The 57,671-nt window shown below is 39.4% G+C and carries 51 protein-coding genes (1 of these 51 running past the window's edge); 27 read left to right on the top strand and 24 right to left on the bottom strand.

All coding sequences use genetic code 11. From position 1 onward, the window contains the following. The 3 genes from AC58QO_RS28130 to AC58QO_RS28120 all read right to left on the bottom strand — a co-directional run. On the bottom strand, positions 1-604 hold the 5' portion of the coding sequence (locus AC58QO_RS28130; RefSeq protein ID WP_497271433.1) for an ABC transporter permease. The gene continues 347 nt to the left of window position 1, outside the view; only the first 604 of its 951 coding nucleotides appear in the window; it begins with the start codon at positions 602-604; its stop codon lies beyond the left edge, outside the window. 995 nt (positions 605-1,599) lie between these two features. Continuing rightward, entirely contained in the window at positions 1,600-2,694 is a 1,095-nt protein-coding gene (locus tag AC58QO_RS28125) for a GGDEF domain-containing protein (protein WP_497271431.1), read from the bottom strand. Positions 2,695-3,317: 623 nt separating this feature from the next. Next, a complete protein-coding gene (locus AC58QO_RS28120; protein WP_497271429.1) occupies positions 3,318-3,761 on the bottom strand; it encodes a hypothetical protein in 444 nt (147 codons plus the stop codon). Positions 3,762-4,410: 649 nt separating this feature from the next. Between AC58QO_RS28120 and AC58QO_RS28115 the strand changes: the two genes are divergently transcribed. Further along, positions 4,411-4,902 carry a prepilin peptidase gene (locus tag AC58QO_RS28115; RefSeq protein ID WP_497271427.1) on the top strand — a complete coding sequence of 164 codons (492 nt, stop codon included), beginning with the start codon at positions 4,411-4,413 and terminating at the stop codon, positions 4,900-4,902. Positions 4,903-5,776: 874 nt separating this feature from the next. Here the strand turns inward: AC58QO_RS28115 and AC58QO_RS28110 are convergent. The 17 genes from AC58QO_RS28110 to AC58QO_RS28030 form a co-directional block, all read right to left on the bottom strand. Beyond that, positions 5,777-12,250, bottom strand: coding sequence for a glycoside hydrolase family 78 protein (locus AC58QO_RS28110; RefSeq protein WP_497271425.1), 6,474 nt, complete (start codon positions 12,248-12,250; stop codon positions 5,777-5,779). Positions 12,251-12,261: 11 nt separating this feature from the next. Then, positions 12,262-13,494, bottom strand: a complete 1,233-nt coding sequence (locus AC58QO_RS28105; protein WP_497271423.1) for an S-layer homology domain-containing protein — start codon at positions 13,492-13,494, stop codon at positions 12,262-12,264. A 242-nt stretch (positions 13,495-13,736) separates the two neighbouring features. Further along, complete coding sequence (locus AC58QO_RS28100) at positions 13,737-14,312, bottom strand: HD-GYP domain-containing protein (protein WP_497271421.1); 576 nt, start codon at positions 14,310-14,312, stop codon at positions 13,737-13,739. 34 nt (positions 14,313-14,346) lie between these two features. Then, positions 14,347-14,931 carry a hypothetical protein gene (locus AC58QO_RS28095; RefSeq protein ID WP_497271419.1) on the bottom strand — a complete coding sequence of 195 codons (585 nt, stop codon included), beginning with the start codon at positions 14,929-14,931 and terminating at the stop codon, positions 14,347-14,349. Next, positions 14,928-15,395 carry a hypothetical protein gene (locus tag AC58QO_RS28090; RefSeq protein ID WP_497271417.1) on the bottom strand — a complete coding sequence of 156 codons (468 nt, stop codon included), beginning with the start codon at positions 15,393-15,395 and terminating at the stop codon, positions 14,928-14,930. Before AC58QO_RS28090 ends, AC58QO_RS28095 begins: the two co-directional genes overlap by 4 nt. 138 nt (positions 15,396-15,533) lie before the next feature. Beyond that, positions 15,534-15,710, bottom strand: coding sequence for a hypothetical protein (locus AC58QO_RS28085; RefSeq protein ID WP_497271415.1), 177 nt, complete (start codon positions 15,708-15,710; stop codon positions 15,534-15,536). A gap of 206 nt (positions 15,711-15,916) precedes the next feature. After that, positions 15,917-16,093: a hypothetical protein gene (locus AC58QO_RS28080; protein WP_497271413.1), complete on the bottom strand. Its 177-nt coding sequence runs from the start codon at positions 16,091-16,093 to the stop codon at positions 15,917-15,919. A 189-nt stretch (positions 16,094-16,282) separates the two neighbouring features. Next, positions 16,283-17,212: a type II secretion system F family protein gene (locus tag AC58QO_RS28075; RefSeq protein WP_497271411.1), complete on the bottom strand. Its 930-nt coding sequence runs from the start codon at positions 17,210-17,212 to the stop codon at positions 16,283-16,285. A gap of 15 nt (positions 17,213-17,227) precedes the next feature. Next, a complete protein-coding gene (locus AC58QO_RS28070) occupies positions 17,228-18,217 on the bottom strand; it encodes a type II secretion system F family protein (RefSeq protein WP_497271409.1) in 990 nt (329 codons plus the stop codon). Between the two features lie 28 nt (positions 18,218-18,245). Continuing rightward, the gene (locus tag AC58QO_RS28065; RefSeq protein ID WP_497271407.1) at positions 18,246-19,658 is read right to left on the bottom strand and encodes an ATPase, T2SS/T4P/T4SS family; all 1,413 of its coding nucleotides are present in this window, start codon (positions 19,656-19,658) and stop codon (positions 18,246-18,248) included. Between the two features lie 11 nt (positions 19,659-19,669). Further along, complete coding sequence (locus AC58QO_RS28060; protein WP_497271405.1) at positions 19,670-20,887, bottom strand: CpaE/TadZ family protein; 1,218 nt, start codon at positions 20,885-20,887, stop codon at positions 19,670-19,672. Further along, positions 20,887-21,789: a CpaB family protein gene (locus AC58QO_RS28055; protein ID WP_497271404.1), complete on the bottom strand. Its 903-nt coding sequence runs from the start codon at positions 21,787-21,789 to the stop codon at positions 20,887-20,889. Before AC58QO_RS28055 ends, AC58QO_RS28060 begins: the two co-directional genes overlap by 1 nt. Before the next feature lie 75 nt (positions 21,790-21,864). Next, entirely contained in the window at positions 21,865-23,451 is a 1,587-nt protein-coding gene (locus tag AC58QO_RS28050; RefSeq protein ID WP_497271402.1) for a CpaE/TadZ family protein, read from the bottom strand. A gap of 586 nt (positions 23,452-24,037) precedes the next feature. Next, positions 24,038-24,946: a replication-relaxation family protein gene (locus AC58QO_RS28045; RefSeq protein ID WP_497271400.1), complete on the bottom strand. Its 909-nt coding sequence runs from the start codon at positions 24,944-24,946 to the stop codon at positions 24,038-24,040. Between the two features lie 21 nt (positions 24,947-24,967). Continuing rightward, positions 24,968-25,816: a S1 RNA-binding domain-containing protein gene (locus AC58QO_RS28040; protein WP_497271399.1), complete on the bottom strand. Its 849-nt coding sequence runs from the start codon at positions 25,814-25,816 to the stop codon at positions 24,968-24,970. Position 25,817: 1 nt separating this feature from the next. Next, the gene (locus AC58QO_RS28035) at positions 25,818-26,303 is read right to left on the bottom strand and encodes a hypothetical protein (protein WP_497271397.1); all 486 of its coding nucleotides are present in this window, start codon (positions 26,301-26,303) and stop codon (positions 25,818-25,820) included. A gap of 118 nt (positions 26,304-26,421) precedes the next feature. After that, positions 26,422-27,048: a hypothetical protein gene (locus AC58QO_RS28030; protein ID WP_497271395.1), complete on the bottom strand. Its 627-nt coding sequence runs from the start codon at positions 27,046-27,048 to the stop codon at positions 26,422-26,424. 395 nt (positions 27,049-27,443) lie between these two features. Between AC58QO_RS28030 and AC58QO_RS28025 the strand changes: the two genes are divergently transcribed. Next, a complete protein-coding gene (locus AC58QO_RS28025) occupies positions 27,444-27,755 on the top strand; it encodes a hypothetical protein (RefSeq protein WP_497271394.1) in 312 nt (103 codons plus the stop codon). A gap of 54 nt (positions 27,756-27,809) precedes the next feature. Here the strand turns inward: AC58QO_RS28025 and AC58QO_RS28020 are convergent, their stop codons facing one another. Further along, on the bottom strand, positions 27,810-30,287 hold the full coding sequence (locus AC58QO_RS28020) for a type IV secretory system conjugative DNA transfer family protein (protein WP_497271392.1): 2,478 nt from the start codon (positions 30,285-30,287) through the stop codon (positions 27,810-27,812). A 779-nt stretch (positions 30,288-31,066) separates the two neighbouring features. On the opposite strand from AC58QO_RS28020, the gene AC58QO_RS28015 reads away from it, so the two are divergent. From AC58QO_RS28015 to AC58QO_RS28005, 3 genes are all read left to right on the top strand, one after another. Beyond that, positions 31,067-31,690, top strand: coding sequence for a hypothetical protein (locus tag AC58QO_RS28015; RefSeq protein ID WP_497271390.1), 624 nt, complete (start codon positions 31,067-31,069; stop codon positions 31,688-31,690). A 983-nt stretch (positions 31,691-32,673) separates the two neighbouring features. Then, the gene (locus tag AC58QO_RS28010; RefSeq protein WP_497271388.1) at positions 32,674-33,324 is read left to right on the top strand and encodes an S-layer homology domain-containing protein; all 651 of its coding nucleotides are present in this window, start codon (positions 32,674-32,676) and stop codon (positions 33,322-33,324) included. Continuing rightward, on the top strand, positions 33,243-34,040 hold the full coding sequence (locus AC58QO_RS28005; protein WP_497271386.1) for a hypothetical protein: 798 nt from the start codon (positions 33,243-33,245) through the stop codon (positions 34,038-34,040). The genes AC58QO_RS28010 and AC58QO_RS28005 overlap by 82 nt, the downstream gene beginning before the upstream one ends. A gap of 446 nt (positions 34,041-34,486) precedes the next feature. Here the strand turns inward: AC58QO_RS28005 and AC58QO_RS28000 are convergent, their stop codons facing one another. Next, the gene (locus AC58QO_RS28000) at positions 34,487-35,047 is read right to left on the bottom strand and encodes a hypothetical protein (protein WP_497271384.1); all 561 of its coding nucleotides are present in this window, start codon (positions 35,045-35,047) and stop codon (positions 34,487-34,489) included. A gap of 39 nt (positions 35,048-35,086) precedes the next feature. Continuing rightward, positions 35,087-36,358 (bottom strand): ParM/StbA family protein, encoded by a 1,272-nt coding sequence (locus AC58QO_RS27995; RefSeq protein ID WP_497271382.1) that lies wholly within the window; start codon positions 36,356-36,358, stop codon positions 35,087-35,089. Between the two features lie 641 nt (positions 36,359-36,999). Between AC58QO_RS27995 and AC58QO_RS27990 the strand changes: the two genes are divergently transcribed. From AC58QO_RS27990 to radC, 17 genes are all read left to right on the top strand, one after another. Then, positions 37,000-37,995: a replication-relaxation family protein gene (locus AC58QO_RS27990; protein ID WP_497271380.1), complete on the top strand. Its 996-nt coding sequence runs from the start codon at positions 37,000-37,002 to the stop codon at positions 37,993-37,995. Between the two features lie 14 nt (positions 37,996-38,009). After that, positions 38,010-38,141: a hypothetical protein gene (locus tag AC58QO_RS27985; protein WP_497271378.1), complete on the top strand. Its 132-nt coding sequence runs from the start codon at positions 38,010-38,012 to the stop codon at positions 38,139-38,141. Between the two features lie 144 nt (positions 38,142-38,285). Beyond that, positions 38,286-38,666 carry a hypothetical protein gene (locus AC58QO_RS27980; RefSeq protein ID WP_497271376.1) on the top strand — a complete coding sequence of 127 codons (381 nt, stop codon included), beginning with the start codon at positions 38,286-38,288 and terminating at the stop codon, positions 38,664-38,666. A gap of 21 nt (positions 38,667-38,687) precedes the next feature. Then, a complete protein-coding gene (locus tag AC58QO_RS27975) occupies positions 38,688-39,788 on the top strand; it encodes a conjugal transfer protein (RefSeq protein WP_497271374.1) in 1,101 nt (366 codons plus the stop codon). Between the two features lie 59 nt (positions 39,789-39,847). Further along, entirely contained in the window at positions 39,848-40,150 is a 303-nt protein-coding gene (locus AC58QO_RS27970) for a hypothetical protein (RefSeq protein ID WP_497271372.1), read from the top strand. Between the two features lie 2 nt (positions 40,151-40,152). After that, positions 40,153-40,557 carry a TcpE family conjugal transfer membrane protein gene (locus AC58QO_RS27965; protein WP_497271370.1) on the top strand — a complete coding sequence of 135 codons (405 nt, stop codon included), beginning with the start codon at positions 40,153-40,155 and terminating at the stop codon, positions 40,555-40,557. 31 nt (positions 40,558-40,588) lie between these two features. Further along, the gene (locus AC58QO_RS27960; protein WP_497271368.1) at positions 40,589-43,237 is read left to right on the top strand and encodes an ATP-binding protein; all 2,649 of its coding nucleotides are present in this window, start codon (positions 40,589-40,591) and stop codon (positions 43,235-43,237) included. Continuing rightward, on the top strand, positions 43,218-45,881 hold the full coding sequence (locus AC58QO_RS27955; RefSeq protein ID WP_497271366.1) for a CD3337/EF1877 family mobilome membrane protein: 2,664 nt from the start codon (positions 43,218-43,220) through the stop codon (positions 45,879-45,881). The genes AC58QO_RS27960 and AC58QO_RS27955 overlap by 20 nt, the downstream gene beginning before the upstream one ends. A gap of 10 nt (positions 45,882-45,891) precedes the next feature. After that, a complete protein-coding gene (locus AC58QO_RS27950) occupies positions 45,892-47,775 on the top strand; it encodes a glucosaminidase domain-containing protein (protein WP_497271364.1) in 1,884 nt (627 codons plus the stop codon). Position 47,776: 1 nt separating this feature from the next. Then, positions 47,777-48,214, top strand: coding sequence for a hypothetical protein (locus AC58QO_RS27945; protein WP_497271362.1), 438 nt, complete (start codon positions 47,777-47,779; stop codon positions 48,212-48,214). Positions 48,215-48,684: 470 nt separating this feature from the next. Then, positions 48,685-49,119: an excalibur calcium-binding domain-containing protein gene (locus tag AC58QO_RS27940; protein ID WP_497271360.1), complete on the top strand. Its 435-nt coding sequence runs from the start codon at positions 48,685-48,687 to the stop codon at positions 49,117-49,119. Positions 49,120-49,402: 283 nt separating this feature from the next. Beyond that, the gene (locus AC58QO_RS27935) at positions 49,403-49,804 is read left to right on the top strand and encodes a hypothetical protein (RefSeq protein ID WP_497271358.1); all 402 of its coding nucleotides are present in this window, start codon (positions 49,403-49,405) and stop codon (positions 49,802-49,804) included. A 45-nt stretch (positions 49,805-49,849) separates the two neighbouring features. Beyond that, the gene (locus AC58QO_RS27930; RefSeq protein WP_497271356.1) at positions 49,850-50,137 is read left to right on the top strand and encodes a hypothetical protein; all 288 of its coding nucleotides are present in this window, start codon (positions 49,850-49,852) and stop codon (positions 50,135-50,137) included. A 90-nt stretch (positions 50,138-50,227) separates the two neighbouring features. Further along, positions 50,228-50,425 carry a hypothetical protein gene (locus tag AC58QO_RS27925; protein ID WP_497271354.1) on the top strand — a complete coding sequence of 66 codons (198 nt, stop codon included), beginning with the start codon at positions 50,228-50,230 and terminating at the stop codon, positions 50,423-50,425. A gap of 232 nt (positions 50,426-50,657) precedes the next feature. Next, positions 50,658-50,909 (top strand): hypothetical protein, encoded by a 252-nt coding sequence (locus AC58QO_RS27920; RefSeq protein ID WP_497271352.1) that lies wholly within the window; start codon positions 50,658-50,660, stop codon positions 50,907-50,909. 34 nt (positions 50,910-50,943) lie between these two features. Continuing rightward, entirely contained in the window at positions 50,944-51,288 is a 345-nt protein-coding gene (locus AC58QO_RS27915; protein ID WP_497271350.1) for a hypothetical protein, read from the top strand. A gap of 380 nt (positions 51,289-51,668) precedes the next feature. Then, entirely contained in the window at positions 51,669-52,343 is a 675-nt protein-coding gene (radC, locus tag AC58QO_RS27910; protein WP_497271348.1) for a RadC family protein, read from the top strand. Between the two features lie 90 nt (positions 52,344-52,433). Here radC and AC58QO_RS27905 read toward each other — a convergent pair whose 3' ends face one another. Continuing rightward, complete coding sequence (locus AC58QO_RS27905) at positions 52,434-52,601, bottom strand: hypothetical protein (RefSeq protein WP_497271346.1); 168 nt, start codon at positions 52,599-52,601, stop codon at positions 52,434-52,436. Positions 52,602-52,813: 212 nt separating this feature from the next. On the opposite strand from AC58QO_RS27905, the gene AC58QO_RS27900 reads away from it, so the two are divergent. The 5 genes from AC58QO_RS27900 to AC58QO_RS27880 form a co-directional block, all read left to right on the top strand. Beyond that, positions 52,814-53,827: a hypothetical protein gene (locus AC58QO_RS27900; RefSeq protein WP_497271344.1), complete on the top strand. Its 1,014-nt coding sequence runs from the start codon at positions 52,814-52,816 to the stop codon at positions 53,825-53,827. A gap of 16 nt (positions 53,828-53,843) precedes the next feature. After that, positions 53,844-54,020 carry a hypothetical protein gene (locus AC58QO_RS27895; RefSeq protein WP_497271342.1) on the top strand — a complete coding sequence of 59 codons (177 nt, stop codon included), beginning with the start codon at positions 53,844-53,846 and terminating at the stop codon, positions 54,018-54,020. Positions 54,021-54,137: 117 nt separating this feature from the next. Beyond that, positions 54,138-54,305 (top strand): hypothetical protein, encoded by a 168-nt coding sequence (locus AC58QO_RS27890; protein ID WP_497271340.1) that lies wholly within the window; start codon positions 54,138-54,140, stop codon positions 54,303-54,305. 157 nt (positions 54,306-54,462) lie between these two features. Then, positions 54,463-54,594 (top strand): hypothetical protein, encoded by a 132-nt coding sequence (locus AC58QO_RS27885; protein WP_497271339.1) that lies wholly within the window; start codon positions 54,463-54,465, stop codon positions 54,592-54,594. A gap of 818 nt (positions 54,595-55,412) precedes the next feature. Further along, positions 55,413-57,671 (top strand): SBBP repeat-containing protein (locus AC58QO_RS27880; protein ID WP_497271337.1); only part of this gene is annotated, 2,259 nt, incomplete at its 3' end.

The raw sequence follows: 57,671 nt of genomic DNA, 5'->3' as shown, positions 1-57,671 counted from the left end.
CTGCTAGTGCTGCAAGAAAAATAATCGTCCCCCAGCCGGCTTCCTTCCAAATGCTTTGGCTGACAATCAAACCTCGAAACCATTCTTTGGTCGTTAAAAAAGCAATTTCTGTTCCGCCGCCTCCTTTAATGAGCTCATTAATGAGACCACCCTGTGTACCAAGCAGCATGTAAGTTATGCCAACCACGACGACCCAAGAAAGGAAGTGGGGTAAATAGATAACCGTCTGAATGAATTTCTTAAATATGGTAGCACGAATTTCATTTAGCAGTAGCGAAAGCACAATCGGAACAGGGAAAAAGAAAATTAGATTATAAAAGCTGATAAGCAGCGTGTTGCGAAGTAATAACCAGAATCCATTATAATGAAATAGCGTTACAAAATGCTTAAATCCGACCCATTCACTTCCTGTGATTCCTTTATAAGGGCTGTAATTTTGAAAGGCAATCACAATTCCCCACATAGGAATGTACTTAAATATGATAAAAAACAAGATTCCCGGAACAAGCATTAAATACAGTTCCCAGTCGGTAATCATATGAAATCGTTTCTTCTGCGAGATTGCATTCGACAACTTAACATGTTGCGCCGTTGTTGAATCCATGGTGTTTCCCCTCCATCATTTTTCTTCTCTTTGTGTCTCGTCGATGATAGTCACATTAACATATGGTTGTATGAAATAATATAATCTTTTTAAATGAGTATTGATCATGACTTGGTATCTCCATCGCTCTAAAGCAATAATTTTAACTATTTAACTCTAAGTCCACCAAAACTGCAGTGAGTACTTTTTGCTTCAGCAAGCCAAAGCCCCCAAAAAAACTTATTTTTTTAACAGTTCTGCTAATGTGCAAACGTCGTGAGGAAAGTAACGCTCTTACCGACACCCGTGAGTAGATGCGAGTACGGTCCATCAAAATCGTAATGGCGCCACTCCTGCCTCTTGTTCAGGGCACAACGGAGTTTTTTATGCCGTCTTATTAACAAACCGATGTAGGAATCCAATGCGGCTGATGGTATTATCGTGATATTCTTGCTGTTCCCATGTCACAACTTAGAAGTAAGTATTGATATCACTCGAATGCAATGTAGATTTCAAGGTATTAGGCGGTGTCATAAGTTAGTCTCATATTCGATGGGAGAAGACATAGTAATTATGGTTATGCGCGTGGGTAAATAATGGGGGATATTCATTTGGTCGATTTATTAACTTATTCTGATCATTAGCTGAAAAAAAAAGGCAGCGGGACTAAGCCACCAGCCGATCATTCATTTCGGTTGTTTTATAATCTAACGGTGACGGATGGAGTTCAATATACTACATTTGATGTATACCAATAACATCAAAAGAATGCCGAAACATTTAATTAATCCCCCCTTTCTATTTTCAATTTTCATTTCATACTTAAACGAATGATCATTAGAAATGGCTTCTATTTGTTTAGTTAATCTCCCTTTACTGTTACTGTTAAACAAAAGAGGTGGCTCTTTAAGCAACAAACCCCCTAAAAAAAAGTGAATGTTCACAAAAGCATACATTCACTAACCAACTCTATTTTCCACTAACAACAAACTTTATTTTCCTTGATGACTTTTTTTTTAAGACGTTGTCAGCGCCAGTTCTTCATATGAGACGACTTTGTTTTTACCTGATTGTTTCGCTCGATACATCGCTTTATCTGCATTTTTAATTATTTCGTCAGTTGAATTTCCTTCTTCATACGTCGAGAATCCAATACTTGCGGTAACAATGGTTTCACCCTCTATACGTGCCCTTATCTTTTCGGCAAACTCACCCATATTTACTTTAGGATCCTCGACCAGTACGACCATTTCTTCGCCGCCGTACCTACCAGCAATTCCTACCTCCTCAGCCTCTTCTATTAGAATTGAAGCAACTGCTTTAAGTACTTTGTCACCTTCCTCGTGGCCAGAGGTGTCATTCAATTTCTTGAAATTGTCGATATCAAAGAATAAGATTGAGATAGGCTTCCTCTCACTGATCAAGAATGAAACCGTCGTGTAAAAATAAAAGCGATTGTACATACCTGTTAACCCGTCTCGAGTGGATTTATTATAGCTGGACTCCATGAGAGACATTACCTTACCGAATAGAATGAGGAACAAAACTGCAAAGAATGCTGTCCTACATAGGTTGTCCAAGAAATGTAGTGCAGTGGCAGGCCCCGTAAAGTCTTCCAACAAATGCGACATTGCCCCGATAGCATAAAGAGTTAGCCCAGCGACATATATCCTACCGTCGCCCATCAATGGCTTTAAGGATATATAAGCGAAAGCCACTAACAACAGAGTAAAGGCGTCAATCGCTACGGGCATAAATGATAGAAGGATAGCGCCCCCCAATAGACCGTATACCGTTCGCGTTACCCTCTTGGTCGTTACTCCAAACAGTTGATAAATCCCCATGTTCGCCAGGATGAAGGAAAATGTGTTTAACATGTTGTGAACTAGCGTTATTCCCTGACCCACTTCTGTTCCTGCGATGCCCATTGTAAATAAAACTATTTGTCCAAGCAGCATAGTTCCCATGCAAAGCGTAAGCGTTAGGTATGCGCGCTTCTGTCTACTGATCAAAAGCCTTGCGGAAAGTAAGAACATCAGCGTCATGACGACTATATTTAGAGAAGAATAATAAACTTCACCGATCACACCTGAAAAAATCGTAGTTGCCATAATGATAAATCCTCCTGATTACCGAGCTGGTTTGTGATGATTTCTCCCGTCCATTTCTGTTTAGTCCTATCGTGTGCCCGATTAAGCATCCTGCTTTTACTACGGTAGTCTACCTGTACGCCTTATTATTAATATGATTAATTAAAGTGTTCTTCAAGCCACTACTGGAGCGTTAATCCTTGTGCTTCTGCTCTACGTAAAGGCTCTTCTTTTCTATGCTCAGATAAATAAAAAATGGATAAACCAGTATCAATCAGAGTTCCATCGTATTTGGTTTTGACCAACGGGATATTTTCTTAGCCTGGTCTAGTCAAAAACCTTCTTTTGTTAGGTCCACCATTCTGACTTCTCCAGCGCGTAATCTAAAAACCTCATTTTGACTACGTTCGTCTCTTCCTTTGATCAATGCTCCCTTACAAAAAATTCACATCATAGTTCTCGAGTTGTTTCAACTCATCAATTGAATGTAAGATACGTACTTCAAATGTCTTTTAGGTTCTTATTCACACTCCCGCTTGTTCTATCTAGATTGAACTTCACTTCAAACCCATACTTTTTATAAAAGTGCTCAGAACGATCGAAGTGATCTGCATCATTGGGGGACAACCAGCCTTCAATGTGTCTTAGTCCAGTTTTTTCGATTCTTTAATGAAATATTTCATCAAGATAGAACCGTTACCTATATTATAAGTCTCACGGGGGATGTCCTCGATTTTTATGTATTTAGTGTGGTCAGGAGTGAAGATATCCGTTAGAATTGTTCCAAACATCCTTGGAAGGTTCGATATTCCAGGATAAGAAACGCCCATAAGGTAGAAAGTCAATGAGGACTCTTTCATGCTTCTGATCACAAACAAGTCCTCACCTTGCTTGTTTTTTTCGATACCAATAATTTCGTGATTCGGGAATATCTCAAAAACTCTTTTTGCGATATCGACGCGATCTCTTAATCTCTTAGCTTCCACTTTTGCTTCATTCAACTGCCTTAGTAATCTACTAATTTCATCTTCGTAATTCTCTTTTATAGTTTCAATATGTTTCCTGCAAAGCCATTGCAATAACTTCACGGTTCTATCCCTCTTTCTTGAAGTAATCAAGCTAATCCTGATGCGAACAAATAGTTCTAAAGCAATAGTTATATATATATATATATATGTGTGATTATTGTACCATGTTATTGAGAAATAATGGTCTTAAATACTTAATTCATCCTACCATTTATTTCTTGCTCATAATGTAGAGTATTAACATTTAAAACTCTGTTATATAATTCAATAAATTCGTTAGTAATAGTATATTAAAATAATAAATTATTATTTTTGTTTGTCTTTAACATTCGTTTTTTTTCGTTTGAGAAAAGTATTTTAAAATTACATTTGTTATAATTAAATTAATAAGAACAAACCACGAACGGAATTTCCGGCATTATTTTGCCCGACAAGCTTACGAAAATGGTGCATCTGTCGATCGAATTACTTGGGCACGCCACATCGCGGACGGCTGAAGAAAACTATTTACATCGCGAAATATTAAAAGAATTTGATGTAAGTGAATTTGTAGAATTAGCAGGATTCAATAACCTAAAGGATTAATCTCTTTACGATAGTTATTGACCCACCTATCTAAAGAATTAAAGCGTTATAGAAGTGTATAGATGCTCAACTGAGAGATACTCTTTACTTGGAAAATTGAGTGAATGGATATAAGGAGTTAACTATGCAGCTCAACGAGTATTCGCAAGATATAATTTGTATATTGATTTATTGTCTGTTTTCAATTGTAATGCTAGTTTGTGGATATACCGACCTTAGAACTAGGCGTATTTATAGGCATGTTAGTTTCCCTGCGACAGTTATTGTAATTATTCTGCGATGTTTGTACCACCCAGAAGGATATCTATTTTATCTATTCGCTATACTTCCAGCAATTGTATTTTACATCCTTGCCGTATTCGGATTTGATATTGGTGGCGGTGACATTGTAATTCTCTTCTTTATAGGCATATCGATTGGATTTTTCCCATTAATGGTGACAATTCTTAACACATTTCTTCTCAGTCTACTCCTACTACTATTTAATTTCTTAATAAAGCGTAAAATTGAGTATAAGCAGCCATTAGTTACGCTACTGGCTATTGGGGTAGGATTCACCGTGCTGGAATATTTTGCATTAAAACCTTTTTTTCAATGGTTGCAATTTTGGGGATAGCAAGGTTAGTTAATTGAGCAATCAAAAAAAAGGACGAGGCAACCATCTGCCTCATCCTTCTTTATATATCTTAGTATCTTTAAGGTGAATTTTGCCATGTCATTCTATTAAAAAGTAATCATGTCCAATCTAATAAATCCGACCGCACCACATACCCATTTTGTACAATTTTGTGCTTTGAGCACGTGTCATTCCTTCTGAATATTTTGTACTGTTGAAATTCGCCACGATTCTACTCATGCTCTAGCATAAGAGCCTCTACAAAAGCCAAAAACTCTACTGCACATATGATTTTGTTAATAACCCACATAGATACACCTCTCTTATATCATTATCTGCAGACTTGATCTATTTTTTATTTATTTTTTTCAGGTGTTGTTGATCACCAGTTTTTATGTACATAAGAAAATGATACTGATTAATGAGTGCTTTTTGCTTTAAACGTGCCATATTATCACCTCCCTATGAAAATAGTATTCCCCGAATCTATCATTTTTATACTAGATTCAAAAAGACTCACCATGTACCCCCATAAGCCACCCTATTTATATTGGATCCCACCCCCAATATTAGTAATCTAACAAAATGGAACCCTCGCGAGCACGACATCCAGATTTGAAATTGCGGTTCCCAACTGACATAGCGATAGTAAAGGGGTAGTGTGAAGAAATACTTGTGATGCTTCAACTAATCTGCCCGTTTCCCTCCATACACAAAATTAAATAGGCGTTCACCCAATAGAGTGAACGCCTATTTAATTTCAAAACTTAGTTTGTTACTTCAGAACTTTATTGTCTAATTCATTACTTTAATGTCTACTTCAAAACTTTAATGTCCTCCAACACCTTGCTGCCTTATCTCTTGTTTCATGTGGTTAATTTCTAATCTGATTTCTAATTGCTTCAAAAACATTCTTTTTAATGTTAAAAGGAACATCAACGGATTGTACCAGACCATTAGACCAATTGACTGTAAATCTCATTTTATATGCCCCATCGGATAATAAATTAACGAAGTTAAGATTCATCATAAGACCGTTATAATTAATGCTGTTGTTTGTATTCAATGATGTTGCATAACTTGTTTCTACTAGTGTTGCAGTTAGCGAAAGTGGTTTTGTTAAACTCGTTCCAGTATCCGATACTTGCGCAGATAGTACCAATACTTCACCTGCCCAAAAGTCATTAGGTTCATGCGATTTAAGAGGGAATTTACTATTCCATTTCAATCGATAACTCTCCCACTCTGGTGTATGTGATACCTGGCCAGTAATGGATAGTGGGCTTACAGTAAACGGATATGTATTTGTGTATATCCCATTCTTCCCATCATCAAGCGTAAGCCGCATTACATAATTCCCTTTGTCCAATGGACCGAACAGGAACACTTTATTTGTACCTGATGCAACTGCAGACCACTGACTAATCGTAGAGAAGGCTCCTCCATTAAATGAATACTCCACTTTTATAGAGACATTATCGCCATCCGGATCTGATTGTGTCACTGTAAAAGTAGGTGTATCGTGTTCGTACATGGGGGTTGAAAAGGAAATATTCCCTGTCGGCGGTCGGTTTATATAAAGCCAGGTCTGCGAAGACCAATCTGACCAAATCATCCCATCGTACACCCTAACACGAACTCTTAATTTTTGGCCTGCAGGTAGATTTGCGTTTACAGCCCAACTTCCAGTTGCGGAGTTCGATCCTTGCCAATACTGACCCGAATCTAAAATCATCGTGTCATTTGCTTCATTAGTGATTTGAATTTGAAAGTACGTAAAAGTTGTTCCTGGATCTGGATCGTTTTGATTCCATCTCAGGTTTGGCCGCAAGTTACTAAAAATTGTTGGACCTGCTTGTGTACCGTTTGGATCCACCATGGTAGCGACAGGTGGACGGTTAGTAATTAACCACCCAGTAGTAGACCATGGCGACCACAAACCTCCGTCATCCTGTGTCCGTACCTGTACTTGATACTTCTGTCCGATGGCCAATGAAGTGTTTAGAGTCCATCTGCCAGAAGTAGACGACGTATTTTGTGCAAACACCTTATCAATCACGGTCGTCCCAGACGCGTCCTTTACTACCACGTGTGCTTGAGTGAAGAGCGTTCCAATATCTGGGTCAGATTGCTGCCAAGTTATCGTTGGAGTCAAGGAATTAGTATAATCTGGACTAGCAAAAGATCCAGTAGGAAATGTTTGTACGACTGATGGCGGATTATTTACTGGTGGTGCAGCCACGGTCACAGATTGTTCTTCCCAATCCGACCATGCTCCATATTCGTCTCTTACTGCTTCTCTTATGGTATATACCCCAGGCTGTGATGGTCTAATAAGCTGTCCACTAGCTGTAGTGCCATTCGGTGCAGTGTAGTTGTATTTACGCTCTACTATTCCACGAGTGGTCTGATAATTAATACCAGTCGGTTCCGTGGAATAAACCGATGAACTTAGCCATCTATCAGGGTCATAACCGTTTTCCGTGTAGTGTACAAGTAAGTCAGCACCTATAACAGCAGTAAATATGTTGATCGGTCTACGATGTATTATCACTGTTTGAGACGAAGGATCTGAATATTGCATATACGCCGCGAAATTTGGATTAGGATATTTAAACCCAATTGGTGCAGGGTCATCAGGCAATTGATAGTCGATTTTGTAAACTCCCACTTTATCCATTGTGAGACGAGGTGATGTAGTCACTAGACCGTTATATACCGATAATCCTGAGTAGCCGTCCCCTGCATCTAAAAACTTCGTTGGATTCACATGTGTGTAAGACCACTTGTTTAATACCGTAACAGCTGGATCATTCTCTATATCTGAGTAGCTAGTCACATAATCAAGCGAGTCCCCAACAATACCAATGTTCTCAGTTACTGAACTACTGTTTAGGTACTTAATTGTAGTGAAGTCTTTTATCAGTGAATTAGCCATTTCTGAATACGGTCCGAATGAGCCACTACTGAAAGAAGTATCGGTTACGTTAATTAATGGCACACCGTTTACATAAGCTTTGATAAGCGTACCAGTCATTTTTAACTTGGCCGTGTGATAAGTTCTCCAAGTCAGTTGGTAAGGGACTTCTGACAATACAGTTCTAACACCACCTACATACTTAACCAGTGTCGTTTTCTTTGGTGACACCTCAAGACGATACATATTATTCTTGTCTTGAATACGACCTGCGACCCCAGCTGTTGTAGAATCACTTAAGCTATCATAGTTAAACTTAAGCTTTGCCAATACTTCTCCATCAGCTAACTGAGCAGATGTGTTGTACAATTGCCCAGACCCTGTCAGCCCCCGGCTCGGGTCAACATCAGTTTTCAGTGTGCTAATAACCGTTACTCCTGACCTGTCACCATAATCATTAAAACAAGTAAAGGTTAGAGTTGCATCTCCACTGTAAAACATATTAGGCAAAGCCCCATAACATCCCAAAAGTCCGACATTAAACTTACTAATTAAAGATCCGGTAGTTGTGACGTTGTAGACATAATAACTATATACACCAGTACCATTGTCCTCCCAAGCCAGGTAAGTTATGACACCATCACTTGACATGGTTATACTTGATACCCCGCCATTACTACTTGATGCGGTGGTCGTTACCCCTGTACCTACGTTGTAAAATTTTATGTCATGTGGAACCGTGTAACTGTCCCCAGTCTTATACATCACAACATTACCGTTTACTATTTGTGGGGTTTCCTTTGCCCCAAAAGTCTTGATAACTGCACCAGTGTTATTATTCAAAACTTGTGAAGCTCCTGGTTTGGTAATAATCACATAAGCATTGTCATCAGAAACTATTAATGGTATAAGATCTGATCCTTGACCGCTTTGTAAGGGATCACAACCAGTTATCTGTTTCGTCCACAATACCGTACCTCCAGGGTTGAGCTTGCTGAGAGAGCAGAAAGGTGGGTAATTTACAGCCGTGTACGCATAACTGTTGCCCGCCCTATCCTTCGCATATGGCACAACTGCCGATGTAACTCCGGTGTAGACTTCGTTACCGTCGTCAGTCTGCCAAGTCCAGGTATAGGGCATTTGCCCAGCAAGCGGTGATGATGCCTTTGCGGGTATACCATACCATATTGGTGCCGCAGGGGTTGGTGGCATAGCCCATCCATTACCTACGGATGAGTAGAAATCTAAGATTTTATGGAGAGGAAACGCAACAAACCCTTCACCCTTAGCCGATCTTTCTAGGTCAGATATTTTGAATACCCATTCACTGATCTGGTTCCTTTGCCAACTGTTATTCCAATAGACGGACCGATACCATATTCGATCGTTTTCGAGATCTTTTCCTATTATTTCGGCGTATCCATAATTACCCATGTACTGAACCGGCTTGTAGTTAGCCACCGTGGCATTTATATTCATAAACCCTGGGTAGGCACTCCCGTACTGGAACAAACTAGGGGTTATCATCCCGCCAGCGGAAGGATTCCCGCAACCATTATAATAGGTATCGGAACATGAATAACTCATAACCTTGGACGTCAAATTACTTGCGCTAAGACCTTTGAAATTTCCTGCACTAGGGACAGCATAGGATTCAATAGCACCTTCTCCAGCATAAGGCACGTAGTTTCTTCGGTCATACGATTGCCAAGTACCGCCTGCTAGATCAGCTGCCGTATACGTGGTAGATACATACTCAGGTGGGGCATAATCAGCACCCTGTATGTAGAAATCCGCAGTTGGTGCATCATTTACAATTTCAAAATGGAAATCTTTATCTGCTGACTTCTGAAGTCCAAGTCCTTCCTTAATATGAATATGGACGTTACATTTTCCCACTTGAGTAGGATTAAGTACAAATTTTCCCGAGGCATCAAGTGTGACGGTCGTGTATGTTTCGTCGCTGTACGATCCGTTATTATTCCGATCACAAATGTACTTTACGGTATGTAGCATAATGGGATCATTATCAGGAGAAAACGACTGATCCGTAAAATTCAGCGGAACGTTTCTGATCCCAACAGTTGCATAGCTTAAATTAGCTATTGGTGCTAAGTCTTCTAGTACTGTTAACACGGAAACTGCTGGATTTAGTGAAGTTAACCCGCCACTATCCGTAACGTCTAATTTGATATTGTAATTACCTGCGCTCGGATATATTGGCAAATTAGTACCGTTCCAATTGTAATTAACAATGGACCGTTTTAGTGGGCTATAACTCCTCGATCCATCAATTGCAGGCGTATACGAACGCCCTTCCACTACTTTAGGCGGCAGCGAAATAACTGGCACTGGATTCGGAGGCACAACGCTCATGTTCGCAGAAGTTTGGGATTGATTGCCGCATTTATCCGTTGCCGTTACTTTTATGTTATGAATACCAAGGACGTTAGCGTTAAAATTGTATGTCCAACCGAAAGGTTCGTGATTCCATAAACCATAATCGGTTTCTAGTTGTTTGACCCATGAACTAGAACTTCCTGGGAAGTCCCATGTAAGAAAGTAAGGATCTCCATCAGGGTCATAAGGTTCATCTTGATCTCCCGGATACATAGCTGGTTTTTGTATTACCCTCAACCAAACACGTTCATTTACAGGAAACATATTCTCAGGAGTAAAACTAAAAGAGTCCCCTGCATTGAACCATCCAACATGTACCACTGGCGGACTATTAGATCCTGTGCATGATGCTGGTGATACAACTTGGAATGTTTTCGGACCTGCCGTTGCTTCTCCACCACATGTGGACGTAACTTTAAGTGAGACACTGACAGTTCCTATTGTCATCCAACCTGGGTCTGGTGGTAAGGCACCAACATTGAATGAAAAAGCACCGGTATTAGAATACACCTTTGAGTTTCCATTTTGTGAAACCGTATAGGCTACCTGTTGAATACCACAACCATTGCCTCCAGTAACGGAAATACCATCGGCTGTAATACCGTTCGATTGCCCAAATTCAATTGAAGGCTTATCAATTTTGAAATTGGCAGTTATTACTTCGGTAGGAGGTACAACAGCGCACGATGCTTGAGGAGTTACCGTAATTGACTTACTGTTATCAGAGGTACTACTTTCAACTGTCACAGTGTCAATAATAATAGCTACTCCGTAAGGAGAAGTTCCTGAAAAAGACTTTGTGAAGTTTTCTGTTTTTTGTTGACCAGAATTAAGTCCTGAGTAGTTATATGTCTGGTAAGTTGAACCGTCGATTAAGACTTTCACGTTAAAGGCTGTTGTTATGTCAGTACCACCCGCATTGCTTACAGTAAAAGTAAAATTGGTAGACGTATTAACTTGTACACATGAAGGCCCATTAATTGCACCTGCTACTAAGTTTGCTGCTCCTGTGGGAGTATCATATTCCACCTTAACATTTGAATCATATTGAAATGTAGTTCCACTAACATTCACTCTGAATGCAGCAAACCATACTCTAACTCTTGAACCATTGCCAGGATCAGGAGACTCTGAATCAAGACCAGGAATAAAATCAGAGAAATTTTGATCATAAATTACTCTAAATTTACTAGCGTCAGAAGAATCTCCGTTTACTTGAATAACGTTTATGGTCTCGGCTCTAGGAAATCCGCTTCCAGTAGGTCCCGTTATATTAACCCTCTCATTAACTACTGCAGAACCAGAAGATGAGTTTGTATTAACTGCCTCATATGGAACATATAAGTCTCCGACATTTGTTCTATATGAATTTTCAATAATAGAATCTAAACCCAAATGCTGCATTGCGGAAAACTCGGTCTCATTGGATGAACAATAAGGAACCTCTGGCATATTATATCCAGCTACTAATTCTGTAGGAGCTCCCGTAGTCTGATGGTGTATTCCGTCAGAAGTCCCCAGAGAAGGTCCGCAATTTATACGGTGTGTATTACCGTCCCCCCCTGTTACGTCTGCGTACCAATTTAGTTTATGCGGGTCTGTTGGAATGTATCTAAACCACGCATAGTACCCTCGTGCGCCGTTCTCATTATTTTTGGAAGTTACAGGTATCGCAGATCCGGATGAATGTATATCATTCAACGGTCCTGTATAACTATTCAATCCTACAGCAGCAGGTGGTGTAACATCCTCAGTTCCATGCAAAATACGAGTTATAGCTTTTCCAGGAGGTACCGTCAAACCATTGACCTTAGCACCAGAAACATGGCTATATTTAGAATAATGATTTCCATTTGCATCAGCCCCCGTTCCATTATAATCGATTGGAAACGTTATACTTGTAACAGGAGCAGCAAAAGCCTTTGTTATCCATTCGCCTAAATACTGATAAGGTAGAGATTCAAATAATAAAAGAAACAAAATTAATAAACTTAAAAGTTTAGTTCTCCTCCTGAATTTGGACAACTTCATAGAATCACCGCCTATTTCGCTAGAAACGATGCTGTAATGTCAACAATATTTCTACCATAGTTTTTTTGAGGCGGAATGGCAGGAGCTTCAATTCTAATCTGTATCCCACCGTCAATAACATATCCAGACTTAGGCATAACAAACAAATTTGTGTCCCCAGGTCGATCTATAAAAACCAGACCAAGAGTATTGAGTGTACCATTTTTTAGAGCTGTTGAATCAGAACTCGAAATACCAGTAAAACTTAACAAAGGTTTGGTATTTTTAGCATAAAGACTTTCATCTTTATTAAAATCCAGATGACTTTTCACCACTATAATGTAATAGTTTTTAAGATCAGAAACATGAAAATCAAACTTCCTAACGCCTTCAGCCCACCACTTCATTTCACTAATATTTCCGACAATATCCCTATTTGGGTCATTTGGATTATCCATATCCACAGCAATGATTTGATCAATCTGACCCTTATATTTTCCGTCAGGTGTCTCCATAATAAGTTTAGTTGGGTTATATGGAGTTATACCAAAGTGTTCGTCGGTGTTCTGTTTTCCACCAAAAATAGGAATCATAGAAAAAATATTAGTGTGTTTAAGTGCCAACTCAGCATTCCCTACTGCGTATTTATCAATTTCTAATTTCTCACCTAGATTGACTTTTAAAATACGCTCGATAATTGTTACTGATTGGGCACGAGTAGTAGAGTTTTCAGGCTCCAAAGCCCCCTTAACCATTCCTTGAATAAGACCAATCTTTGTTGAATTATACATGACAGAACTGTTATCAATAGTAACTGCCTTGTTTTGAAGTGTGCTATCCGTTGCTCTTAATGCAATTCTGGCCATTTCTAACCGAGAAATTGGTTCATTCTTTTTATCACTTTCGAAATCGGTGTCTCGAAGGATACCCTTTTCAATTGCAGCAGATACAAAGGGAACTGACCAATCAGAACTTGAGTCTTGACTATTCACAGTTACTTTCATGGCTGTAACCACCATTTTAATAAACTCAGCTCTGCTTACATTCTTCTCTGGCCGAAAAGTTTGGTCCTCATAACCATCGATGTATCCTTTTGAAATTGCGATTTCAACTGAGCTCTTTGCCCAATGTCCTGCAATATCCTTAAACTGAACAGTAGTAGGTAAACTACTTGAACTGCTTGCCGCGGAAATTTCAACAGAGTTACACCCCGTAGTTGTTGCAAATGTAAGTGCGCTCATTAATACAAGAATTTTTCGTTTCATAGAAATCCCCTCTGCTTTTACTGAATATTCTTTTGAACTTTAAATGAGGAAATTATTATTACATACCAGTCACCCGTCACCGTAACTCGCCATCATATCGTCCTTTGATGTATTGTATTAACTTCTAGTTTAAAAATACCAATATATTAATATATATAATTATATATTAATATATTGGTATTTCAAAGTTATTTTATAATTTCTTACTACCGTTTTTCTTCTTCTTCTTTTGAATAAACCTTTTATATTACTCGTTTGGAAGCGGGTTGTATCTTTGAAGACAACTCCTGATGAACGATATTTTTGAGTATATCCACATAACCTAGATGAAATGAACCTAGACGACCACGTTCCATTTCATGTATTACAAATGATTTATCTAACTCTTCTTTATATTCTCTTTTTTCTGTCATAGCATCATACACATCGCATACAGCAACAATTCGAGATATAATAGTGTGATTAGTAGATTGGTAAGGGTACCCACTCCCATCCTCCCTCTCATGATGACCACTGACTCCGTCAATAATTATTCCATCATAGGATAATTTTGATAGAATTCGGACTCCGCTCCTTACATGTGTTTGAACTACTTCATATTCTAATTTTGTAAGTGATCCCTTCTTAGATAAAATCTCAACAGGTACTCTTAGTTTTCCTATATCATGTAATAATCCTGTTCTTAATGCAGCAATGCATGTATCAACTGCCAAACCTGATCTTTGGGCAACTTGAAAACAAAGTAGAGAAACGCGTAAGGAATGGTAATAACTTTCCACGTGATGCTTCCGCATTCTTTCCATTAATATATGGTCCAACAACATTCTCCCTCCTAACATCCAACTTTTTTTATTAGCGCATTCTTACGCTGGAGACACTGCTAAGAACTACAGGTTCACTTCGTCCAAGTCCAAGTAGTTGATGTCTGATTTCAATAATTGCCACTACCGATGGACCATAAATGGTAACATCGACTTCCCTAGTCGTCTCATCAGACGTACCCGCGTACACAGTAATCTCTTTATGCAAATAGTATGGATATGAGGTATTCGTAACGAATTCCAAGTCATGAATTATTGGTGATACCTTAAGAGGACTTCCATTTAACGGACCGTTTGTGGCATCCAGTCTAAGATTTTTTCTTAAATAATAATAAAAGCTATTTGTACCAACTTGGCTATCCCAAACTAATCTTCCATAGGCTGCCTCTGTTTTGTCAATATCAAGGGAAGCTGCATGCGTTGACAAATCGAGCATAGGTTTCGTTTTGTTCATCATGAGAGATTGCGTCATCCAATTAGTTGCTGTTATCCATATCCACACGATCGACATCGTAGCAAGAAGTGTAAACAATAAGATATGAACGCTACCTCTTTCATCCTGCAGTGGCACCAACCACTTATTTTTTTTCGCTTTTTGCGAAACTATAGGTATCATTCGTAGGCTTCACTCCTCCCATAGAGAGGAATATAGTAAAAACCTTCTGTTGGCTGGTTACTACTACTTCCGCCGATTGCAAATAATATTTTTGTTAAGTTAGGCGCCGGATATTTAACAATAACAGTAATTGATGGATCAGGGTCGTCCCTAAGTACTTTTGATAATGTGCTACCAGCATAGCTAGGATAGCTATTCCCAGCGATCGTTATTGCGCCAAGTCCTAATGCTGTAAATCTTGAATTGGTCTCTGCAATAATAGCTGGACTCAGATACCCAACCGCTTCAGCCTCTTTTAATGCATGGTTGGCAATCATGTTCACGTGATCAGCCTTCATCGTGTAAACAAAGAAAGGGATAATTGTAAAACTCAAGAATAGAAGTAATGGCATAACCAAAAGGGTTACAAGCAGGTTTACAATACCCCTATCATCATTAATAACTCTGATCCATTTCCGGTTCATTTTGTCCCCCATGTCGCTTCTAAGAATATTTTATTCACCCTAAAGATGGTTATTGTCAAATTAATAAAACCTGTATGGGTAAAAATATCATCTTTCCCATACAGGACCCTGTCAAAAACGAGTTACGATAAATATCATTTATGGCGCAGAAATCGTAACATCGCCTGTGAGGGAACTAACTGAAGCTCCTGTAACTGTTGTATTTATAGTCGTACCTTTTGTCTTCACACCTGGCACAACTTGGACCCCTAAGATATACAACCCTGCCCCTGCAACTAAAACACATACCAGGATAATCATTATTAACTTTGTCACTTCAAAACCTCCGAAGTAAAACGAATTTATTAAGAATGGCTGTCTTACAATTAATTGGTTACATAATCAAAGCTTCGAACTTTTGTAGTTACCGAAGTGTGTCCATTAGTAACTTCATTATTCAAACCGCCATTGCCGGAAAAAATATAAATTCCCGTCCCAAAAACCAAAATGACTAGCAACAGTGTAGTTAGGAGTTTTGTCATTTAAGGAGCCGTAATTGTAATTACACCAGTCGTGGAATTAACGGTAGCTCCGGTTACAGTTGTATTTATGGAGGTACCCTTTGTCTTAACACCTGGAACAACCTGAACTCCTAAAATATAGAGTCCAGCCCCTGCTACCAGTACACATACCAGAATAATCATAATTAATTTTGTCATGTTTTTACCTCCACTATTTTTTATTTCACGTTATTGAAAAGCGTTATGGATTTTCGTCTTCTGAGTACTTCCGGCATCACTTGCTGACGGAAGTATTAATGTACCCATGACGTACAAGCATGAACCACCAACTAATACGCACATGAGTATTGTTATAATAAGCTTTGTCATGCCTATATAGCTCCTTTCCTAGGGTGTAGTGTAACTGGTAAGTATTTGTGACTTTACTGAAATCAACCAAGGGTAAAGAAATAAAACAATGTCCATGCCAAATGGAATCATGACGTAGAAACTAATCCACAATGGTGCATTTTCAATTCTTCTATTGACATCAGATTCTAAGGTGTCATCTATATTTTTGGTTTCGGTCAATAATAAGTGTGATATTTCTTTTGAATCTGCATCACTTAAGGAAATTAATGCGTTCACTAATGGATATACTTCTGGAATGCCTACGCTGTCTTTAAATCTTTTGATGGCCAGTTTCTGATTTTTACCCCACATCGTTGCCATCTCATTAATAGGCCCTTTTAATATATTTAATGGCCTACTCGCTCTTAGAAAAGTATCTCTAACATCTGCTTTGTCATTCACCAAAAGCGCTAACCTTTGTGAAAGCTTTGCAATTTCCATTAATATTTTCGTTTTCTTGTCTGCTGCCAGCGATATGATAATAAAATAAGGTAACCAATAACCAATCAAACCAATCATAACTAACATCAAAACTAAGAACATATATGCACCTATCGTATAATTACGAAGCATGTCTAGAGTTCTTACTTGAGACATACATACAAAAATTAATAATATAATCGTTACGGACCATCGCATAATTTGAAAATACTCATATGTTAAACTTGTTGGTAATCCTGCCAATCGTGCCTTTTGGTAATAATTCCTAACGATCGTTGGCATATCGTCATCGTTTTCTAATTTCTCGATCAGGTCGCTCTCTTTTTGCCTTTCTTTTAACCTCTCGACTAACATTGATAAACGACTATTCCGACTAAATCTGATATTACTCAAAACCGTAAGCCAAAATGCAAGCGCGCCTGCAGAGAACACCAAAGTTAGGAGTATCTTTAAGCCATCGATCCAAAACATTTGACTGATTTGCATGTTAGCTCTGTCCTCCTAAAACTGTTTTTTTCCTGTTCGCAATACCATGACCATTGAAAAGAAAAAGACAAGAATGGCAAGAAACATAATGAATTTACCTGCCGGATCAATAAAGTAATGCTTGTAGTTAGATCCATCACCCCAGATATTAAATAGTACAATAACAAACGAAAAGCCCACCAAAAGACTAGTACCAACCCTATATACCGTAACCATTACGAGTCTTTTTTCTTCATTTCGTTTGGAGGTCATCATATCTTTTACTAATTTTTGTAGCGCCCCAGAGATATTAACGCCAGTCGATCCTATTATCAGTGTATCTACTAAATCTTCGGACCAATCGTTATCGATTCTTTTCGAAAAATCATATAATGACTTCTCTATGGATTGCAGACTCAGTGCGCTCAGCAACCTCTTCCACTCTGTTCTTACTTCATCTGGTACTGTTGGAGTTGCTTTTTTAACAAGTTCGATTGTCAAAATATTAGGCCTATAAAACCCAATAATATTTTGTACCAAAGCAATCATTTGCATGGCAATTTTAGTCCTTTTCCTTTGCAACTTGAATCTTACATAGAAGTAAGGAAAGCTAGAGAAGAGTAACCCAAGAAATATACTTAAAAACCATGAATTCGTAGCAGCTGCGCGATCCGAACCTGATGCAAATTGTTGTTGTAAAATGTAGATGATTCCATTTGATCCAAATGACCCCGACAAGAAAAAAATAAGCATGAGAGAAAGAATCACTTCGACTGGAACTTTTATTTCAGCAATTTCAATTTCTTCTGAAAATTTCCGTATTAGGGGTATTTCCCTCAGATTTATTGAACTTTTCCGTTTTCCTCCATCAACCGTTCGAAATCTTTTCTTTCTTTGAATTGTGTTTGCCATTATCTGCAGTAAAACTAGAATGACTAACAGTGACCCAATTATCCAAAATGCAAGAAAAGTTCCTCGTATCGTCCCTAAGATAACGTCAAATGGAATTTTAAGACTAAAATACACTTCTAATCCCTCCCTTCCATACAATTTGCTACCAAAACCCTAATCTGCGGAACTCATTGGGATCAGCACCATTTGAAATCATATGTTCCATTAACGGTTTGCTTATTTTGTTACCTGGGGCAAACCAATCATGTTTCATATAATCAAAGTCAATTAGAGGGCGAACATGGACTTCTCCATTTTCATCAACAGATAATTCCGTAATTTCCGTACATTTTCGATAATTCACTGAGTTAATTTTTAATAATCTTTGAAATATAATAATATTGAAAGCACGAGCAATTCTCTTTTTTGTATCTACAGGGTCATGTAATCTACCATCTTGTTTAATCATGTCTTCTACATCAGAGAGAAAGGAATCCCTAAACTTTGTATGCATTGTAGCTAAGACGTCATGACCACGCAGAGCACCTTGTACAGCTTGACTGATCTCGGAGCCTTTACCCTCTCCCAAAATAACCCAGTGCGGTGACATCACGAGCAGAGGTTTAAACGCCTCTTCCATCGTTAGGCCAATGTCGTCGACTTTTCGAACAGCTAAAATACTTCGTTTTCCTTTTAGCCTTCTACGTAATGCAATCTCAAATTCAGGCTCGAGTGTCCGGATTCTTTCGTTTTCAGGAATTTCTTGGCACAGTGCGTAGAGGGTGGTTGTTTTCCCCGTATTTGTTGAACCTCCCACCAAAATGCACGCATGATATCTTATTAATAACTGAAGTAAATCCTTCATTGTTTTATCAATAGTTCTTAATTCAACAAGGCCTTCTAACGATGCATCCTTCACAATAAAGTTTCGAATAAATATACTTGGGACATCAGAATACGGTCCGCGTGACATGACTAATCGAGAACCATTCCACATGTAAGACTGTACCCATGGTTGTCTGTCATTTATCGGCTTTTTCCCACATAGAGCAAGTCGGTCTTGTAATAGTTCTACATCCTTCAAAGAACTAAATGTGCGGTGTTGAGGAACGGTGTCACCATTAATAATAAGGAATATGTCATTCCCAATAACTTGGACTTCTTCAACATCAGGACGATCTTTCAAATCTTCAATTAGGCTCGCTCCGCACGTTTCCGCATAGATGCATTCAGAAGGCGTCAAATCGTCAATAAGAGTATCTGGATCTACGTCAATACGGTATTCCACGATCAAAGTATCGATTACCGCCTTCATTCTCTCTTTTGCCTGGGGATCTCCTATTCCTGCATTCATAATATCGTCGTGCAATTTTTGATCCTTTTCTTGTCTTTCTAAAAGATGTTCATACACTAAGTTTGCAGCCTCGGATAATGACATCCTCTTATTACTCGTTTGTCCACTCAAGAGTAGTGTTGGCCTCTTCATCTCATAAACACGAGCTTGTTTTATATCGAGTAGATATTTGGAAGGATCAAATGCATGTCTTACCTTCATGCGAATTCCTGCTAAATTCAAACGAACTCCTCCTACCTCAGCACTTTATTCCACCAGCTAATTTTCTTAGTTTTAGCCTCTTTAATCTCAGTTTTGTACTCTTCGTCAACAATTGTTGATGCTAGTTCGTCAATTGCTGAGATAAATGCATCTGCACCAGATTGAAGATAAAGAGGCAATCCTTCATGGACAGCTTTTATGCCAAGCCCACCAGAGACATTTGGTATTTCAGAAATAAGATCCATTCCGATAAATTCAGATACTTGCTTTCCCTTCTTCTCGTTCATATTAGATCTATTTAAAACGAGTTTGAAATCATCGCCGGCTAAACCACAATACTTCCAGTAACAATCGAACCATTCACCCCAGCTGGCCATATACGAAGCATAGTTGTTTTGGGCAACTAAAAGTCTCATGTCCGACCCGCGAATCCCACAGATTGTTGCAGCATTGTCTGGGAAGGTTTGGACGTCCATAATCGTAATGTGAAAAGTACTTCTAGCAATTCTCATTAAATTTAATATCATTTCTGGAGTTACATCTGAAGCTGTTTCTCTTCGGTTACTTCCAGGCAATACATATAAATTATCTAGCCGTTTATAGGGTACACAGGCTTTTAATAAATCATCCGGCTCTAAAGCGTTGGTTTGAAGCCTTGACCTAATTTGAATATTTGATCTTTCTCGATCCGACAGATTTAAATTCCCACGCATTGATGGGCTTTTTAAATTACCGTCTATCAGGCAAACTCGAAGCTTAGTTTTGGAGGCTATCGACAATGCTAGATTCTCTGCTATTGTTGTTGATCCGTCTCCGCTAACTCCTGATATAGTCGTGATAAACTTCCCCACTCCAATATCATCATGTAGACTTTCTTTCTCAGTACCAAATATTGCTGAAGAAAATTTTTCTGCCAACTCGCTAACCGTAGATTGGCTAGGGACAACTTGAAAATCAAAATCAGAAGCTAACTTCTTTATAACCTCAAGCATGATTGAATCGTAGACTTTGTCATTCAAGCCAATAAACACGGTAGCTGCTGGAAGGCCTTTCTTGATCTCAACCATCCATTCCCAAGGATACAAATCATAAAATAGGCCACAGTCAACTGCCACAACTTCAAATGGTTCTGAAATTTTGTAAATTAATTGATCTCGAGTATCAATGATTTGAATATCCATATTTGACTTCTTATATTCTAAGAAAGCTTCCATGGCTGGAGCATCTTGAATAGCTATCAGAACCTTCATTATTTAACCTCCGTTACCCTTGGTGTCGTTGATTTCTCATCTGGTTTAGGATTAGACGAAATTTTAGTAGGTACAGAAGTTTTTATATCCGATTCTTTTAGGTTACCGTTAACAGATATCTCATTTTTATTCTTAGTGAAGGCATCTGCCGATTGTAGATCTCGGAAAACATCCGTAATTCTTGTTGGATCCATGGTACGAACAGCAAGATTTGGAAGTGTTAACTTTATTCGTCCACCTAGTGAACCTAGTGTAAATGCCCCCGCTGTTTCATCATCCATGATATATGTATTACTATCAGGCTTGCCATTCGGTTTACTTCGAGCATTACTTAGCTGAGTGGCGTCGCTTTGAGCTAGGTTATCTAATGTAATATGATCCAAAACCTCTATACTTTCAGCCGTCTTAACAGCAGCAACCTTTAAATTCTCAAGTATTTTTGCAGAACCCACGCTGACTGTACCAGATGTAGTTTTTATTAGTTTTGGGGTTTCAAATTCAACCCATACGTCAACACGATCCCCTTTTCTAACCATGTTATTGACATTGGCTATTACATCAGTCTTATAACTTACATACCTTTCACCTTGTACTGGAACAGTATTTTTTGCAGAAATCTTCCAATTCGGAATCTCTTCATTCTGGCCAATCGGTACAACAACTACTTTCCCAATCAATTCTTTAACATCTCTAACACCTTCAGAAGAATGTGCAACTTCAGGAATCGACACGATTCGAATCATACTAGTGTCTATAACCTCTCCACTTTGTAGTACTCTAACCGGTTTCACGGTATCAATTGAATTAAACTTTACTTGGGATGCATTGGTTAAATAATAATTAGCATAAAGCGAAGCAGCCATAAGCAATATGCCGGAAATCCCAATATAAACTTTTCTCACTACTTACCACCTACCCTAAAATTATGCCTAGATTGTAATCTAATAGTTGTAAACCGTCCGACTTCTTGTACTTTGTTATCCGATAACATTATCTTTTTCCGCTTCATCTTCTAGAGATTTCATTTTCCCCAGAATATTGGTTATTTTAGCCACAAAGCCATACTGTTTTTTCATAATGCTATACATTTCTTTGGGTAATACAGTTCGAGCTAATGGCTTAAAATGAGCGTGTAACAGGTTTTTCGATTTTGAGTCATCCCATGCCACCCTACCATCCCATAACATTGCTACTATTGATGATCCAAGATCTGGTATTTGAGAGATGACTGGGAAATGGACAACTCCCTTCCATTCCTTCTGTTTAATGCCGCTGCTCCACTTATTACCAATAATCTTAAATTGTTTTCCTGGATAATCATTTTTAAATCTTTCAATATTCTTGCTATGGTGTATTAGTTGGATTGGGTCTGCATCAATCACAAGCCAAATTTCGTCTGACATACTTAATATTTTTTTGCATTGTGTCTCATGGTAATTTGACGATATATCACATAAAGTAACAGGGAACCGTTTTGCAGCCAACAACAATTGCATTGTATTCTCTTCTGTCCAATTTGTAGTGGATTGAATGCTTGCTGGTATCCAATTTACACCTTGATAATTCCAATTAAAGTTATGAGAAATATATCCTTCGGTTTGTAGCTGTTCCGCCCATGACTTCCACTCTTTCGGGGCATTTTTATCACCGTACAACATTTCATAAATAGTGGATCCTACCGACTCAAGTACTGGTTCAAACACAGCAACTGGGACTTTATTTTCACCAAGCATTCTTGCAAAGTTAGTTGTAATAAATGAGGCCCCAGCTCTTGGATATAGACTTACAATCGAAACAAGCGTTGAATTGTAATGAACCGGTACATGGACAGTAACTATTTTCTCCTCAATGACGATTCTTTCTTTTATCCTCTGAAGCTTCGCTTTTTGCTCTTCTTGAGATCTATGTTTTTTAGGTACGGATCCGCCAATAGTTTTACCTTGTCTGGTTTTGACATCGAGAGTTGGATTTGACGTGTTAGTTCCTAATTCGGATTCCGTTGTTAATTCAGAGCTCTCTTTATTATTTTGATTAACTTGGTTAATCTGTTCATCTATATTACTATTAGTGGATTTTTCATCTTTGTTTTCAGTTGAACGGGATAATAACTCAGATGCTAAAGCCGAATGACTATCGGAATTATTCACGTTCCTAATTAATGAAACAGGAGTATCAATTGATATATTTGGCGCGGCTGAGTTTTTCGAAACATTTATTAACCGTGTTTCCAATAAACCAGTATCCAATTCTGCATAACTTATGCAGACATTGCCATCATCGATAAGTCTTTGTATTAAGGCGTCTTTTTCGCGATGATATATTAATAGAAACAGTGTTTCAGGCGATTCCCGTTTTACTGTTTGATATATATTCAAAAATGAATTATCAGACTTTATAATGGTTTCTGGCAGGATTACGACGTCCGATGCACCTGCAGTATTCCATTGCGGTATAAAAAAGTCGAGTGATTCAAAGTTTCTTACAAAACGCCCATATTCAGCAAGCTCTTCCATAACCCATTCCGCAAAATCTTTATCGTCATACACCAGGAATAGTCTTTTCATTGGCGAACCCGTCTTTCATATATGTATATATATTGATATACAAGTTTTTTGCGTTGCAACATCAGCGAATTCCATGGTCGTAATGTTTGAATCTTCAGGTAAGTCGACGTTCAAAGGTAGAAGTTTTTGTCCAGCAGAATCAGGTCTGCCTGTCCAGGGACTCGGCGGTCGTAAATTCCGCCGCGATAACCAGTGACGCGAGAAGGAAGTTCTATCCTTCCGTCTAAGGTTGATATCGAGACATGATTCATCCATTTTAAACCTAAGTAACCGTCTGTCGTAAACACTGATGTGTTCTCACCGAATCTCAGTTCCGTCTTAGATCCAGGTTTATATCCTTCCATTACTTTGCCAATAGCTCTCACTACCATTATGCTGGTACATTATAAATGGACCTAATTTCTTTATAGCATTTCTTTGATAGCTTAATCTTGTTGCGATGTGTTTTTGTTTGAAATCCTACATTGCTAATATGATTGCAGACTTCGTTAAACCGTTTCATGACATGTGTAAGAATTTCGTGCTGCCGATCATTCGTGAGTAACTGCAATTTCATTTTATGTTTAGCCCCTCACTCACTTCTTAATTAACTTAGATTGTAGTATGTTTTTTCACCGTTTTCATAGAAGAAAAAAGCCTGACGTATATCAACGTTGTAGTCGTTCAAATCCTTGTCTGTAACAAACCATGTAAATCTATTTGCTCCTTCCTGTTCTATGATCTTGCTCGCTAGTAATGCTTTATCATCTGATGAAACGAGAATGACGAGCGTCGTTTCCTTCTCTACAGTAGTTATGTATTCTCTGAAGAAGCTGGCTTGAAAGCGAATAGTTTTCAACCATTTCTCTTCTTCTCTGTGGCAAATCAAGTAAAAAGGCATTTCCCTTCCCCTTGGGCTTCGCAGATAATACTTAGCCGTAGGTACAACATGTTCGTCCTTCATTCTTAGTGATGGGTGAAATTCAAAATGAACAAGGTCAAAAGAGTTACGCAAATGTATGTAGAGTTCATTACTTGCTATGTATTTCATTCGAAATAGCATGGATGTTGGCTTTGAATTTCTCGGATCCCGTTGACCTAAGAAAACACCGAATTTGTATTTTAAAATATCTGCTCCACTATCACCAAGCTCGTAAAGGCTAGGTCTGTTTCTAGAGGACTGGGTATAACTTGACCACTTCACCTTCCGTAATAGGCCATATTTCACCAGTCGAACCATTCTTGCCGTTACGGACCGTTCACGTTCTGTTTCCGTAAAGTACAGTCGACCAATTTGGCTAGTTGTCACATAACGATGGACATAAATAAATTTAATTATTTCGATATCTCGTTCTGTGATCCAGTTCTGCTCGACTTTCCCTGCAATGTATTGATACGCGTGATGGGGAAGTTCACTTATGTCTGTAATATAAGCATAAGGATCGTCCATTAAGGGTTTATAGGGTATAACATTGCTTTGCAGCGGTTTTATTAAAGGTGAAACTAAATTATCCATAGCGCGTCGTCCTTCTCTCTATTAGAGTTCATGCGGGAATGCGACGATTTTCACACCAATTTTTTTGTTTCTTGCACTAACGTTCTTGATACGAACCGTGCATGTTTTACCCATGAGTACTCCGTCGCGTGGCATCTTTTTTTCGAGTGGAAACCATGCAAGTGCTTCAACGCCTGGTTCCAATTTAACGAATATACCTACATCTTGCACTACACCAGTAACTATTCCGGAATAAAAGTTTTCGACCCCAAATTTTTCGTGAACTCGAAGCCAAGGATCTTCCATAAGTTCTTTGCGTGAGACTCTGACCTGTTTCTTTTGTCTATCAATATGAGTAATTTTTACCGTTAACTCAGTACCGATTGGTACGACTTTCTTGCCGGATACTGTCCAATCGTATTCATAGTCCTGAATCGGCATTACGCAGATAACACCTTTTATGCGGATATAGATACGTTCATCTTCAAAACCAGAGACTTGTCCAGTTACAATGTGATTCAATAATGCCGTTTCCCAGAATTCCTCCTGCAGCTCATCTAATGCTTGTACACGTGAGAGCAGGACGATCCCTTTTTCTTCATTAAACACATTAATCTTGTTTTCGTCATGACCTAGCTTTTTAACATCCAGCACCATGAAATCAACCGTATGATCCATAAACCCAAGAAGTGAACGATACTTACGGCGATCAAATTGATCTTCGTAAATCAATCCTTTTAGTCCGCTGTTCAGCTTAACAAGAGCACATTGCATTGGTATTCCAAAAGGACTATGAACTTCGATTCCGATTACAAGTCCCTGGTGGAGTTGTTTGCGTCGAAGTGATGATTTATACTCTTGCATTGGATTTACGATTAGAGCTTCATTCATTTTATATACCTCTCCTTTTTACAAATAGATTGTATTCGTTATCTTCAATGTGACTTATACCGACGAGAGTCATCACCTTATTATCTTTCTTTTCTATGACTATCAATGTCTTTGATTTAAAGTGAGCTGTAACAATGGATTCTTCCATCTCCGGTTTCCATATTACTTTATAGATTCCGTTCTTTGTTGGTAATTGGTCGGTAAGATCGATGTAAATTGTGATTTTGTTCTTATTCATCTCATTATTATCTTCTATATTGGGATCGATTTCGATTAAAAGTGAATGAATCGTTTTGTTTATCTTCGACCATTCGAAGAGCAATTTTGGTTTTTCTTTACGCATGTAATCGACGATTGAGAACAAAGGAACTGTTTCATACACTAATAGCCAGTTGTTATAAAACCTATCGAGAACTCTCTCGTTACATGAAGGATGTGTTAGCACAAATTCCAATTCACGAATAATATTTGGCGGTTCTTTCCCCATTGATTATTCCTTTCTCGCAGAATAATAGCGCATTTAAAATTTTTCATATATGCTAATATATTAATTAACATATATATATACATATATTACTATACGACAATCTGAAAGAGAAGGTTTATTATTTTATCCTAGACAGATGAGCTATTCTTCGTTTGTGCGGCGTTCTTAAAAATTTCGCATTTTCAGATTCAGTTTGAGGCATCTTTATTTTCAATAATGGATTGCCTAATCGATCTGCCGTTTGAATAATCAAGTAAACCTTTTCTTCTAACGTAATTACTGTATCAAGATCATACAGCACCCCATCCTTTACTTGATCAATAAGATAACCCAAAATTTCCTTGCCATAAATGATATTGCCGCTAACTTCTACCTCTGGATGATTATATAGATTTTGGAGTCCCTTTGATAAGTACTTAATTGGAGTTCCTGAGGTTGGGTCTAAAATTGTAATAATGCGCGCTTCATCAATCTCAGGATAAACGATATGTGCAAGTCCATCCGATCTTACTTCTAATTTGAAGAGTTTACCGTTATAGTTCCAAGTAGTGTTAATATTGAATTCGAGACTAAAAATACGATCCAGTATATCTAGAAGCAACTGTTCGGCTTCATATCCCTCCTGTTCAGCAATAATATCAGGATATCCATAATGATAAAGACCTTTTGTTCGAACATAGAGAATATTACCTTCCAAATCTGTAATCGTAACCGGTAGGACTGATGGATCAAAGAAATGATGCATGTAATCCCCCTCTTCTACTCAATTTTTAGTATGATTATAAACCTGATGTGTTTTTTTTTCAAAATCTTTATTGATAAGTTTTCCTATTCATTATTGTAATAATTCAATGCGAATTGAAGTTTAGATTTTAATTATATATAAATGTTATTTTATATCATTTATATAAATAGTTTTTATATGTTCAGTTTTTAACGTTTATGTTTAAGTTATTAACAACAAAAATGTATATTGATGGAATTAATATTTAAGTTCAATAAATAATTCATTCGTTCCTCATGTATATTCCACACAATTTGGTAAACATTGATATGTGTAAATTAATATATATATGCTATTATATATATTAGTTAATTAGTTATTATGTATTACAACAAAGAAAGGGTGAATTTGACGTTATGGCGTCATTCGACTTTAATATTGAGGGCTCCCTTCAACCATATCTAGAACAGATGATAAAAAATCTCCCTAATGGGCCAAAACTCATCATGCAGGCACTCTCTAAAAAAGATTGGAATAAAGAAGATTTATCTTTGAAAAGTGGAGTCAGACGCGGGGAATTAAATTATGCTGTTTGTTGGTTAGAGGCTTTAGGCATTGCTGAGTACGATAAATCAGGTAGACAAAAACTCTATTCATTGACTCCCCTCGGCAGGAATGCATATGAAAAATATACGGATATATTTAATGACATTAAGAGTGAAGACTAGTTTCTGTTCATCAGAAAAGCCAACGAATAAATATTCGCTGGCTTTTTTGTTACATCAATCAATTGACTCACTTTTTTTCTTTCTTGCTTCTTCTGCTCTTAGAGCCATTCTTTGCTCTAATTCGGTTAGTGATTGTCCAACAGATGCCGGCGTTAGCTTTCGATCTCCGCTCAGTTCGTTTTTATTCGTTCTTTCTTTATTTACATTTTCCTTTTCGTCCTCCTTCTCTTCCCCACTTGCATCCCAGGCTGAATGTCGTATTATTTTCTCTTTGCTAGGTTGTTGTTCTTCGCCTTTCGATGATATACTCTCTTGATTTTTATTCTCCTGGTTTGCTCTTCTACCTTTTTCTTTGATCCGTTCCAATTGTTGCTGTTCATTATTACCTCTTCTATTTTGAATTTCATCTCCAGCTGCGATCAAAGACTCAGCTTTGACGAATATATCATCTAATTTTAACGAATCGTCATTTTTGACTATCCCTTCTTCTTGATTTGTAATTTCTGCTGCTGCATTCATTGATTGTAAAGGTGCGAACAGTTTTCGCGGAAGGGGGTAAACAAGGCCGATCACTGGATCCATACGCACGTTATTGTGAACACCTCTGAAAAGACACTCCCCTGCCTCCCCTGTCTCTGGATTATATCCTTTTAATCTCGTTATTTCACTCGGAAGCACTCGGTATCTTTTTTCCTCTTTAATCTGTGTTTTGAACCCAGTAGACGACATTTCGTCTGTACCAGTGCTTTGACCAATTTGGTATTCTTCACCGATCATGTCTGCGTAGTACTCAGCGTCATCATTGTCTAGTCCAGCTAGAATGAATTTTTGAACTGCATTTTGTTTTACCATGACGCTAAGACGTTCGCTCACATCTTCTAGTTGAACATTTCCTTGATGAATAACATTTACAAAGACTTCAAATTCACGTGCCATTTCTAGAAAGGTCGAGAATTCTTCATCTGCGAACATTTCTAACTCATCGACAGTTAATTGATGCGGTCTAATCTTTTCTTTTAAGTTCCGTCTAAACGTACTTGCGCGAAGCAGGTTGATATAAAGTCGACCAACTATATACGTAAGTGTTTGAAGTGTACCGTATGCCCCGTTTACAAGTACCACTTCTCCATTTTTAAGTACATCGTCAATGTTGAATGTAGATGGGCCACAGAAAATTCTCTGTATGTATTTATTTCCTGTCAATTCACTTAAGTAATCATACAGGTTCGAATACGTCTGCATCGCATGTTCTTGCATCTTGGCACTACCTGCCATGTTCCTTGAATATTCTAGAAGCAATGGAACCTGGTTTTCTCGTCCGATAAGCGCAGATAACACTTCTGCACGAAAATCATCATTAAGAGGTTGAATCAGCTTATCTAAATCAAGATAAGTACAATCATTCCCATTTACTAGTTTTAAAGCTTTTATCCCTACACGTAATAGGTTAGTTGCTCTACTTTTAAAGTAATCTACTGCTTCCGGACCGAGATAACCGTGAAAAGCTGAAACATTTGCTTCAACCATTGGTTCTATATCCGATCCTTCTGGAACATAAAATGGATTTAAGCAATCCGTATCCTCATATTCTGGGTCTAAGCGGTGAAATGGGCGTCCTGTTCTTTCCATAAAATTAGACAATCGATTAATGAGTGAACCTTTGGGTTCAATAATTGTTGAGCCTATGTAATCATTAAGCAAATCCTGTGTAATTAGGTTTGTCGCAAGCAGCGTCTTACCCGCGCCTGTTCCTCCTATTATCTGTGAATGTTGTGCACGGTCGTTTCTATTCAACCTTTTCAATTCACTTTGTCGTTCCTTAGTAGGCACAGTATTAAACAGTTCCAATTTACAATCTTCCGAATTATATCTCAAATGACTTAAGCATCCTTTAGTATTTAAGTCAATATGGTCAATTTTCGGCAGATCCCCATCTATCGATGAAGTTTCTTTGGTTTTGTTTCTACTGTTAGTCATCTTTTCCGTTTTTTTAAATGAATCCTTCAAATCTGCCTCTTCTACAACACGACTAAGTTTATTAAAAATGGTAGAGTTAATATTTATATAGAGTGTGTAGTACAGTGTCAATGTGACAACTCCAATAAACATAATTGCTTCAATGATTAATCCCTTTTCTAAGGAAACGAATCTCATAGCGATTTGTCCAGCTGCCATGACGCTTAATGCATTCAAGAAGGTTTGAATAATGGGTTTTGCGTATGTACTCTTAAATAAAATTGGACAAGAATAAATCATGTGGCCAAGGAAACATGCAATCAATAAAGGAATAGCTCTGTATAGTACTGTCCCCCCCACTCCAAAAAATTGATCTTGGTATTTTCCCACTAACCACAAAAAGCATGCGATTAATAGGAAGAGCGCAGTGAAAGCCTGCATATTCCAAAGTGTATTTTTATTAGCTGGATCCATAGTGTACCTTCGAATTGCAATGTAGACATTTTTAATTATGAATGCAATCATATGACCAATGGCTGATAATATACCACCGAGAACCATTCCTATGTACTTCACACGGCATCACTCCAATTCATGTATATATACTAATTGATATACTACTATAATTCCCTCCCTCTCTACTACCCTTTTATCAATGATGACTCTCATCCAGTTCAGATTTTTCTTAACTAATTCCTTACTAGGCTCTACCAGATTAAATTGTACTCTACATGTATTCTACTGGTTATATACCAAATGTTGTTTGTTTTCCACATGTGAACCATTTGTTATTAACTAAATGTGGTATGTTCTATATGTGTGAAGCATTGGTTATTAACCAAGTGTGGTTTGTTTTCTATACGCACACCATCAGTTGTCAACCAATTGTGGTTTGTTTTCTATATGTGTAACATTGGTTATCTACCAATTGTGGTTTGTTTTCCATATGTGTAACATTGGTTATCTACCAATTGTGGCTTGTTATCTATATGTGTAACATTGGTCATTAACCATTTGTCGCTCATTTTCTATATGTTTAACATTGGTTATTAACCAATAGTTACTTGTTTTCTATATGTGTAACATTGCTTGTTAACCAATTGTGGTTTGTTTTCTGTATGTGTAACATTGGTTATTAACCAATTGTGGTTTGTTAATTATATAGGCAACACCGGTTGTCTACAATATGATTTAATAATTCCCCGGGGATCCACACGTGCTCCACTAAGAACAAACAAGTGAGGAGGGTAGTGACGTATCTCCATTGTTTGTGTATCATTAAGATAGAGTATGTAGTCCCTTTGTGTTCTACAAAACGCATGATGATTCACCTATAAACAAGGAGTTGGTCTGTCGTGGAGTTGGATAAGGCGTGGAAAATATCAGAATTCGCAAAATTAATAGACAAGCATACAAACACTATTGATCAATGGTTCAAAGGACTAGAGGATAAACATGTTCATTATGTAAATAGGATTGCTGGTGAAAAAGTTTACGATGAACTCGATCTAGAGATAGGCAGATACATTAAAGAGAGTCGAGATAAAGGATATACGCTTGCAATCATTTTTGAACAACTACATCAAGTTTACGAGTTACGGAAATTTCCTCCTGGTTGGGTATCGAACGACCAACTTATGGATGTCGATACAATACGTAAGACATTCGAAGATATGCTAACAAAAATGAAAGCTGATGTAACAAAGGAGGCTATCGCAGCTGCAACTGCGTTGCTTCCTGCTCCAAAGTCTAATGAGGAACAGAAATCCGAACGAATAAATGATTTAATGACTAAATATAAAGTAGAGAAAAAAGTTGAGGAAGACGCGATTAAGGCTTGGGAGAAGTTGCCAGAGACCGAACGTACAACGAAGAGATTCTTCAGGAAAGAAGTCAACTGGGCCGAGAGGGAGAAGTTCATTAATAAATATGTGACAGACAACCTAGAAGCTGCATTGAAAGAGGAATATGGAGTTTAATTATATATAGAATTGTTGGGCGCTCATTTTTGAGTGTCTTTTTTGTGCTTCATCTGTGGAGCATCTATAAACAACCATATGTGAAAGAGTGGTGGACAATATATTTATTAAATATTTATAATAAATTCATATTCAATATAAATTCAATAATAAAAGATTATATATATGTGATAAATCATTTTTAATTTTCATTTAACAAAGATATAAATGATTTACGAATCATTTATAAATTACATTTATATTGAATTTAAAATAGCTAGTGACAAAGCAGTAAAATATTGACGAGAACTTTCCTTAACAGTGACATCAAGGATGAATTTGTTGCCTTATCTGGTGGTCAGACAGGATCATATCAGTAGATTCTTTATTGCAATAAACTATCCTAATTATTAACCGGTTCATAATATACCTAGGCATCGTTCATCCAACCACCGAAAGTATGATCATAATTTTCATCACGGTTTTACAAATCCATTAGGCGAAAAGGGACCCTTTGGAATAATTAATAGCTATGAATAAATCATATACGGCATTAACCGAATTCTAAGATTGACCACGTCGATATTGTCACCCTGTTCGAGGAAGGAGAGGAGAGTTTTCGAAGACTTTCGATTACTTCCTCGAGAAGATTCCTGGCAACATATTCTGGCTAGACGTGGACTTGAGGTCTCAAACTTTTAAAAAGGAATAAACAACGAATGATTAACAATCAATATGCTAAACGGAAAGCTCATTCGATCTTTTAGAAGCTTAACTCGAAGGGATTGGGTGAGAGGGGGAGGGAGCAACTAATTGTAGGTGACTTGTTCACATGATGAATTTGTATTCAGTGGAAAGGTTGGCTTGGTAGTAACCACGGTAGGTAAAGTTGTGAGGAGTAGATCGATGGAGTTAAGCTAACGGGCAACATAGTTAAAAACTTTACGTGCGAATGTGAAAATTAGTAGAATGTAATTTGAAATAGCATACACCAGAGCGGGACAATGAAAAAAACGCTGATCGTTGGAACGGTATTATTTGCATTAGGTATTGGACATTCTGTAACTGCGGCAACTGCTGACGGAGAAGTGGATTTCAAAGATGTTGGAGGGCACTGGGCACAAAGCGGCATCGCATACATGGTGGAATCAGCGGCGGTTGATGGATATCCTGATGGAACGTTTCGGCCAAATGGAACTATTACGAGAGCTGAATTCAGTAAAGTTCTTGCGGATCTGATGGATGCAGAGGGTGGGAGTAACGCTTTTGCTGACACAAAAGAACATTGGGCAAAATCCAAGGTAAATGGTTTGGTAGGCAAAGGTATCATTGTAACTTCTGAATATCCAAATGGCTTTGGCCCGAACGAGAATATAACTCGTTTAGAAATCAGTAAGATGGTCGCTCGAGGTTTGGCGCAAGAAAGCCTGCTTTGGAAAGCTATTTTGACAGGTTTTCAGGATCTTCCGGCGATTAATATTCCGTTTAACGATCAAGACGAAATGAAATTATCAGATGCACCTTATATCGCATTAGCAAACAGCTCGGTGGTTATGACGATGGGACGTTTAGAGTGGATCGTTCTGCTACAAGAGCAGAAGCGACAGTTATGCTTAAGCGTTACCTCAATGCAAAGAATAAGAAACCGGTATTGAGCGAGTTGTTAGAAAAATTTAAAGGCGTACTCGACGTACATAAATTCTCCAAAATTCAATTGGAATCATACATTGATAAAGATGCAGATATTGAAAGGTTAAAGAATTTGCCGATTAATCATTACTCTGGTACTCCTTTGTCTAATAATCACTATTACTTGATTCATCCAATGGGACCTAATTCATCCACTAATGATACCAAATTGGTTACACAAGCGATGAATGATATGGTTGATTTTATGGGATGGTTCGAATCTGTTGATTATAGAACGGTTGGAGATTCGTGGATAAATAAAATTCGCCCTTACTACAGTAAAGACTTTCAATACGGGGGAGTTTATTACTCAGCTGAAGATCTACCGAAATTATTTGATCGTTATGTCAAGGAAGTAAAAGATGAAAAATGGACTGAAGAAAGTTTCTTTGTGACTGATCTATCGTTGACATTTAAACAGAAAAAACAATCCGAATTATCCAATACTGATTATATCGTTCGAATGACGCATTATGTTCGTTTCACTTCGGGACTTAGTCTGCCGGATGGTGTAGAGTTGAACAAGTGGTATAAACGTGATATTGATGTGCGGTACATGCAAAATCTATGGAGTGCCAATTTTGCATGGGATGGAGTAGGAGCGGTTCCTTGGGACACAGCAGACAACATTTACGCTGGATATACAGTTATTACTCCTTATAAAGAAGTGACGGCTAAGTAAATAGGTCATATGCGAGCATAATGCTCGCTCTCACGACGGCGGTCGGCAAGACAGTAGTACGTGGAACAACCACAGTGAGCCCTACAATTGGTAGGAAGTTTGAGTTGGTTAATGGACAACGTAAAATGCTAGACACGATGAAACGGCAGCCGGCATAATACTGTAAATTTATTTTTTACACTACAGGGTACGTTACTTCAAAAAACTAGAGGCAGTCTAGGACTGGAAAATCAAGTCCTAGACTGCCGCTAGTTTTTTATATTGGAATCAGTCAGTCTAATACTTATTATTTTGATTTGACGGTTTAGCAATTCAGAAAACCCCGTAGAATCAACAAATCTAATCTAAACCATTATTTTCATTTGACATAAAATGCATCAATGAAGCGAGAATTAACGAAAAGACGCTACACATCTCGAATGAGAAGTGTAGCGTCTTTTCGTTAATTAGGCATATGAGTTTGTTATATCTGGGTCAAACTTTTTTGCTGCCTTTGTTTTTTGTTTAATGGGACTTCCCGCAGCGTTATCTTGAGCCAGACCCAGTTCTGATGTCGCAATTGTTTGTACATTACCATAAGTAGAAGGAACATTACTTTGTTCGATCGCAGATGGATTCGTGTGTTCATAATACTCCGGAATAGAAGGTTGACCCGTAAGACTTACAGCCACATATTCGTTCTGTATTTGTGATGTCGATGCAATTTCCTTCTCCAATATACTTTGATGGGAGGAGGGGGAGGGTGCTGACACGTACGAGTATGTTGTTGATGTATTGTTCAAAGAAACAGAAGACAATTGCGATTTTAAGCTATCAATGGATCGCTTTTGCGGGATGTGCAGTTGAAGATTTCGGAGTCCGTTTTCTGCAATTTCCTTCTGTATGAGGTAGCGCATGGAATCACTATACTGGTCCTGCAAATTGAGCCACTGCATGACTTGCGCTTCTTCATCCTCTCTCAGTTTCATTGCAATAAGCTTTCCGGGGTAAGCCTCCTTAGTTTTCATTGTTTTCACCCCCCTGAGTTTAAGATTAGCTTATTTTTTCTATTTTTCATCTGCTGCAGCGATTTCTTTTTTGGAGTTCGAAGAAGCTTTTAATGCTTTATAAATATCGCTTCGTACAAAATAATCTAATCCTTCAGCATTAAGCGTAACTGCATAATTAGCTGGAACATAGAGAAGTTGAAACCGTGAATTATCCGCTAATTCCTTTAATTTCGGATATAGCTGTTCACGCATAATGATACTGCCGCCGCCATACACAGCAAGAACATCAATCTCATTCGCACCGATTTTGAGGATTTGATCACTAATATGTTTGATGATTTGATTTACTTGGTTCTCACAATGTGGCCGGAACGCTTGTAGTGCTTCACCTATAAATTTATGAGGGCGCTTTGAAAACTGACTGATCAATATATCGCTATATTGTTGACGCGAAACTGAATTAAACACATGTGGTGCAAGTGAAATTAGATCTTCAATCGCATCCCCAATCGCATGCCCAACACCGTGGTTTACACCACTACAGAAATCTTTATCCACTCTATCTCCTACAGTATACGGTGTATCTGAAGTTCCATCGCCGAGATCTAAGTGTAAGATATTCTTTCCATCAAGATAGCTACCATCAATATCAGTAAGACCATAAGTCTCTGCAAACTCACTGAAAAGATCATTTAGATTGTCGCCGTCGTAACTACCCGTTCTCCAATTTCCTTCCTTATCCATCTGCAATGAAAAGACAGGAGGGGTTCCTTCTTGAAGGATCTGCACATATTCAAAATCGATTTTCACATCTACCTTTTTTGTTAAACCCAAGTGTACGGTTACGTTATGAGTACCATTAGTAAATTTAGCTTTCATTTTATCGACATTAGCAGGGCTATGTTGCTTTACTGGAAGTGCTGCGGACATGTCTACCTTAACCGCAATGGATTCTGTATCTGATTTTTTAGAGTATGCCTTTTCCACTGCTCGAGCAGCGATGATTGCAAGAGTATTAACATAAGTAACTTCCTGATCCGATTTCGCGTTGTTCCCTTTTACATACAGGCTTGTAACATTCTCACCAACTGTTTTAAGTGCATGACGACCGATAAGATAAAGACCAGTGCGTACTGCTGGTGAAACAATTGAAACAGCCAAATTATCGTAAAGGTTATGTAAATTCTTCTGAACGTCCAACTCATCATCAGACCATGGATGCTTTCCAGCGACAGCAAAGACATTTGGTTGGCGAATCAATTTTCCATCTACATACACATCATGCTCACTGTTTCCAATATCGTTACCAACAAAAAAATGAAGTTTCATACTTTTTCCTCCCATGGATAAACTATCAATTCTTATATTGATTGTATTTTGTTTTTAAATCACAGTCAAATCCTATTTGAATAATTTTTAATTCTATATAAATCATATTTATATGTTATTCAAACAAAAAAGCATACGAAAGCAATTGTATCATGGCGCATATATAGCCTTTTTGGAGTATCCCCCCCCTTTGCGGGTAAACCGTAGAGTGTACCCTTTTTCTCACGGTCATTATTCCATAATTCCAATTTGACGGCATTGCTGAATGGGGAAATGTGTATTACGATTGGAAACAAAGGGGGGATGATGCCCAAGCGCGCGATGTGGTCCATTGAAATTATATACATAGTGGAAGTTTTTTTACTTCACTAAACTCTTTATCATGTTCATGGTTGATTCAAAACTATTTGTTCATCATGTTCGTAAGTGTTTCTTTATCATGTTTAATATTGTTTCCTTATGTGTTTCTTTATCTGTTTCTTTACCTACTTGCACATTGCAATGTGAATTCTAGTGATTCCGCCAAAAAGTCGCGCGATGATTGGGTTTAGTTCTGAAACAAAAACGCGACTAACACGATAAAACGGTAGAATTAAAAATTGGGGGAACGAAATTGTTTAGTATGGATGGAGATGTGCCCTTTGAAAAGTGGAGAAGATAATGTTCGTCCCTCAAATGGTAGGTCGAACGATGGATCCCGTAAAAAGGTTCGGGTGCCAGGTGATTATACTTTTGGTGATGTAGTTAATCGATTAGGGGATAGGGATTGGAGGATATTAGTAGATCTGTACTTTTGCAGATGTATGCCTCAGTTTTCTCTCGTTGATGTTTTCTTCTTGGATTGTCCTGGAGACTACTATAAGGATTACGCAAATGCTGCTCCTGATGTTAAAGCTGAATTGGAAAATAAAAATCGGAACCGAGCACTCTTAAAAGCGAGGCGGACAATGTGGGAACTATATTTAGGCGGATTGGTCGAACAGACGAATATTTTACCTAACGAGGTGGATAAACCAGCTCACAGTAGAAAGAGGGTCCGCGGAGATACTTGGTACTATCTAACGAGTCGTGGTTTACGTATCGTTGAATTACGTATTGGTGTTCTTGAGGAATCCAGGTTATCAAAATTGGAATTGGACATGGAGCGAGCTAAGAAGGAACACTTTTGGGAGCTAGGTAAAGTTTACCTCGATCTCCGATATAAATACATGGCCGATATTAGAGCTAAACAATTTCAAGATTGGGACTGGCACCCGGCATTAATAGTTTATGCCAATAAGAATACGAACAATGAAATTCGTCCAGATGCCGTTTTTAGACTACAAGAACAAGTGTTCTATATCGAGTTAGATCGATCTAATGAGCCCATTCAACGTTCACCATTTATGACAGAGCAAGTATCTATTGTGAGCAAACTCAAAAGATATAGAGACGTAATTAATGCATCAAAGGATATACCTCTGCAGCAGAACGGAGTAATTGCGTTTATTGTCCCCGAAGCTATCTATGATTCGAGAATAAAAAATATCATCGCAGCAGGTAAGGATGTTTGGCCAAATGATCCTAACCGTGTCATTGTAGGTAGAACTATTGGAGATATCTTCGATCAAAGACTTAAAGCTGCAACTAAAGAGTAGGGGAGGTTAATGGCTTGAAGTATGAAGAAATAACACCTGAACAAAAGAGGGCATATGGCTTTGTGGGATTAACGAAGGAAGCAATAGCTGCCATAAAAAACAAATCCACCCTGAACAAACCAAAGCTTAATGATCCTAAGCATTAGCATTTACGACTCGTCGTCGGTGGTAAAGATGATTAAAATGGTGAATACGATTTGGGGATAGCTTCCAATAGCCATATATTAATTAATATATATACATGTTATATTATTAATATATATATAATCATCTCGGAGGGAGGTGAGCGATTGAGTAAGAATAAGAGGATTATCTTTGCGAGCGTAACTGTCCTTTTGGCATTAATCATGGCCGTTCTCATGATCCGTGATCCAGTAGAGAAGACGGTCGCCCCAGAACCTTCAAAACAAATAGTGGATACACCTTCTCCGAAAGCCGCACCAACACCGAAGGCTATTGATGATTCGCATGAAAAAGTTACAGGTCTCATCGATGAGGCATCAGCGGCTGTGGTGAGAGAAACACCCGGCTTATGGGGAAGAGTAGTTGAATCTTGGAATTGGTTCATGGGCTTCGATACAAAACACGCGATCATCCTTCTTGGCGTAATGATATTCTTTTTTGGAATCATTGCAACTGGTGGAGGTAGAAACAAGAAGAGTCAACACTAAGGTAGGGTAGGTGATAACACATTGGGTTTCTTTTCAAAAAAGAATAAATCTGAACATGACAACGAAACAGATGTTAAAAAAGAAGCAAAGATTAAGCCAGACAAGTCAATTAAGCCACAAGCTCCAAAAGCATTGGCTGGAAAGAAGATCATTAGAACATTTTTTTGGGTGTTTATGAGTCTTCTCTTCCTCAAGGGCGCAATTGCCTTTGCACAGGGTAATCGAACAATTAACCAAACAATTATCAATGGTGATACAACACCGAATATCTCAGATTCGGTTAAAGGGTTCTCTGCTGACTTCGCTACCGAATACTTTAGCTGGGATGCAAACTTTGCAGCAGAACGCAGTACTCGCTTAGGTAAATTTATTAAGGGCATTGATTCTGATATGGGGTTAAAGAATTACGATGTTAAAGGTTCTAGTAAAGTTACATCGACTGAAATATACACCACTAATCAGATCGATCCTACTCATGTCGATGTTACCGTTGTCGTTTGGCGAGATGTTCAGGCTTTACCAGACAAGATTCAAGCAGCACAAGGAAAAACGACAACACCGTCCATTGTTCAGAAAAAGACGTATATGGTTGTTCCGATTACACTTGCAAGTGAAGGTCCAGTGATACAATCATATCCACGATTCGTTTCTGAGCAGCAAAAAGGGGAAACAGTAGACACTTCATCAAATGGCAACACAGTAGGAGACGGTGATCTTCTCAAAAGAAGTAAAGAACTTGCAAATAGCTTCCTGAAATCTTGGTACGAAGGAAATGCAAGTCAACTTAAATACTTTTACGCAGATTCCGTTAAGTCTCCAGAAGTTCTTCAAAAATCAGATTTCTCTTACGAAAGTCTGGACAAGATTTCCGTTTATGAGAATCCGTCAAAATTGGGGGAGCCTATCACTTTTCGTATTGAGGCAACTGTCATCGTGAAGAGTGACCTAAGTGAACCGTTTACGAATAGTTGGAATCTTCATGTTACGCAAAAGGATGGGCGACTGTATGTGTTATCCAATGGAGTCCAACAATCGCTAACATCTGCAGCAGGAACACCATCTCCTTATGGATCTCTAGCTCCTGCGAGTCCTTCACCAAATGTAAAAACGACCCCAAACTAATAGTCATATATTAATATATTAAATAATACACAAGTATTCGAAGGGAGTTTTAACTCACAATGTTGAAACGTAAACAATCAAATATTTCTCTGAAAATTGCATTGCTATCCATCGCACTTTATTCTATTGTCTCGCCAGTTTTTGCAGATGGGGTTGGAACGAAGATAGGTACAAGTTTGTCAACAAACATTGAAGCTTTAATCCCTGCGGTATTACTTGCTATTGGTGTTTATTTTATTTTCACACGTGACTGGATGAAAATGATCAGTTTTGTCGCAATTGCAGTCATTATCGCAATCTTCACGAACTGGACATGGGTAAAAGCCATTGGCAGTAAAGTATATACAACTTTCGTTGCTTAACTATGAGTGAAAAAAATGAATCCCCTCGTATCACGGTTTCAAATTACACAAAAATTTGGAACCTAGATTGGGTAGTCTATGCGCTGGAAGGGAAGAAGCTGCCAATACCTGCAAACTTACGTGTTATTGGGATATTCGTGGTCTGTGAACTCCTATTTTGGATTTTGGGTAAATCACTGCTATTCTTCCTTCCAAAATCATACACTATCTTCTTGTTACCCATCGGCGCCACGTGGCTCATTGCAAAGCAAAAACTTGATGGCAAAGCACCTCACAAATGGATGTTTGGCATGATTCAACATTGGATGCGTCCAAAACACCTACACCGTTACAGAAAATTCGAGCATACGAAGCATTACAAATACGGTAGCAAAGTTGTTTACCGCACCCGGAGAGAGCGTGCATAGCGCGCTCTCTTTTTACAAGGAGGCTCAACCATTGGCAATTGAAACGAAAAAAAGAGTGAATACGATAAACGTCGAGTTCCCTATAGCATACTTCGAGCAAAACCTCATATTTAATCATAACAAAACCGTTTGGGCAATTTACGAAATTGATTCATATATTTACGATCACCTTAGCGAACAACAAAAAATTGACCGTCTAATTACGCAAACCTCCTTCTTGACACTCTTAACCGATAAGTTCCATCTTTTGTGGTTGCCTCGTACCCATGATATTACCAAGCATCACGAACAGTTGAAAGAACGCTTAAGTGGCCCAATGAAAAAATGGGGCAAGAAGTTTATTAATACCATGGATGATTACTTGAACAACAATTACAATGCGGTCGACGGCAACAACAATGCCGATTACCGTGCCTATATCGCCGTTTACTTGCCGAAGAACGATACTAAAGATCTTGTTGAGCAAGTCGAATCGATAGCCTTGGAACTGAAAAAGATGATCCTACATCCTAAACGATTCATAGATAATCTCTCGGGTTTAAATGAACCAGAAATATTTGAACATGAGTTCCATTCCTATTCGATCAAGGAAAAACAAATTTATGATCGTCTCTCCCGCAAAATGAAGATAAAGAGAGCTTCCCATGCAACGATTGAATGGTTGATTAAACGGAATTTCAGGTGGGGAATAACCGAACCCGTGCTGCGCTCAGTCGACGAAGATGGATGGAGCCCGAAAAAGACAAAAGGGGAGAGGGCGGGACTAAATACATTTCTTTATGACTCTCGTCAGGTGCTCACTTTAACCGAAGGTGACATCGATGCATCACACCCGCGCCGAATTCAAATTACGCAACCACACGACGGGGAAGAGAAGAGGGTATATCACGCTTACCTCGCTCTATCAGAATTACCTGAGTCGATGGAAATGCCAGGGAGTGAATGGTTGTACAGTGCAGCAACGCTTCCTTTCCCAGTAGAGATGAGCATCAAAGTAGAAGTACTTGAAGCTCGTGACGCGCTTAAGAAACTAAGCAAGAAAAAGATGGATATTGAAAATCAGGTTAAAAACATAAACGAAGCCGGTGCAACCGTACCTCTAGATTTACAGGAGAAACAGGAACGGGCTTTATACCTCGAAGACGAGTATAAGAAAAGAAAAAATCCAACGTTTATTACACACGTCACGTTCGGACTCTATCACACCGACCTCAATATGTTGAAAAGCAATATTAAGATTGTTCAGGACCATTACCGAGATTTTGGCAATATTCATATCGAACTGCCCGCAGGTGACCAATGGCTTCTGTTTAATGATTTCATTCCAGGATCACCGAGATATGTATCGGATTATATCCAGAGAATTCCTCCTGAAACCCTCGCATCCGGTATGATCGGTGCAACACAAGAACTCGGAGACGGGAAAGGTTTGTATATTGGCACTACGGGTTTTCTACAAAGACCAGTCTACGTAGACATGAGACATGCTAGTCAGATAAATAGATCTCCATCCTTCAGTATTACAGGTACCTTGGGGGGCGGTAAGTCAGTTTTGATGAACTTACTTTCTTATCACAACTCTATTTCTGGCGGGAAGACGTTGATGTTTGACCCGAAAGGTGAACGTTCACATTGGCCGGATATGTTGCCTGAATTGAAAGATCAAATCCAAGTTGCCACATTATCAGCATCACCTGAAGATATCGGAAAGCTTGATCCTTTCGTAATGCTCTCTAACATTGAAGATGCGAAAGAAGCAGCGATGGATGTTCTCTCGTACTTAGCATCAGTTAAGACAAATTCAATTCAATACTCCTATATCTCGAAAGTGGTACTAAAGGTAGCGTCCGAGCCGAATCCCTTCCTAAAGAAATGCATACATGAGTTATTTAATTTAGGAGAAACGCGCCCTGAAGCTGCGATAGTTGCTGAAGTTCTGAATAGTTTTGCAGATTTGTCATTTGCCAAACTATTATTCGGAAACGGCGAACAAAAAGCCATCAACATGGATTACGCTTTAAACATTCTTCAAGTTCAAAATTTGAAGATGCCCCCAATAGAGAAATCACCTGAGAATTATTCACTTATTGAAAAGATGTCAGTTGCGACAATGTATTCAATCGGCCGATTTATGGACGCTTTTATCTATTTTGACCGCGCGATCTTCACTTTAGCGGATATGGATGAGGCGTGGGCCATGTTAAACACACAAATAGGTAAAGAGATTGCAAATCGAGTTATCCGTACTGGTCGATCACTGAATGGAGGACTAGGGATTGCTACGCAGAACGCTACTGACCTTGCTGGGGATCTTGCAGGTAATATCGGAATGAAATTTGCATTCCGCGACTCGGATACAGCAAAAATCAAAAGCACATTATCTTATTTCGGTCTAGAACATACGTTAGAAAACATTGATCTCATTAAGAATCTAAACAATGGACAGTGTCTTATGCAGGATATCTATGGCCGTGTAGGAGTATTGACCGTCGATGTTGTGTTCCAGCATTTGTTTGATTGTTTCGATACGCGGCCTCCGGAAGAGAATGAAAAAGAAGCTCCTTTAAAATTAGAAGTCGAACATGAATACTCGGTACTTGAACGATTCGCTGAGTATCAGTCACAGGTGGCTGCGACGGGAGAGGAGGATATCATTCCTGATGGTGAAGATGAGGATTAAAATGCCTTCTAAGCGATCACTTATCATATTGAGTCTCATTTTCACCATGATACTTGCCTTTATCGTGCCAGTAACCGTTTCTTATGCGAAGTCGATGGATGATATGATCCCCAGTGATACTAACGCGAACGCATTGTATAACAAATACAGTCCATCGCATTACGGGTTCCAGACTTCTCTGCCTGACCGTCATTTTTGGCAGGTTGGAAGTAAGGTAGATGACGGAATAACGAGCACATATGATCACATGCTCTCCATGCTCTTCCTTGGGGGCGTTCAAATTACACGCTTCTTTACCTTCATTGCGCGTGAAGCCTTTGAATTTTCCTTCATGAACAGCCTGATTACTGGTGTAGAGGAGATTATGAAAAACCTTACGGGGATTAGTGGCGGAAGTATCGGAAATGGATTATGGAACAGTATGTTCGGGATTTTCGCTACCGTCACCGTCGCTTATATATTATGGCAAGTAATTCGCTTTAGGTTTTTGGACTCCTTGCAAACGATGGTCTCCTTTCTTCTTGCACTCATTGTCGCATTTGCATTCTTCGCCAACGCAGGGTCATTCCTTCGTTTAATGAACGATGGTGCCAATGAAATAGCGGCTATGATGTACAAAGGGCTCGCAGCGCCAGGAGGGCTCAGTTCATCTACAGCAACAGGCGTTCAAGCGATTTCTGAGCAGGTTTGGATGGAGCTTGTCATGAAACCTTACGGTATGCTTCAGTTTGATGATCCTACTGCATACGATACACATCCCGATTTGGTTGATAAAGTTTTGAGTAAGGATCCCTATTCCGATGATCGGGATAAGGCGCTGAAAGCGGTCAAAGGTACCTTTCCTGCTGTTGAGAAGGTTCGCTCAGACGAACAGATGATTGTCTTGATCTGTAATAGTTTGTTCTCTATTGTACTCCTTGGTCTATTCTGCTTTTGGGCGCTTGCGACGATCTATGCCAGAATCAAATTGCTAATCCATACAATTATTATGTCCGTAACACTACTTGCATCCTTGTTACCTGGTAGAGAAGCAGGATTATCTGTATTGCGAACCCAGTTTGTAAAGTTAATCGGTCTTGTTCTTATGACCATGTTTACCATGTTTTTTCTAGATTTATCATTAGTTGTAGGACACATGACCTTCAATATCGTCTATACAAAAGCTAAAGCCGGCTGGTTTACAGCTATGTTGCTTGAGTCGATCATGGTTTTTGTTATTTTTAAATATCGCGAAGAAATTGGATCTGTATTTTCCAAGGTTGCAGGAAATATGCCAATTGTACCCAAAGCGAAAGCAACAGTTTTGGATGCTGTTCAACGAAATGTGACCCGCTCACTATATAACAAAGCTGGTGAGACAGTCAGCGGTTTGTTCAATCGGAAAGAACCAGAGGGTGTGCCTAGCACATTTAATCCAAGTTCGATCAACAAAGCCAACGATAACTTAAATGATGCAACGACGTCTAGCATGCAACTCCGTTTTCAACGAGAGAAGGAAGCTGCCGAAAATCATTCTTTTGAAACTGGTCAACCAGTACAATATACACCGTATGTCCAGAAGGTAAATGAAAATCTACGAAACGGAACTAAAAATCCGTTCCGTGGCATGGACAAAGAGTGGAAAGAGGAAAAATCGCGACTTGGTGACATTAAGAAGGACGGAGGCGATGTAAAACAGGCGATACTTACCCGGGGCGTTTCGGAGGATATGAACGATCAACAAGTAGCGGCTATGATGTATACCAACGAAAATGCTATTCGCCAAGCATCCTCCTTCATGGTCAACCGTCCACGGTCAGCGGTAGATCAAATGCAACGAGCAGGCACACTCAATAAAAACAGGAAACTGGAAACATCCGTTAATGATTTCGTGATGGTTGAGCTATTCGAACGATATAAAGTGGAGTACAAGCAGGCCATTGATGAATCAGCAGCTTCTGGCAATCCGCCACAGCATACTGATTTTGTTAAGAGTATGGACGACCGTTTCAAGTCAGTTGGGATGAACACCACTCAGAAAGTTAACGAAACCATGCTTAACCGTAGTGGCCGAATCTCGATTGCTTCCAAATTTGAATCTATGCCAGAGTTTCGTCAAAAGAAAGATGATTTGCTGAGTGCGAATGAGGCTTTCCGCAAAGCATCTGCACCTAAGGAAGGCATCTCTACGCCGGTTGAACCTGTTGCTATTCCCGCTCCTGCAAGCAGAGCATCTGTACTCAAAAGCATGCCTTCCTTGCCGACTTCTTCCGATAAAAGGGGGATGTCACTTGTTCTTACAACTGTACCTGAAGTGAAGTCAAATATTGACCTGAGTCGTGTTAAGTTACCAGATGACCTCAACAAAAGAATGAATGAATCTAAAACCAAGCTTGCAAATGGAGTGTCCCTAGAAGACGGGGATCGAGTTGAAATCGACATTAAAGCAAAAACGCAAGTATTTTATAACGTAAAACAGCGTGTTACTCATGAAGTTTCAACAGATCTCAGTGTCATGCACAAAGAAACGAAGATTATGGAGAACGCTAACGGAGCGAGATTTTCCGCTGCGGAAGGTAACGAAAGCACTACTAAGCTGGCGAATAAGATTAAGCAGAAGGCGCAGGAAACACGCAAACCTAAACAGCGCCCTCGCGTGCAATAGGGGGCTGTCAATGACTTCCTTGAATCTTGAACAAGCTGGGGCTATGGTAAAAAACCACCTCAAGAACAAAATTAAGAATCAGATGAGAATGAAAATTGCTTCGAGTGTTGCCTCCCACTTCGCTGGCTTCTGGTGGCTTTACTTGATTTTGCTTGCGGTATTCCTTTTCTTTTATCTCATTGCTGCTGCCGTTTCATCAGCTCAGTCAATTGCTTCTCAAATTTTTGTGTCGGAGAAGTTTTTGCCGCCACAAATTTATAAGCAAGACCTCGAGCAACTAATTACCGATGGTTTTAGCGAACGTACGAACCCCCTTACGGGACAAAAAGAATTACATAGTGGAATTGACATAAGACTGCCAATTGGTACTCCAGTGTCTAGTTCTCAAGATGGCGTGGTTAAAAAAGTCGTCTTCCCGACTCACTCAGATCCTGCGATATTGAAAAATGGGGGCATCTGCGTGGAAATCGAAAGCTCTGCCCAGGATATGCCTGGGATGTTACGATATTTGCATTTAAGTAATGCGCTTGTTGTGCCAGGCCAGTCCGTTAAGAAAGGGCAAATCATTGGATTTTCGGGAAATACAGGCCAATCCACGGGTCCCCATCTTCATTACGAGTTGCTTCCAAAAGACTTAGAAGTGACTGATCCAACTAAGTACGTCATGTTCATGTCCAAACTTACTGATGTTGCGACTGAAGCGGCATTTAATGCTCTTTCAGATGTAAACTTCTCCGAGATGAATGGGTATCTATATAAATCACCGCCAATGCTTTATATCAGTAACGTATACATGGAAACTGCAGCTCCGCCATTCAATGAAACTGGAACGATTTTAACACGTGATCTAAACTCAGGGCTTGACTTAGGATCAAGTACCGGAGTGGGGGGTGGGAGAAGTGCCGGCCCGCCTATCACTGTACCTACGACAGTAGGCGTCTTGCACAATCCCTTCTTTATCAAATGGGCACCTTACGCTATAGAGTCGGAGAAGAGAACAGGCGTCAAGGCTAGTGTTACCTTAGCTCAGATGGCACTTGAATCTGGTTACGGCGGCATAGATATTTGTAACAACGTATTTGGAATAAAGGCAAATTCGAGCTGGAGAGGCTCTGTGTGCTACTCCAGTACTAACGAACAGAATAGTGACGTAACTTATAGCATCGTAGTTGGCTTCAGAGCCTATGGGAGTTATGAGGAATCATTTGACGATCATGCTAAATTCTTAATCGATAACGGACGATATGCTGTTACTCGTTCGAAACAAAATCCTTTCGAGTGGGCAAACGAACTGCAAAAAGCGACTTATGCAACTGATTGGCAGTATGCAAACAAACTAAAAACGATCATGATGAACGATAATCTTATGAGTCTTGACAACGATCGGGGAATCGACCCGAGCACTGGGGAAGCATGGGAAGATGTACCCTACAATGGGATCGTTCCATTACCTCCAAGCTCATCTGTTTCTGTTCCTTCACAGCCTACGCAGCCAACAGATCGCAAGGAGAATACCTCCAATAGCGTGACCATAACATTCGGTATTGAACAAGTGTACGGAATATATGCACGTCAAGTCCATAGGGCAACCGTGACTAAGACGAAGTCCTCTTCTTCAGATTCGACGACCGGCAATGAGTCCTCAAATGGTTCAAGCGAAGAAGAGACGGAAGAAATCGTCACCTATTCAACCTTTTCTGACCCCATAACAAATAAACCCATAATTAATTTGGTGAATTACAACAATGTTATAAAATCAAATTATTACGGGGAAACAGATGCACCTAACATCTATGCAAAAGATATACCTGATGCCATATCGGTGACTCTTGAATCAAGTTCCTCAGATGACCTTCATGTTGCACATGTAGACTATATAAAGGGGCAGTACTAATATGAACGTACAAATGATGGACCAACTATTCGTAGAATCCTACTTTATGATGAATTTCGAAATCACCTTCTCTGGAGTAAAGACATGGTTTGATATGGCCGGCATGCAAATTGACGATACTTCTTTGTTCAAGGCATTGCTGTTTCCTGAGCAAACTCCTTCTGATTTGCAGGTAGAGCTTACACGGACTATCATTTATCGGTATGAAGATGTGTTTTACCAGGTAAACCGTACCGAAAAAGTCATCAGTGACCGGGTTGACCTGATACGAGACGTCACTGAACCCGTACATCAGCTGCTGCTTTGCTTGATGAACACTCGAACCCTTCGAGGCATAAGCGACACACTTATTGACTTTGGTGTGACTTTAGCACTCGACAAATCGAAGGATGAGTCTTTATATTCAACTCTGCATGACTATTTTCAAATTAATGAATAACTCGTTACTCAAAATCAGAGAAAGTCATATTGTGTAACAAACAAGAATTGTTCATAGTACCACCGTCCTGCAGCCGTCCTTCTTGGGCGGCTTTATTCTATCTTATGATGGTTAAACCAAACAGAAGATAGAGCAATTAGAAAAGATGTATATCGCGGTTAATATTATGGACGAATATGATGATCCGCTCTATAAGGATAAATCCAAGATTTTTCTATGAGACTCATTCTACTAGTGATTTCAAAAAATCTTCTAATTAATCTTTTCAAAACTAAAAAAACGACATGCTAAACCGACAGCGTTCTTACTACACATAAAATAGAATAATAATGTTACATAGTGTATCTAAATATATAATTTGGGAAAGAGGCAAATGCTGATATCGTGAGGTGGTTTTCTTTTAATATGGTTTTATTAAATCCCAAAATTACAGATTTACGGCGTGAAAGATTCAAAAAAGGAGGGATTACATGGATCAACGCGAGTTAGAAACTATAGTAGATTTTTATAAAAATAGTAAAGAAAAAATCAAAGTGTACAGCACAAAAGGTGGATATTATTCTGGACGGGTTGAGAGCCAGGGCTTTGTTGGAGATCATCTAAGACTTCGTTCTGGTACGGATATAGCATATATCCCTAATGAGGAAATAAAAGATATTCAAAGATACTCTCGCTTTGAAGAGACCACAGATTTCATTAAAATTTTTGGAGCAATAATAGGGGTATTCGCATTTATTGCAGTTATTTCATACTCTTGCGCTTCTATGTCTAAATCAACACCACAGAGTTACTACCAAGACTGCACGGATGCATACAATTCGGGTGTGTACAATATTCATCGCAATCAACCAGGGTATCGTGCCGCACTTGATAGAGACCATGATGGGATTGCTTGTGAACGTTAAATAAGTTAGAAACTATATTTTTTTTATTTCTAGAGCGAAATCGCGCCATGGAAATGCTTTGCCCAATTAGCCTTTTTCAGATATACTTTGGATATTACAAATTCACATTTTATTTTCTTCGTAGATACTTTTTCAGCGAAGATGGAGCTTTGTCGTTTAGACAATAATTAGAATGATAGTCCCGGAAATGGAAATTGCATGCCAATCTTTTATTTGGTCGTGCCATTTTTTATTTTCGGGACTTTTTTGTTTGCCACAAATGTGCAAAGGGGGGTAATTGGACATGGATTATCGGAGTGAAAATTGGTCGTATGAACTGGAGTGTATGCAAAAAGCTGTATTTGGTGAACTGGATGGATTTCGAATCGAAATCTCTCCTCACTATACCCTCGATCGTCTGGAAAATCCAGACTATCCTGACCGTGTCTGGGTAGATATCGACATTGCAGCTGCAATACTCACTGGAAGGATCATTGCTGGTTATTCAAGTACTGAGAATCGAAATCGTAAGTCTAGAGTCCATGGATTAATTACCCCTACTCGGCTCATTCTTGGGCAAGATAGAGAAGGGATTATGTTCATTGTCGTTGTAGGATTTATGAGTTCGAAGAACTTCATTGTGGTGACCTGCTATCCAGCAGAACATCAACATCTGAAGCGTGCTGAAGACTTGAAAAAATCGTAGTTTATTCAAAATCATGATACAATTAGGTCATTAGGAGGCGGTGTTATGACGACTCATTGTGACCTCTGTAAAGGGGAAATTCAAATGTTAATGACGGAGAGCAAACGCTCGTTTGTCGGTGGAAGTTTGACTGTTAGAGAGATACCTGCAAGGAAATGTGATTGCGATACTGATATTCGTATTCTTCTTCCGGATGGTGTTATCGTGGACGGTTACAAAACGCAGCTTGAGAAGATCGGTGTTATTGGTGATGTTAGCATTCCTTTGGCTAAGCTTAAGGAGCGTTTCACCGTCATGGACTTCCTAAGACCTCATCTTCCGCAGCAGGGGTAATTGGTATTATTAATGGGGGCAATCGCATTACGTCTATGACGTATTTGTGATGCCCTTTATCATTTTGGATGATATTAGGAGGAGACGACCATGTTTAATCAGGTTGTGCAAGCGTATCAGGGCGGTAATCTCGTGGTAACGGACATACCTGCCGATGATGTGAGCAGTGAGTTAAGTGAGTATCAAACTAAACTTATTGCAAATTACGTTGGCTTTTTGAACGATAAAAACATTCTTGGCGATATCGTTGTGTCCTTAGCAGAGATTAAAAAGAGGTTCGAATCTTAAAGGTTCAGATCCGTTCACTACGTTGGTGGTAATTCGTATAAAAAGAAGAAGGAATGAGTGGCTATGCCAACAAAAAAGGCAAACGTCTTATTTGGTTGTTGTCTATGTCATCGGAATTTTGTTTCTGATTGACCGGCTGACATTTGGCTAAACCGTTTCATCTATTCTAGGACGGAAATTGGAAGATGCTATGGGCATCTTCTTTTTTTATGCCCAAAAAGGAGGAAATAGGATGATAAAGAAGGTTTCGATCCAACTCAACCACCGTCTCATTTGCGGTGGCGTGGCAATCGTTGAGAGGAATGGTGAACAAAGCTGCATCTATTTTGATGTGGTAAAGACCAATCCGATCAAAGTGATTGTTGGTGGCCGTGGCAAGCAGGTTGAGGATGAGGATGCAGATATGTTTGAACGTGCGTTGCTTGATTTATTCAATAAACATCAAGTACCCCTAACTCTTGGGATCTACGCAATTTCTGCATAGTACATAAAAATCGAACTGAAGGGTGGCAATTGGAATGAATCCAGTCGAACAAAAAGAGGTATGTCTCATGCTTAACCTTGGCGGCTTTGAGAAGCGTATGAATGAAAATCTTAAAGTCGCTCGGTGCATTGGCAAGACAGTATACGCCTTAACCGGACATGGATTAGTGAAGGTCGATCACAATAATTATATGGTTCCTGTAAGCGTCATGAGCTTATCACCTGCTGAGTTGCTTGTTTGGTCCTCAACGATCAATGAACAGCTACAGGCCGAAGGCTTTCAGACGGGTGATGCGATTATTCTCGCAGCTGGGAGACAATATCGTGGGATGATCCCCCTTGGCACCGCTATTGCTGGTGACATTCGGTTAGAGGCTTAGCCTATGAAACTACGATACATTGCATTCAAATGGTCGGTGGAACTACCGCTTGACGATTTGTCACCTGTAATTCGAAGCAGTAACTAGCACGGAGTCGGAGCCAATTAGAAGGTTCAAAAAAACCATAGTGTGAAGGAGGGAGCCCCTCTGCCATTCGGCGCAGGGGGGTGCCCTTCTGCGCTTGGTACGGGCGATTAGAATGACGACAACTCAAAAGGTCTTATTGATGAAGGTATCCCGCGAATATCAACTTCGCAAGGCGCTAAGGGAATGTACTATTATTGGCAAATTCCTTGTGAAGTAATACGGGGTTTAAGAAGAGATGTGCTATTAGGCACTCTCTCTTTTTTATATTCATCAAAAACTGGAGGTAATTTCAAATGTCCGTATCTATTCTCAATAAAACCGCGATAAAGGAAGCAAAAAACCACTATTTCTCTGCATGCAATCCAAATGTGTTTTCTAATAAGGAACTGCTTACTCTTATTTTGGAGCCAATCTTGCGTGACCGTTCACTCTCCATTATGGCGGACGACATTCTCCAAAAAGGATTACCGTATTTGGTGTCCCTTTCCGAATTTGAACTATCCACGCACTTTGGATTGAATGAAAAGCAGAGTTTCCACCTTATGGCCGTTTTTGAATTGGCACGCCGCACTTGCAGAATGCACACAGAGGAGATTGTGACGATTAAGCAGCCTTCCGATGCTCGAGAAGTAGTCCGCGACTTGAAATTCTTAGACAAGGAACATTTCATAAGTTTGTTCTTGAACACGAAGAATCATGTCATTGGGCGTGAAACCATCTCGGTTGGATCCTTAAACGCCGCCATTGTTCATCCCAGGGAAGTGTTTAAGGCAGCCATCAGAAGAGGGGCAGCTTCCGTGATTTTTGCTCATAATCACCCGAGTTTCGACCCCTCGCCTTCACCTGAAGACATCGAGTTAACCAAAAGGTTAGTTGAATGTGGGGAGATAATTGGAATTCCGGTACTCGATCATATCATTATTGGTGGCGACAACTGGGTGAGTATAAAAGAGCGCGATCTAATGTGATTATAGGGGGTAATTGGGATGAAGATCATTAACGCAGAAATAACCGGTATTCGTTGAAATCTTCAAACGTTTCGGACACCGGGCGAACTTTCACGCTTCATTGGGACTTGGATCAACCGACATACTCCAGCGGCCTCCTTTGTTCTCAGCGGATGCCAGTACGTGGATTTCAGGACGCAGCTTCCGAAGATTGCTCACGCTTGCGGGCGCAGAATCGGTACCAGGTTGGATATGGTGTGAAGAAGCTCTTGGTTTCAATGTACGCTCATTTACAGTTTTAGAAGACCGGTACGAGGACTTACAGATGAATATAGATCTTCTCCCGCCGACTTTCGTTTGAGTTCATTCGAATGAAGGTTAAATAAGGAGGGATGCCCTTGCAACTATAGGGGCATCCTCACCTTAGTTGCAAGGCCATATATTACCCTCTCTATTGTTTTTTGATAGAATGTAATTAAGAGGGGTGTAAGATGAGATCATTAATTTGGCAATATGCTGTTCTACTTTTTATCCTGTCATTCGATATATGGACCAATAATTCGGACAAAGCGAAGGAATTTTTCACATTTGCTATTAAACCTTGGTTCGATGACATCAAGATTCCACTAGTCTGGGCGGTTTTATTTATAATTGGTCTTATAATTCTGTTTCGTGATCGTCTGGCCAATAAAGAGAAAGAAAAAGACGAACTCAAGAGTCTGATGAGAAGTCGGATGGAAATGCTAGTCATGGCCAATCAAGAATTAAGTGAATATCGTATGCGTGATCTTCTGGTCAACTTTTTTCAACGTTATGTCTCAATTCACCCATATGTCCTAGGGGTACAATTGTACGATTACACCATCGTTAATACATCAGGGAGAGGCATTGTAAAAATTAACCTAGTTGATGGTTATGTAAGGGAATCTGTTGATGTTAACGCTAAACAGCAGATTTACTATTCTTACGATATCCAGATGATGCGGGAATTCCAAGTGGCTTATGAAGCGATGAATCTTAGCTCAGAGGAATCTGAATTCGAATCTGAATTAGATCCTACCAAACTTGTCCGCTTCATTCAAAAGTACAACCATGCAATAAACACAAAACCTAATCAAAGCCTAACTGAAGAGGACGCTATCCAATACGCATTTGTCTCTCTCGGCACTAAAATTTTAAGTGAAGCCATTGATGAAGAAGTTCATTACTATCTAGATCCCGTTAAAATAAACCTTCTTTTATCAAAAAAGCGCACAGGTTTATTGCAGTCCATTTTATTCAGTATCGCACCTTACACGTTTTCGCATCAGGGGAATAATGATAAGGCAGATCGGCAATATATCGCTAGTCCCTTTCATGTCAATGATCGCCAGTATCTATATGTGATTGTTCTAGATGCAGAAATATTAATGGAGCAAGAATATCAAACGATGCTGGACGATATTAGTAATAGTTTTGAAACTAAGCTTCAAAAATGCTTTGAAGAGATGTATAATGGTAATTAGAAGGGTGATGATACAAATGCCAATGAATCCTAATGATAAGAATACGTTCGCTGCTAGTTTACGTGGTAAGCTTGAAAGAGAAGGCTTCCAAGTCAAAGGGGCATCATCTGGTGGACCAGTACATCCCAACAAAGGCAAATGCTATAGTTCGATTGTTGGACAACGGAGAAGTCCACTAGTCATAAAATATTAAACAAATCTATTATTGATGCTTCAAAAAGAGACAGCTATAAACAGCTGTCTCTTTTTTGCATAATTTTGTTTAGATTCGCATAAAATTGTCCACAAAGGTAGTATAGGGGGCGATAATATGCCTAAGAATCCAAAAGTAAAAGAACGAATTTTGCAACAGCTAAGAGATGCTGGGTTTAATGTTGGAAAAGTTGAAGGGAAGCGTACTAGTCTAGCAGGAATTGTTGGAAGTAGACGCAAAAATTTAGAAGTTCATTTTGATCCAGATAAATATAAACGCAATTAATTGAAATTTGACAACACTTTAAATATTAAAATGGTTTTACAACACTCTCCTTTGATGGGTGTTGTTTTTTTATTTACGTGCTTCTATGATCGAGAATATTGTAAGATATAGGTAACGATAGTTTACAACAAATATCTCTCAAAGTAAGGTGAATAGGATGAAAACTAATAAAAAGATTATACCATTCTGTCCAAAACCTGTTCCATTGATTGATAAGACGCAAAAAGAATTAATAGAGGAACGCAGAAAAAAAAGAGAAGAACTCCTTAAGGGGATTCGAAAGAAATAGTGAGCTATTGTGTGTATGTGTAAGCTTCATTATCAATCACATAACGTAGGTGGCGATTCCGTGCCCATAAACCCAAAACTAAAAGAACAAATTTTGCAACAACTAAGAGAATCGGAAAATTATACCACGAAAAAACTTTTCTGGGAGTGAGTGAGCCATTTGTTGGCAATAACCGGAGCCGGATAGGTGTAGTTACGAGTAACGGGTAAATGAAAAGCTGCACGGAGAGGGACAGGTCTTTCCCTAGCCATGCAGCTCTTACTTGATGATGCGAGATGCAAAGATCGCAAGACCCACTCCGATAATTGTTCCGGTTACAATACCAATGAATTTCTTTGGCAGATGTAGAATTTTCATGATCTTAATAAGAATCTCATTCAATATTTTTGAACCGTCTAAGGGAGCTGTCGCGAAACTCAGGCTTAAGCCATGCGTACTTAAGCTTACTCGAGCGCTCGATTAAATCGGTGTGCCCCTCGACAGTCAATCGATTAAGCGATGTGCTAGTGATGGAACTAGAGGAGCTTTTTCATATCAATATAGCGTGAGAAAATCGGGAATGATGCCAACGGATGGTGAAGGACCACACTTTAATGTGTGGTCTTTTTTTGTTTTCTTCGTGCTTTAGTTATGTGCTAAATATTCCAATCAGAAGTATTAAGTGTTGTGAGAAAAAGAGATTGGGGTTTTGTGTGTAAAAAATAAATGTAACGTCGATGCATCATCTAAGCAAGAGTTAGTACAAATGCACAGACAAGCTGTCTAGTCCTAACATAACCATATTTTAATGTACACACACGTTCGAAAGGAGGGTTGCTATGCAACCCGAGGAAGAGACAAAACAGAGCACATTGGAAGCATACGGGAAGCTTCCGCTTGCGTTCGTTCCCAATGTCGGGCAAAAGGATGATCAGATTTCGTTCTATGCACAAGGGAAGGGCTTTCGATGCGCCTTCACTCCAGATCAAGTAAGAATGACCTTTTATGAAATCGATCCTCTCCCTTCATCGTCTCACAAACCTGGGATTGATCGGTATTTGCCGGAACTGGCAGAGCAAGAAACAAAACGGCGAATGAGAGGTGTCACCCTGGCATGGCGTTTTTTAAATGCTCATTCCGGCATGACAGTCGAGGGAGCGGCGCCGGAAAACGGAAAGATCAACTACTTGCGCGGCAGCGATCCGCAAAACCACTACACGAATCTTCCGCTGTACCGACAAGTCACGTACCGGCGGGTTTGGCCGGGAATTGATGTCGTGTTTCAAGGACACGAAGGGAAGTTCAAATATGATGTGGTGCTGCAGCCTGGTGGCCGTGTGGGCGATATCCGGCTCGTTTGTGAGGGTGCAGATAATCTCCATTTGGATGATGAGGGGAACCTGTTAATCGAAACTCCTTTCGGTACCTTTACAGACCTCAAACCGTTCGCGTATCAAGACGTGGATTACTTACGCAAGCCGGTAGGCTGCCGTTTTATGATCCATTCGGAAGCGGATGGAAGCAAGTCCATCGGTTTTGAAATGACGGAGGAGGTCGATTTCGGTTATCCTCTGGTGATCGATCCGATTCTCCTTTACTCTACCTTTCTTGGGGGAAGTGGGAGTGATGGAGGTAACGGCATCGCGGTGGATGCATTTGGTAACGCCTATGTGACAGGAACCACCAATTCCATCGATTTTCCCACGACCCCCGGAGCTTTCGATATCACTTTCAACGGTGGTGCGGATGTGTTTGTCACGAAATTAAATCCGAGCGGGACGGCGCTGGTCTACTCCACCTATCTCGGAGGAAGCAATTCTGATCAAGGTCTAGGCATTGCTGTGGATGTATTCGGTAATGCCTATGTTATAGGTATTACTGAGTCTAACGATTTCCCCACCACTCCTGGAGCATTTGATATCACCTTCAACGGAGGTACTTTCGATGCGTTCATGACTAAACTTAATCCGAGTGGGACGGCGCTGGTCTACTCCACCTATCTCGGGGGAAGTGGGATTGATCAAGGTTTCGGTATTGCAGTAGATACATCTAGTAATGCTTATGTAATAGGCCGCACTACTTCCTCTAATTTCCCCACTACCCCCGGAGCTTTCGATACCACCTTCAACGGTGGCGAGGATGTGTTTATAACGAAATTAAATCCGAGTGGGACGGCGCTCGTCTACTCCACCTATCTCGGAGGAAGCAATTCTGATCAAGGTTTGGCTATTGCAGTTGATGTGCTCGGTAATGCCTATGTAACAGGTGCTACTCAGTCCAACGATTTCCCAACCACTCCTGGAGCATATGATATCACCTTCAACGGAGGTTCTTTCGATGCTTTCATTACTAAACTTAATCCGACCGGGACGGCTCTGGTCTACTCCACCTATCTCGGGGGAAGTAGTTCTGATGGATGTTTAAGCATCGCGGTGGATGCATCTGATAACGCCTATGTGACAGGATTCACTGAATCTATCAATTTCCCTACCACCATCGGAGCTTTCGATACCACCTTTAACGGTTTACCCGATGCATTCGTGACGAAACTGAATCCGGCCGGGTCAACGCTGATCTACTCCACCTATCTCGGGGGAAGTGGGATTGATCAAGGTTCCGGTATTGCAGTGGATCCATTCGGTAATGCCTATGTAACAGGATTCACCACTTCCGCTGATTTTCCCATCATCCCTGGAGCAATCGATACCACCTATAACGGATTTCGAGATGCGTTTGTGACTCGTATAAGTTTAACAGGCTCGAATTTGCTATTTTCTTCTTACCTCGGCGGTAGCTTTAATGATCAAGGGTTTGGCATCGCGGTAGATCCATTCGCTAACGCCTATGTGACAGGATTCACCGATTCCATCAATTTTCCAACCACCCCCGGAGCTTTCGATACCACCTTCGACGGCCTTTCTCAGGATGCGTTTGTCGCAAAAATAGGGGAAGTTGTCGTACCGGGACCGACAGGACCGACAGGGCCAACAGGACCGACAGGGCCAACAGGACCGACAGGGCCAACAGGACCGACAGGGCCAACAGGACCGACAGGGCCAACAGGACCGACAGGGCCAACAGGACCGACAGGGCCAACA

It is taken from the genome of Paenibacillus sp. J31R30 (genome assembly GCF_059692115.1).
Note: the sequence above shows the minus strand (reverse complement) of the source record. Positions and strands in the feature narration are given on the sequence as shown.

Excerpts from the sequence above, each read along its gene's own strand:
- AC58QO_RS28125 (WP_497271431.1), bottom strand. The coding sequence starts at position 2,694 with ATGGCAACTACGATTTTTTCAGGTGTGATCGGTGAAGTTTATTATTCT.
- AC58QO_RS28115 (WP_497271427.1), top strand. The coding sequence starts at position 4,411 with ATGCAGCTCAACGAGTATTCGCAAGATATAATTTGTATATTGATTTAT.
- AC58QO_RS28110 (WP_497271425.1), bottom strand. The coding sequence starts at position 12,250 with ATGAAGTTGTCCAAATTCAGGAGGAGAACTAAACTTTTAAGTTTATTA.
- AC58QO_RS28105 (WP_497271423.1), bottom strand. The coding sequence starts at position 13,494 with ATGAAACGAAAAATTCTTGTATTAATGAGCGCACTTACATTTGCAACA.
- AC58QO_RS28095 (WP_497271419.1), bottom strand. The coding sequence starts at position 14,931 with ATGATACCTATAGTTTCGCAAAAAGCGAAAAAAAATAAGTGGTTGGTG.
- AC58QO_RS28090 (WP_497271417.1), bottom strand. The coding sequence starts at position 15,395 with ATGAACCGGAAATGGATCAGAGTTATTAATGATGATAGGGGTATTGTA.
- AC58QO_RS28080 (WP_497271413.1), bottom strand. The coding sequence starts at position 16,093 with ATGACAAAATTAATTATGATTATTCTGGTATGTGTACTGGTAGCAGGG.
- AC58QO_RS28075 (WP_497271411.1), bottom strand. The coding sequence starts at position 17,212 with ATGCAAATCAGTCAAATGTTTTGGATCGATGGCTTAAAGATACTCCTA.
- AC58QO_RS28060 (WP_497271405.1), bottom strand. The coding sequence starts at position 20,887 with ATGAAGGTTCTGATAGCTATTCAAGATGCTCCAGCCATGGAAGCTTTC.
- AC58QO_RS28050 (WP_497271402.1), bottom strand. The coding sequence starts at position 23,451 with ATGAAAAGACTATTCCTGGTGTATGACGATAAAGATTTTGCGGAATGG.
- AC58QO_RS28045 (WP_497271400.1), bottom strand. The coding sequence starts at position 24,946 with ATGGATAATTTAGTTTCACCTTTAATAAAACCGCTGCAAAGCAATGTT.
- AC58QO_RS28040 (WP_497271399.1), bottom strand. The coding sequence starts at position 25,816 with ATGAATGAAGCTCTAATCGTAAATCCAATGCAAGAGTATAAATCATCA.
- AC58QO_RS28035 (WP_497271397.1), bottom strand. The coding sequence starts at position 26,303 with ATGGGGAAAGAACCGCCAAATATTATTCGTGAATTGGAATTTGTGCTA.
- AC58QO_RS28030 (WP_497271395.1), bottom strand. The coding sequence starts at position 27,048 with ATGCATCATTTCTTTGATCCATCAGTCCTACCGGTTACGATTACAGAT.
- AC58QO_RS28025 (WP_497271394.1), top strand. The coding sequence starts at position 27,444 with ATGGCGTCATTCGACTTTAATATTGAGGGCTCCCTTCAACCATATCTA.
- AC58QO_RS28010 (WP_497271388.1), top strand. The coding sequence starts at position 32,674 with ATGAAAAAAACGCTGATCGTTGGAACGGTATTATTTGCATTAGGTATT.
- AC58QO_RS28000 (WP_497271384.1), bottom strand. The coding sequence starts at position 35,047 with ATGAAAACTAAGGAGGCTTACCCCGGAAAGCTTATTGCAATGAAACTG.
- AC58QO_RS27995 (WP_497271382.1), bottom strand. The coding sequence starts at position 36,358 with ATGAAACTTCATTTTTTTGTTGGTAACGATATTGGAAACAGTGAGCAT.
- AC58QO_RS27970 (WP_497271372.1), top strand. The coding sequence starts at position 39,848 with ATGTTGAAACGTAAACAATCAAATATTTCTCTGAAAATTGCATTGCTA.
- AC58QO_RS27965 (WP_497271370.1), top strand. The coding sequence starts at position 40,153 with ATGAGTGAAAAAAATGAATCCCCTCGTATCACGGTTTCAAATTACACA.
- AC58QO_RS27955 (WP_497271366.1), top strand. The coding sequence starts at position 43,218 with ATGGTGAAGATGAGGATTAAAATGCCTTCTAAGCGATCACTTATCATA.
- AC58QO_RS27950 (WP_497271364.1), top strand. The coding sequence starts at position 45,892 with ATGACTTCCTTGAATCTTGAACAAGCTGGGGCTATGGTAAAAAACCAC.
- AC58QO_RS27945 (WP_497271362.1), top strand. The coding sequence starts at position 47,777 with ATGAACGTACAAATGATGGACCAACTATTCGTAGAATCCTACTTTATG.
- AC58QO_RS27940 (WP_497271360.1), top strand. The coding sequence starts at position 48,685 with ATGGATCAACGCGAGTTAGAAACTATAGTAGATTTTTATAAAAATAGT.
- AC58QO_RS27935 (WP_497271358.1), top strand. The coding sequence starts at position 49,403 with ATGGATTATCGGAGTGAAAATTGGTCGTATGAACTGGAGTGTATGCAA.
- AC58QO_RS27930 (WP_497271356.1), top strand. The coding sequence starts at position 49,850 with ATGACGACTCATTGTGACCTCTGTAAAGGGGAAATTCAAATGTTAATG.
- AC58QO_RS27925 (WP_497271354.1), top strand. The coding sequence starts at position 50,228 with ATGTTTAATCAGGTTGTGCAAGCGTATCAGGGCGGTAATCTCGTGGTA.
- AC58QO_RS27920 (WP_497271352.1), top strand. The coding sequence starts at position 50,658 with ATGATAAAGAAGGTTTCGATCCAACTCAACCACCGTCTCATTTGCGGT.
- AC58QO_RS27915 (WP_497271350.1), top strand. The coding sequence starts at position 50,944 with ATGAATCCAGTCGAACAAAAAGAGGTATGTCTCATGCTTAACCTTGGC.
- radC (WP_497271348.1), top strand. The coding sequence starts at position 51,669 with ATGTCCGTATCTATTCTCAATAAAACCGCGATAAAGGAAGCAAAAAAC.
- AC58QO_RS27900 (WP_497271344.1), top strand. The coding sequence starts at position 52,814 with ATGAGATCATTAATTTGGCAATATGCTGTTCTACTTTTTATCCTGTCA.
- AC58QO_RS27895 (WP_497271342.1), top strand. The coding sequence starts at position 53,844 with ATGCCAATGAATCCTAATGATAAGAATACGTTCGCTGCTAGTTTACGT.
- AC58QO_RS27890 (WP_497271340.1), top strand. The coding sequence starts at position 54,138 with ATGCCTAAGAATCCAAAAGTAAAAGAACGAATTTTGCAACAGCTAAGA.
- AC58QO_RS27885 (WP_497271339.1), top strand. The coding sequence starts at position 54,463 with ATGAAAACTAATAAAAAGATTATACCATTCTGTCCAAAACCTGTTCCA.